Below are 53239 nucleotides of genomic sequence, written 5' to 3' on the forward strand. Positions count from 1 at the left end.
ATGGTGCCCGAACCCGGAATCGAACCAGGGACACGAGGATTTTCAATCCTCTGCTCTACCGACTGAGCTATTCGGGCAACTAACTAAGCGTTAGTTAATCACTGCAGACTAGGTATTAACTTGGTAATCAATGCCTGTCTCGTCTGGAGTGCGCACATAGTATAGTGATGGTTTTTATCGTGCAAGTGGTTTTTCAAATGTTTTTACTCGTTCGGCTAGTTAATGTGCAAACTGGTGGTTTTTTATCGATTTTTAACGCTAAAAGTAGTTTGTAAGTGTTAATCGGTAAGAATAAAGTCGTAGAAGTTTGCTGACGATTAAATAAAATAACGAAAGAGAAACCAGAAAATTGAATTCGTCATTTGTTTTTTGCTCAGCACTAGACCCGTTTGATTTTTAACTTATGGTTAGTGTCCTCGCTTTAATTGCAAGTTCAAGAACGGTAAGCTTGAGTTGTTAGGCCGATGAACAACTTATTTACATGTCAATGAGTGAACTTTTTGTAGCGTCGTTTCTCATAATTTATGTGAGCTGAAATGTTAGGGCATTTACTCAACGGGATAGAGGTGCTTCGGATATGGTTATTTAAGGCCTTAAGATCTTTCAAGATCAATTTTAACGTTAACTGTGGTGACTATTGATACCAGACAGAGCTATGGTATGTCGTTATTCGTTATTCAGTAAGCATTAAGCATTAAGCAGTAAACAGTAAGCGATAACGCAGTAGAAAGAAGCCACAAACGCTGCCCGAAGAGTTCAGTTTAATCTTTATAGAATATGTTTGTTACAGTGCATAAGCGTAGTGAGAGACTTAATGTCTAACACTGCGCTGTCTTTTAATATAAAAAACTAAGCCGTTTATCTTGAAAATATTTAGCCAAGAAAGATTAATACATCCTAGATGCTATTTGATAATTAATGACTACAATTGAGACATGTTTAATGAGTAGTTGCTTAATTATTTGGTTGTTCGCTATTTTAATACCTGTTACTTCTATTTTATAGAACGATTTCGGCTATTTTTACTGATTTTCTTTCCTAAAATTAACGTTAAAATGTTGTGACTTTTTTAGAGGAAAGTAAGACATGTTAAAGAACACTTCAGCTGGCTATGGCTTAGTAACCATTTTTTTCCACTGGTTGTCCGCCATCGCAGTTATTGGTCTATTTAGTGCAGGTTATTGGATGGTAGATCTTACCTACTACAGTAGTTGGTACCAAACTGCGCCGCATCTGCATAAAAGTGTCGGTTTGCTTTTACTTGGGTTAACGCTATTAAGGTTAGTTTGGCGAGGGATATCACACACTCCGAGCCCATTATCGAATCATCAGCCTTGGGAAAAACGCTTGGCAAAGTGGGCTCATACTGTTCTTTATACGCTAATGTTACTCATTATGAGTTCAGGAATTATGATTTCGACAGCCGATGGTCGAGATATTTGGATTTTTGACTGGTTTGCCGTGCCATTTCCTAATGCTTTTATTGATGATCAAGCTGATATAGCGGGGTTAATACATCAATACCTTGCCTATAGCTTAATTGGCTTGGTTGTGTTGCATGCAGCTGGTGCGATTAAGCATCATTTTATTGATAAAGATAACACCCTTAAAAGAATGCTGATGCCAAATCGTATTAGCAAATAATCGAATTGTTTAACCGTTGAATTGTTAACCGTTGAATATATTAACCGTTATGTTTGATGAATATATCAATACCTCTTTATATATCTACTTGTTATTAACTTAAAGGAATAAAAAACCATGAAAAAACACCTTATAGCAGCACTTATCAGTGCAACGTTTATGTTACCTGTTGCTGTTAATGCTGCCGACTATGTTATCGACACTCAAGGTGCGCATGCATCAATTCAATTTAGTGTAAGCCATTTGGGTTATAGCTTTGTGGTTGGGCGCTTTAATGAGTTTTCTGGCGACTTCAGTTTCGATGCTGACAAAGTCGCAGATGGCAAAGTGAATGTTAACATTAATACTAACAGTGTTGATTCTAATCATGCCGAGCGTGACAAGCATTTACGCAGCGAAGACTTTTTAAATACCAGTAAATTCCCTGAAGCCTCTTTTTCATCAACCTCGATTGTTGATAAAGGCAATAACCAGTTTGTGATTAATGGTGACTTTACCTTAAATGGTGTGACAAAGCCGTTAACCATTGATGCCGTTGCTATTGGTGAAGGTAAAGATCCATGGGGTGGATATCGTGCTGGTTTTAGCGGCACAACCACTTTTGCGATGAAAGATTTTGGTGTCAAAATGGATTTAGGTCCAGCTTCTGCTAACGTTGAATTAGCATTGGTAGTGGAAGGCGTTAAACAATAAGCTGTCGGATTTAGTCATTGATAACCAAAAACAAAGCCGCTAAGTTAAGCGGCTTTGTTGTTTAATATAGTTATCTATTATATTACTAGGTTATTCATCTTCAGCAGGTGGAACATAGCCTTCAATTTCAACGTCTTTACCTTCAAATAAAAAGTGAGTCATTTGCTCTTCAAGAAATTTGCGGTCATCAACATTCATCATATTGAGCTTTTTCTCATTAATGAGCATGGTTTGTTTCTTTTGCCATAAGCCCCAAGCTTCTTTACTGATATTGTCAAAAATACGCTTACCTAATTCGCCTGGGTAAAGCTGAAAATCTAAGCCGTCAGCTGATTTGTTTAGGTGTTGACAGTGAACTGTGCGAGCCATGTGATTCCTTACTAACTTTAATTACACTAAAAACTAATATGTCGCGAAAAGTACGGCTAAATTAGCCAAAATACGTTCTGTGGCGGCTGCCAACCCGACTTTCGCAGGTTGCTCTATGTTATACCAGAGAGCCGGGGTTTGTTCCATGATGCCTGTTGCTTGATCGACAGATAGTTCAACTAATACTGGTTGAATATCAAGATGGAAATGACTGAATGTATGCCTAAACCCAGCAAGCCCTTGTTCTGACGCTGTCAAATTATGCAACGTTAAATAATCTTCTAATTCTGCTTGCTGTTCAAATTGCGGAAAACACCATAACCCCCCCCAAATACCTGCAGGTGGGCGTTGGATAAGCTGAACTTTTACAGAATCTCCGCTGTTGTCGACTAATACCAGCATAAAAGCTGATTTTTCTGGTGTCACTTTTTTAGGTTTTTTACCGGGATATAGACTTTGATGACCCGTCTGTTGAGCCACACAATCAATTGCTACAGGGCAGGCTGCACAATTAGGTTTACTGCGAGTACAAACACTTGAACCAATATCCATCATTGCCTGGTTAAACTTTTCAACGTTTTTGGCAGGTGTGAACGTATCGGTTAATTGCCACAATTGTTGTTCAACGTTTTTTTGCCCTGGCCAACCTTCAATAGCACCATGTCGGGCCAATACTCGTTTTACATTACCGTCTAAAATAGGGTGGTGTTGACCGAGCGACAAGGATAATACTGCGCCAGCAGTTGATTTACCGATTCCAGATAACGCGAGCACATCATCAAACTGAGTAGGAAACTCGCCATTAAAAGCATCACGAATATGTTGGGCTGCTTTATGTAAATTGCGTGCTCTGGCGTAATAACCTAGGCCAGTCCACAAATGCAGCACCTCATCTTGATGAGCATTAGCAAGATCTACCACGCTGGGGAAACGCGCCATAAATTTTTCATAATAGGGAATAACCGTCGCGACTTGGGTTTGCTGGAGCATGATCTCCGACACCCAAACACGGTAAGGCGTTTTATTGATCTGCCAAGGCAGTGATTTACGACCATGTAGGTCATACCAAGCGATGATACGCTCAGAAAATGGAGTCAGATTTTTCATGGGCGCAGTGTAGCCATAGCCATTTTATTACACAAGTGGCACTGCTATTTTAAATCACACGTTTGCACTAAATTAGCGTAAACATGTGCAATGAGTTTAGGTATAATGCCCAACTGATTTTAAAATTGATCTATCACAGATAGCAAATGCGTAATGTGTTGATAAAGAGTGGCAGCCTAACGGTTAGACATTTAGTAACACAGCACAACAAAGTACGTAGACAATGAGGCAAAGATGAGCGACGTTACCACAGCTGAATTTAACGAAGACGGTAAGTATATTCGTAAAATCAGAAGTTTTGTTTTACGCGAAGGCCGTTTAACCAAAGGCCAATCTCAAGCAATTGAAGCACATTGGCCATCAATGGGACTTGATTATACTCCACAAGCATTGGAGTTAACTCAAGTGTTTGGTCGCGATGCTGATACCGTGTTAGAAATCGGTTTTGGTATGGGGGCATCATTAGTCCAAATGGCAAAAGCTGCCCCAGAGCAAAACTTTATTGGCATAGAAGTTCATAAACCTGGTATTGGTACGTGTCTTTCTGATGCCGGTGCAGCTGAAGTGACTAACTTACGTGTATATCATCATGATGCAATGGAAGTGCTAGAGCACAGCATTGTTGATGGTTCACTCGAGCGCGTACAATTGTTTTTCCCTGACCCATGGCATAAAAAACGTCATCATAAGCGCCGGATTGTACAAGCTGAATTTGTACAACTTATCCGCCGTAAGCTTAAAATCGGTGGTGTATTTCATATGGCAACCGATTGGGAAAATTACAGCGAGCATATGTTAGAAATAATGAATGCAGCAGAAGGTTATAAAAATCAATCAACAACTGGTACAGTTGTCGAACGTCCAGAGCATCGTCCGCTTACCAAGTTTGAAGCAAGAGGCCACAGACTCGGTCACGGCGTATGGGATATCATGTTTGAGCGTACTGCTTAATCACAACTATACTTTCAGCAATCGGAGAATACACCATGGCGCAAAATCGTAGTCGTCGTTTACGTAAAAAATTACGAGTTGATGAGTTTCAAGAATTAGGCTTTGAAATCAACTGGACTTTTGATGAGTCGGTATCTGAAGAAGATATTGATAACTTAGTTGATCAGTTTCTTGTTGAGGTCATTGAACCTCGTCAATTAGGTTTCCACGGTGGTGGACACAAGCAATGGGAAGGTATTATTGCTACCCAAGCTATCGGTAAATGTACTGATGAAGATACCGCAGCAGTGAATGCATTCTGGAAAGACAAGCCAGTTTCTAACCTCGAAGTGAGTGATTTGTACGATATCTGGTGGGGTTAAGCTAAATTGCCTGAGCAATTATTACTTCAACAAGCCGTCGATAAAGTAAGATCGCTATTGGGTAAAGGCAAGGTTGCAGGATATATTCCTGCGCTTGCCTGCGTTGACCCTAACAAAATAGGGATTGCCGTTACTACCCTTGATGGCCAAACAATTGGTGCCGGTGATTACCTTGAGCCTTTTTCAATTCAAAGTATTTCTAAAGTCTTTAGCCTTACTCAGGCACTTAATTTATATACTGAAGATGAAATTTGGAGTCGTGTGGGTAAAGAACCCTCAGGGCATTCATTTAACTCGCTGGTACAGGTCGAATTAGAACGCGGTAAACCTCGCAACCCTTTTATTAATGCCGGTGCGCTAGTTATTGCTGACTTGTTGCAAGCCCGTTTAGGGGCGCCTAAGCATCGTATGCTTGAGGTTGTGCGTCAATTGAGCCAGAACCCGACGTTAGCCTACGATAAAGTTGTGGCGGATTCTGAGTTCCAGTTCAGTGCACGTAATGCATCTATTGCCTATTTAATGAAGTCATTTGGTAATTTTGAAGGCGACGTCAATACCGTACTTAAAAGTTATTTTCATTATTGTGCATTAAGAATGAATTGCGCTGACTTGTCCCGTGCGATGTTCTATTTGGCTAATCGCGGTAAGACACTCGATGGTGACAGCTTAGTTTCGCCGGTGCAAACTCGGCAACTCAATGCATTACTGGCGACATCTGGATTATACGATGGCGCAGGAGAGTTTGCTTATCGAGTAGGTATGCCCGGTAAAAGTGGCGTGGGGGGCGGCATTATTGCGGTTATTCCTGGTGATATGTCTATTTGTGTGTGGTCACCTGAGCTAGACAATAATGGTAACTCGCTTGCGGGCACAGCCATGTTAGAACATTTAAGCCAACAGTTAGGCCGTTCAATTTTTTAGTTTATACAAGGGCTAATCTTTCGCGGTTAACGTTGTTCGACCTTAACGTACTCACTCTTTGTATATCAAATCTGAATCTATAATATTGACTCAAAACGTTTAAAAGTCATTTTACTGCCCACTTGGGCAGTTTTAGTGGCTTCTTTTCGCCTAGGTTATTGCTTACTTATCTAGAACAGCCACACGTCGTATACGCTTACTTGTCTAGCAAAATACAAACTGCAGTAAAATTCATCCTGAAGCTCAGCTGGCCCTAGATAGATTAATTATTATTGAGATTGGTAAAATAGACTATTTATTGGTTTATTTTACGAATACACTTCCGCTATTGTATATTCATTAGCTTATATATTGTCTTATTTTATCATTAATCTATTAAAAGTCATGTAGTTATAACTATTGGCATAGCTTGTGCTTTATAAAGCTCATATACGAGCTAATTATTGATATATGTATAGCAAAAGGATTTTTATCATGACCAAACAGAAGTTGATTTGTAGTGTAGCGTTAACCAGCATGTTATTCACAGTAGGGGCGCTAACTCCCGCCATGGCAAAAATGTCCATTAATGATGAAAAGTGCAATGTGACATTAAACTATGACGTTACTGTTGAACCAAAAAAATTGCAGATTAGTGATAATGGATCCGAGAAATATCGCGTTGAACTCGATCAACTATATGTAGACGGTAAAAAAGTCACCTTAACCGCTAAACAACAAACGTTACTCACTCAATATTCTGATGAGCTATCTCGTCAAGTACCTGAGGTAATTTATTTGGTTGGTGATGTTGTCGTAATAGCATCTCAAGCAGTCAATATGGCATTAACCCCAATATTTGGCGACGCCACTGGTAGCCAAATTGATAAGCTAATGACAGGGATTCAAACACGCATTGACACCATGGCGTATCAGCAAGGCGATAAGTTTTATTTAGGTTCAACAGACTCTTCAATTGAACATGCATTTAATGAAGAGTTTGAACAAGAGATAGAACAAATGGTCACCAACTCAATGGGATCATTAATGATGACATTAGGTAGCCAGATCATGTCTTCTGAAGGCGGTTCATTTGAAGAAAAAATGAATACCTTTTCACAAAAAATGGACAATGTCGGTAAAGACATCGAGCAACAACTTGAGTCGCAATCACAAGGCCTTGAACAACGAGCCGATAAAATTTGTGATAATTTCGAAGGATTATTAGTGTTAGAAAGCCAAGTGCGTAAATCCATACCAGAACTTGCACCTTATACATTGGCCAAGCTAGGCGAGCTAAAAGAGTAAATTTATTTTGTTCAACCTGTCTTCCCGGACACCTGACCTTCCCCTGTGCTCTTTTTGAAGACACAGGGGCTTTTTTTTGGGGCCAATTCTAGCTGGTTTACCGCTATAGCTCGTGTTGCTTTGTTCTGATAAAAAAATTGTCAATTATAAATATAGAGCCATAGAGGCTTTTTTTGTTATACTCGTGAGAATTATTACAAAATTACACTCTACTTTAGATGTGGTTATATTTCAGAATCTTCATTTGTTAGTGTTGATTAAAGATATTAGTTTGTTTTGATGCTCATTTGGCAGCAACAATCATAATATCTGAGTGTCGATATTGATGCTAAGCAAGGTTTAGTTACCAGCAATGGCTAACAGATATCTGAAATTTTTATTAATGTCGTAACCAGCTTAAGGCGACTTTCATGTTAGAACTGTTAGAACCTATCGCAATTTTTACTCATGTTGCACGTGCAGGAAGTTTTAGTGCTGCAGCCAGACGTCTTGGCATTTCTAAATCTAAAGTAAGTACTCAAGTTGCAGATCTTGAACATAAACTTGGTGTGCAACTTATTCAGCGTACAACCCGCAGTTTAAGCCTTACTGAAGCCGGTAATTTATTGTATCTACAAGGTGAAGAACTCCTTCGTGATGCAGAGCAGGCCGTTTCAAGTGTTCACAACTTAAATGATGCAACTCGTGGTGTATTAAAAGTTGGGATATCACAATCATTTGGCACCATGCACATTATTCCAGCTTTACCAGCATTTATGGCAAGGCATCCAGAGCTTGAACTGCAAGTGAGCTTACTTGATCATAAAGTCGATGTTGTTAGTGAAGGCTTAGACCTATTGTTAACCATGTCTGAGCAATTGCCGCTGGGTATGGTGGCAAGACCGTTAATGAAATGTCAGTTCTTGTTAGTCGCATCACCGGGTTATATTGCCCAACATGGTAACATTAGCCGCCCAGAGCAATTGGTTGAACACAATTGTTTGGTGTATCAAGGTGAGTGGCATGAGCACAGCATGTGGCAATTTAAAAAGGGTGAAGATTATTGCGAAATAGGCGTATCAGGCAATTTCCGTGTCGATAATGCGCCAGCATTGAAATCGGCCGCAGTAAGTGGTTTAGGCATTGTCTATTTAGCCAGTTACTTAATGGAAGATGAAATCGCTCAAGGAACATTGATTCCTTTGTTACCTGATTGGCAGTTGACTCACAATCTTCCATTACAAGCTGTGTATCCTCGTCGTAAACATCTAGCTCCAAAAGTCAGTGCGTTCATTGATTTTATTAAAACGCACATCAGCAGCCCACCTTATTGGGATGCTAAGTTCGATCATTTGTATAAACTTCGTAAGTAAAAGTGGAAACATTATTTCAAATTTAGAACAAAGCCGCAGCTTGCCTTGTGGCTTTGTATTAAGTGGCTGATTTTAAAGTGCTTAAGGTGTTGATTGATTAGTTTATTAGTAAGTTGCTAATCAAGGGTTTAGCAATTTACATTTGTTAACTAGTTGAACTCTGTTCTGATATCAATACAATAGTGCTCAGTTGATTCGAAATGATTTGAACCCTACGTTTTTCTGAGAAATGACCCCTTTTCAGTGAGATGTACAAATCGGCAAGGTAGCAAATTTTGAGTCAGTGTTGGCAATGGTTTTCGAACTAAAATAATGCCAACCTTAAAACCATCATCCTAATTTATTTGGTTTACCCCAGACTTTGTTCTGGGGTTATTTTTTTGTGGAAATTGATAAAGCAAAACGGCAACCTGAGGTTGCCGTTTTATGTTTCGAGTGGATTAATGATTAAAAATTACAGCGATTGAACCTGCTTAATCCACTTATTTACTTGCTCTTCAAGTATGTCTAATGGCAATGGTCCATTTTTAAGGATTACAGTATGAAATTCGCGAATATCAAACTTGGCTCCTAGCGCCTTTTTAGCCTGCTCACGTAGTTGTAATATTTTAATCATACCTACTTTATACGCAGTAGCTTGTGATGGCATAACAATATGGCGTTCGACCATTTTTATCGCATCAGACTCAGCGTTTGGAGTATTCTCAACGTAATAGGCAATAGCCTGCTCACGAGTCCACTTTTTAGCGTGTATCCCAGTATCAACCACTAAACGGCATGCGCGCCATAGCTCCATCGATAAACGACCAAAGTCAGAGTATGGGTCGGCATATAAGCCCATTTCCTTCGGGAAATATTCTGAGTAAAGTCCCCAACCTTCAATATAAGCAGTGTAACCGCCAAATTTACGGAATTTTGGAATGCCTTGCAGTTCTTGTGCAATAGCAATTTGCATGTGATGTCCTGGGATCCCTTCATGGTAAGCAAGCGCTTCCATCTGATACTTTGGCATCGCTTCCATTTTGTATAAATTAGCGTAATAGCTTCCAGGGCGAGAACCATCTGGTGCAGGTTGATCGTAAAATGCTTTACCTGCTGATTTTTCTCTAAACGCTTCTACCTTTCGTACCACTAATTCGGCTTTAGGCTTAATCGTGAACACTTCGTCTAAACGAGACTCCATAGTATCGATCAGCGATTTTGCTTGGGCGAGATATGCCGTTTTGCCTTCATCAGTTTCTGGGTAATAAAATTGCTTATCATCGCGCATGAACACAAAAAACTCTTGTAAGCTGCCGGCAAAGTGTACCTTTTTCATAATGACCCGCATTTCATCATGAATTCGCTTAACTTCAGATAAGCCAAGATCATGGATAGTGTCTGCGGTCATATCGGTTGTAGTGGTGCGGGCGAGGGCGTTATTGTAAAACGCTTCTCCGTCAGGCAGTTTCCAGGCTCCATCTTGAGTATCGGCTCGAGCTTCAAGTGACTTGGTATAGGTGATTAACTGCTCATAGGCAGGTTTTACCTTAGTAAGCAGAGCCTGTTTTACTTCGACTAATAAGGCTTGTTTGTTGCCATCAGTTATATCGAGTTTATTTATCTTACGGTTTGCGTCAGCCCATAACGCGCTGTCTTTTCCAGTCTCTGTAAATGGGGCGCCAGTGATAATGTTTTTACTATCGGAAATTACATATGGGAAAACAAATTTTGGCGCGATAATATGCTTTTTAGCGCGAATTTCTAATGAGGTTTCTAATTGTGCAAGTAGTGTTGGTATGCCGTTCAAACGACTAATATAAGCTTTAGCATCACTTTCATCGGTTATTTGATGTTGGTTAATCAATAATGAAGCCACCACAGAATGGACGCCATACATTTGGTTAATCGGATAGGTGTGATAACGCCATTTATCGTCGCTAATACTGTGCTCTAAGCTGGCCTTCAACAGTTCATAACTGAGCGCAGCTTGTTCATTTAATTTATTGGCATCAAGGCGAGTTAATCTTATTAGTTGCTGTTTACTGCGGGCTAAATCAGCATCTGCAGCAGCATCAGACAAGTCATTCCACTTGCCGTAATCTTGTTTGATGCCCAGGTAAGTTTGGTTAACCGGATTCGCCATTACATTTTCCATAAAAATGGCTTCAAACAATACGTTGGCTTTTTCTGATTCAGTTTGTTGGCTTGATGTCGCTGTACTTTCTTGTTGGCTCAATTGCGGCATGTTGTGCAAGTTCGCAATGGCTGATGCGCTTAATAAGCTTGATAATGCGACAGCAACGAGAGTTGTTTTAGTTTTAATAGACATTGATATCTTCCCAAAGTACCTAAGTTATAAGCGCATATCCTAATCAAGCTTTGCCTAAATGTGTGAATAGAAATGTTAGAAAGTGTGTATTTAAGGTAAGTAAATTGTGGCGCTAGAAGCAGATTTTTGATTATTGACTCGCAGTTAACGGTTGAAAAAGAAAACCGCGAGTCATATTATTTTATTCAATCGACTGGTAAATTAAATAAACTGAGACAGCAAATCATTTACAAACATGTGGCCTTTGGACGTCAATTGCCAATGCGTTGTGGTTTCTGTCAATAATCCCCGTTCAATTGATTTTTGCATTCCTTGTTTTACTACCTCTGCAGATTGGCCTGTACGCTGCTCAAATTCAGTTTTAGGGATTGGAGTCATCAACCTTAGACGGTTCATTAAGTATTCTAATGGGCGGTCTTCTTCAACGACATCTGTGGTTTCAAAGGTATATTTATCTGCAGCGAGGTAGCCTTTAGGGTGCTTTATTTTTACGGTACGTACAATCCGATTTGAGCCGGGCAGGGTTATTTTACCGTGGGCGCCGCAACCGATGCCAAGGTAATCGCCAAATTGCCAATAATTAAGATTATGGCGACATTGGAATCCAGGTTTTGCATAGGCTGATATTTCGTATTGCTCATAACCTAATGCCGCTAAGCGCTGCTGACCTTGTTCGTATATTTGCCACAGGTTTTCATCGTCTGGTAATTGTGGCGGTTTTGAATGAAACAAGGTGTTGGGTTCAATGGTGAGTTGATACCAAGAAAGATGCGGTGGAGCTAAAGCCGTTGCCGTGTCGATATCGTGCATGGCCTCGTCAAAGCTTTGGTTCGGTAAACCGTGCATTAAGTCGAGATTAAAACTTAAATAATCTGCTTGCTTGGCTTTTTCTGCCGCCACTTTGGCTTCATCCTCATTATGGATGCGTCCCAACAGATTAAGTTTTTCTTTTGAGAAACTTTGCACTCCAATAGATAAGCGCGTGACACCCGCTGCGCGGTAAGCACTAAAGTCGTCGTGCTCTAATGTGCCAGGATTGGCTTCCATGGTGATTTCAATATTATCTTCAAAAGGGATTAACGCTTGCGCGCCTTCAAGTATGCGTTGAATTTGACTAGCATCAAATAACGATGGCGTGCCACCGCCGATAAAAATGGTATGCACCTTTCGACCTTGAACATACGCCAAGTCTTGTTTTAAATCTTCTAATAATGCATCGACATATTGTTGCTGTGGTAACTCGCCGTTTTGGCCGTGGGAGTTAAAATCGCAATAAGGGCATTTTTGCACGCACCAAGGAATATGGATATACAAGCTAAGTGGGGGTAATTGCAATATCATTTATTGGTGGCCGCCAGAAGTATTGTTCGATGTACTGTTCGATAAAATGATACCTTGAGCTTTCATGGCACTCACTAATAACTCAAGTGCTTTGCCTCGATGGCTATGGGCATTTTTCTGTTCACGAGTTAGCTCTGCTGCCGAGCACTCAAAACCTTGCGGAATAAATACGGGATCATAACCATGGCCTTGCTCGCCTTGTGGAGCATGGTTGATTGTCCCTTCCCATGAAGCCTGGCAAATAATAGGCGTAGGATCTTTTGCATGACGCATATAAACCAGTACGCATTGGAAACGGGCACTTCGAAGAGTTTCACCTTGCAATGCATCAAGTAGCTTGAGGTAGTTGCTGGTTTCGGTTGCATTGGCTCCTGAATAACGGGCAGAGTAAATCCCTGGTTGGCCTTGTAGTGCATCAACTTCAATACCTGAGTCATCTGCAATTGCCGCTTTACCGGTTATTTCAGCGGCATGGCGAGCTTTAATGATGGCGTTCTCTACAAATGTAGTGCCTGTCTCTGCAACCTCTGTCACGTTAAATTGATTCTGTGGTAATACTTCAATATTAAATGCTGTCAGCATTTGATCAAATTCGGCAAGTTTGCCTTTGTTGCCACTGGCAAGAACAATTTGTTGTTTAACTAAGGTATGCATAAGTTTTTAGATGAGGGTAAATTTGCCGTCATTATACTCTAACTACCCCGCGATAGGCTATTGCAAGCGATGACAAGCGGTAACGGCGATGAAAGCGATATCGATCGGTAACAGCGATGAAAAGCGATAACAAGCGGTAACAGCGGTAGCAAGAAGTAATGGCGTTAACAAACGATAGCAAGTATGACGAGCGAGCGCTGCACTTTTTGCTTGTATAGGATCTAGCCGCGAAGCGTCCTAGCAGCGCAGCGCTCTAGGCTCTTTCGCTCTAGGCTCTTTCGCTTGTCATCGCTCGTTATCGAGATTTTAGGCCTTAATCTACATAGAATTTTTGTTTGAATTTCAATGAGGTGTTTAGCTGGTTGCCGTGCTTAATGGCAATGGTAAAATTGACATCTTGATCATCACGATAAGGCACTTCTGCGATGTAATAGATGGATTTCCCTTCGCGAATTTCTTTAAAATCCAGAGTTACGCGGGCATCAATTAAGTTATTGGCGATTCCTGAAATTTCAACTGGGACAGCAGGGTGTCCTTCTAGATTCGTATTGAGCACGGTAATGTTCACCAATCCATTGTAACTACTACGTTCTATTCCGTAGGTTTTTGCTATTTCTGGGGTAATAAAGGTACTACTGAGCGCCATGTAATGAATATCAAAATTACCAACTTGTTGTTTTTGTTCTGCTTGAGCGAAGCCGATACTGGTCATCGTTATTAGTGACAACAATAATATTTGTAATAATGGGCGACATAAACGCAATGATTGGAACATAATTTAGTCCTTAGCGGGCATGAGCTATAACGTTATTATAGGAGAAACAGTCACAAAAGGGCGGCTATTTCAGGCGGAATAATCTGCGGTTGGCATATTTTAATTTGCTTATGACGACCTTGTTCACCCTTAAGGATATGAACCTGACTTTTGGCCACTTTACAGGCTTTTGCAAGGTATTTAGACAGATAAGCATTTGCTTTACCGTCAATCGGTGGCGCTGTGATAGCTATTTTTAATTCGTTACCATGCAAACCGACAATTTGATCGCGGCTGGCTTTGGGTTGTACATACACAAAAAGCAGCAAGTCACCTTGCTGCTCATCGTTAATATAGCTGACTGGATTCATTAGTTAGATTTGTTCGACATCTAAATAATTGACCAAAACGGGATATATTGCGCACACAACATATTAATGAAATTCATCGCAATAAATACCACTAATACAGATAGATCTAAGCCACCAATAGCGGGTAGCACTTTGCGTACTGGCGCTAAAATAGGTTCTGTTAATTGGGTCATCACCATCACAATTGGGTTATAACCTTGGTTGAACCAACTCAATACTGCGCGGATAAGTAACATCCAAAAAAGTAACACGCCAGCTTGTTTTACGACAGAGATCACTGAGAATAATAACAAGGTAACAATATCTACAGTTGCCCCTGCAATGAAAGTAAGCACTAACATTTTGACCAACACGACAATCAGTGCCAGTACCATTGATGAAGTATCAAAACGTCCTACAGACGGTAATAGTCGACGCATTGGTGCGATAATCGGTTGTGTCGCTTTAACCACAAATTGGCTAAATGGATTATAAAAATCCGCTCTTGCAAGCTGTAGCCAAAAACGAAGAATGACGATCATTAGGTATAAGTCAAACAGAGTGTTGACTAAAAAACTCATTGCATTCATGTATGTTGCCTTACGTTGATGTGATTTAGTGCTTAATCTTGTACTTACATTAGAGCGCAGATTAGAGTGTGAATTAGCACTGAAATTAACTGCGTCAATATTTAACTGTACGACTAACTGAGTTAACAATATAACGGATTATCACTCAGATTTGGTGTTTATAAGCTTAGTTTTACGCAACTATTTTACACCAAAGAGGTTAACCGTAAGTTAAATAATCGTTCATCTCATAACGTTAGAATGTTTTAGCCATTTCTTGGGCTCTAGCAACGCAGTTTGTCATGGCTTTATCGACCAATTCGACTAAACCGCCTTGTTGAAACGTTTCAACGGCTTTAGCTGTAGTTCCGCCCTTTGACATAACATTTTGACGCAGTTCGGTTACCGATAACTGTTGGTTTTGTATCACCATCTGCGCGGCCCCCAAAGCGGCTTGCTCGGCAAGGAGTCTTGCTTTGTCTTCAGCCATCCCCATGTTGACGCCAGAGGCGATCATTGACTCGATAAACAAGAAGAAATAAGCCGGAGAGCTGCCTGCAAGGGCTATCACTTGATCTAATTCCGCTTCTTTATCAACCCAAACCACTTTACCGCCGCTTTGCATTAAAGTTTCACAAATCCCTTTGTGCTCGGCAGAAATACTGTCATCGGCATAAATACCTGTCATACCATAGCCAATTTGAGTCGGAGTATTAGGCATAGTGCGAATAAGTTTGATAGGTTGTTTAAAGTAGACTTGATAACGAGACGCTGGAATACCTGCAGCGATAGTGATGATTAACTTATTGGTTAAATCCAGTGAACTTAAGTCTTCACAAACCGTTGCCATTAATTGAGGTTTTACGCTTAACACGATGACATCGGCAGTTTGTGCCGCTGCATGATTATCGTGGGAAACTTGAATCGCAAAATCGTGCTGCAACGCATCCAATTTACCCTTGCTTGGATTGGTTGCATGAATAAGGTCACTAGGATAGCCATGCTTAACTAAGCCACTAATAATGCTACGAGTCATATTGCCCGCACCGATAAAACATACTTTTGCTTGAGTCATTAAGTCTGTATCCAATTAAAGAGTGAATTTATGTCCAACTGCAGTGTATGTTACCTAATTCAGCCCTAGGACGCTACGCTTCTAGGTTCTAGGGCGGACTTCGTCCTGCTAGGCCGCAGCGCGAATAGAGCGCTTCGCTTCTAGGAACAGCTTCGCTGCTAAGATTGAGTCGCTTCGCGACTAGGCTGTTGATTTTATAGCATCTAGCCGCGAAGCGACCTAGCAGCGAAGCGTTCTAGGCTGTTGATTTTATCTTTCACCAAAGATCGCACTGCCAATGCGTACCATGGTTGATCCGTTGGCGATGGCGATGTCCATGTCGCCGCTCATACCCATTGATAAGGTGTCGACGCTAGGATATTGCTGCTTAAGTTGGTCAAAAAGTTGCTTTAATTGGCTAAATTCTTGTTGTTGAAGTTGTACGTCATCAGTCGCGGTTGGGATAGCCATTAATCCGCGCAGCTTAAGATTGCTCAAAGAGGCGATAGTAAGTGCTAACGTGGCGACATCCTCAGGATTAACGCCCGACTTAGATTGTTCCTGGCTTATATTGACTTGAATACACACATTTAATGGCGGCTTGTCATTTGGACGTTGTTCATGCAAACGTTGGGCAATTTTGGCACGACTTAAGGTATGCATCCAATCAAAATGTTCGGCAATAATTTTGCTTTTATTCGATTGCAGCGGGCCGATAAAATGCCATTCGATATCTGGGTAATCAGCCTGCAAGGCAGTAATTTTAGTTTCGCCTTCCTGGACATAGTTTTCACCAAATAGACGTTGCCCCGCTTGATAAGCGGCAATGATGTCACTGATCGGTTTGGTTTTACTCACTGCTAATAGGCTTATTTCGGCCGATGAACGTGAACACTTTTGCGCCGCTTGACTAATTCTACTCTGGGCGATTGATATTCTGTCTGCTATTGTTGTCATAATGTTGGTTAAATGGATGTCTCTACAATGGAAATCACTGAATTACTCGCCTTTAGTGTAAAACACAAAGCATCAGATCTACATCTTTCAGCAGGCGTTTCTCCTATGATCCGCGTTGACGGTGAGGTAAGAAAAATTAATTTACCTGCGTTAGATCATCAAGGCGTTCATAGTCTTGTCTATGACATCATGAATGATAAACAACGTAAAGACTATGAAGAACATCTAGAAATCGATTTTTCATTCGAAGTGCCTAATCTAGCGCGTTTTCGTGTGAACGCATTTAATCAGTCGCGTGGCGCTGGCGCGGTATTCCGTACCATTCCGTCTGACATTTTGTCTCTTGAGCAATTGGGCGCACCAGAAATATTTAAAAAAATCGCCAGTTTCCCACGTGGCTTAGTATTAGTCACCGGGCCTACTGGTTCGGGTAAATCAACCACATTGGCTGCGATGGTCGATTATGTAAATGAAAACCGACATGACCATATTTTAACCATTGAAGACCCGATAGAATTCGTACACCAAAACAAGCAATGCCTAATCAACCAGCGTGAAGTTCACAAACACACACATAGCTTTAATGCAGCCCTAAGAAGTGCATTACGTGAAGATCCGGATGTTATTCTTGTGGGTGAAATGCGCGACCTCGAAACCATTCGCTTAGCCATGACAGCTGCTGAAACGGGTCACTTAGTATTCGGTACTTTGCATACCACTTCAGCTGCCAAAACTATTGACCGTATAGTCGATGTATTCCCTGAAGGTGAAAAGAGCATGGTTCGTACCATGTTGTCAGAGTCACTTCAGGCGGTTATTTCACAAACATTGATCAAGAAAATTGGTGGTGGCCGAGTGGCTGCTCATGAAATCATGATGGGCACCCCAGCGATTCGAAATCTTATTCGTGAAGACAAAGTCGCGCAAATGTATTCAGCTATTCAAACGGGTATGTCTCACGGTATGCAAACCCTTGATCAATGTCTGCAAAACTTAGTTAATCGTGGGTTAATTACCCGTGAAGATGCGATGCAGAAGAGTTCGAATAAACAAGCTAATTTCTAAGGAACTGGGATCATGGATGTTCGTCCGTTTTTAAATATGATGGTGGAAAAAAAGGCGTCTGATTTATTTATCACTGCTGGTTTTCCACCCAGTGCCAAAATCGACGGAGAGCTACGTCAACTATCCGATAATCGATTAACACCAGAGCAATCATTAGTGTTTGTTGAGTCGTTGATGAGTGACGTTCAAAAGAAAGAATTTCACGACACTAGTGAGTGTAACTTTGCATTTGCAGCCAAAGATTTAGGTCGTTTTCGTGTCAGTGCCTTTTGGCAACGCGAATCAGCCGGTTGTGTTATGCGCCGTATCGAAACCCAAATACCTGAAGTTGATGACCTAAAACTCCCCCCTATTTTGAAAGACTTGGTCATGAGTAAGCGTGGTCTTATCATTATGGTGGGTGGTACCGGTACTGGTAAGTCGACTTCGTTGGCTGCGCTAGTGGGGTATCGAAATGCTCATGCTCGCGGACATATTCTGACCATTGAAGACCCAGTTGAGTTTGTGCATAACCATCGTAAAAGTATTATTACTCAGCGTGAAGTGGGTATTGATACCGACTCATTTGATGCCGCGCTTAAAAGCTCTTTGCGTCAAGCGCCAGATGTCATTCTGATTGGTGAAATCCGTACTCAAGAAACCATGGAGTTTGCGTTGTCATTTGCCGAAACGGGTCATTTATGCATGGCAACCTTGCATGCAAACAACGCTAACCAAGCACTCGATCGCATTATGCATTTAGTACCGGAAAGTAAGCACAATCAACTGTTGTTTGATTTGTCGTTAAATTTACGTGGCATCGTAGCGCAACAGCTTATTCCGAAATCAGACGGCACCGGGCGCCGCGCCGCCATTGAGGTGTTAATTAATACCCCTCGAGTGGCCAGTTTGATTGCTAAAAATGAGTTGCATTTACTGAAAGAAACCATGGGTAAGTCACGCGAACAAGGCATGCAGACTTTTGACCAGGCATTGCTAGATTTATATGTAGAGGGTGAGATTAGTTACGCCGATGCATTACATCATGCCGACTCGCCAAACGATTTACGTTTAATGATTAAATTGCGAAATAATGAAGCGGCTTCTTCAGGATCAATGGAAGGCATTACTCTCGACATGGATTAGTGATGTTTTGAGCCAATAAATGAGTGAATTAGTGATGTTTTGAGCCAATAAATGAGTGGATTATCAATCGAACCATTGGTTATGAGAGGTCGTAAGTAACATCTTACGGCCTTTTTTTGTTATCATGGCCGTTATCATTGTTATAATTACTCCTGTTGTCGTGGACATTTCGATGACAAAAGTACATTAAAACCTTTATTTAGTAACCTTATCCGTATAAACACATTATACGTTACTCATTTTTATCACGCTTTATAACATTGTTCTTTCAAGGATGTTTCATGCAGTTATGGCAAAAAATCACCGTCTTTTCTTCGTTAATCTTACTCCCGCTTTCGGCATCGGCTGTACCTGTCACCGATGAAGTTGATATTGGCGGTGCAGTTCGGGTGAACTACGGTTGGAAAGATTACGACGACAACGCCAAGCTTGAGTTTGAATTGTTCCGTGCTGACGTTAATTACAAGAGCAAAGATGGCTTATTCGCCTCAGCTCAGTATCGTTGGTATGAAAACATGGACGTAGTGCATCATGCCTACATGGGTTATCAATTTGATGACGCCCAATCAGTGCAAGTGGGTGTAACCCAAGTCCCATTTGGTTTATTGCCTTATGCTGCTCATTCATTTTGGTTCGGCGCAACCTATTATCTTGGTTTTGAAGATGATTACGATGCTGGTATCCATTACAAAAATGAACAAGATGGTTGGCGCTATGATTTAGCTTATTTTGTTAATGACGAAATTGGCGACGGTTCTAATTATGACCGTTACTCATTTGATGCGGCCACAACAGCCGATTCACCATATGAAGAGGCAGGACAAATCAACGCTCGAGTTGAACGTGAATTTACTTCTGGTGAAGTCACTCATAAGTTAGGTGGTTCATTACAATACAGCCAATTAGATTTTATGGCTGATGCAGCTACCGTAGTGGGTGAAGACACCAATGGCCTTGCCGCTGCAGCGCATTGGCAACTTGACTGGAAAAAATGGCAATTACAATTACAATATATTCATTATGACTATGATATAGACAACAGTGAACGTATTGCGTTGAGTGCATTTCAATATCCATTTGAGATTGCTGCTGAAGCCGATGTTGCTACCGTTAACATTGCTAAATCGTTTGACGTTGATTGGGGACCAATCACTAATTTAAATTTTTACAACGATTACAGCCAGGTAATGGCATCGGGTCAAGGACTTGATGATTCTATCCAGAATGTGACTGGTGTTGCCATCACTGCAGGTAAATTTTATTCTTATGTAGATTGGATTGCCGGTAAAAATATGTGGTTTGTTGATGGTGCAGGTGTTGGTATCGATAACGGTGATACATCATGGCATTCACGTTTAAATATTAATATTGGTTTTTATTTCTAATCATTTATGATCTGAAAAAAGCAGTACTTCGTACAGTCCTGTGATATCTAATAGGCATCGATAAATTCGTTTATCGGTGCCTATTTCTATCTATTCTTATAAACTTTGAGTAAAGGACAAACTAACAATGATTAAATACCTAACGGCAATTGGCTTATTGGGATTAAGTTTTGGTTCCGTGGCTGCAAATTGTCCTGATTATCTCAATGTTGACGCTCGTAAATTACACTCAACAGAAAACGTCAATTTATGTGAACTCACCCAAGGCAAAGCCGTATTAATCGTTAATACTGCATCCCATTGTGGATTTACCCCTCAGTTTGAAGCACTTGAAGCATTACACAAACAATATGCCGACAAAGGTTTAGTAGTGATTGGCTTTCCATCAGATGATTTTTTCCAAGAAGAAAAAGACGAAGCTAAAACTGCCGATGTTTGTTTCATTAATTATGGTGTTACGTTTACCATGGTGGCAACATCACCTGTTAGAGGCGGTGAGGCTAACTCAGTATTTAAATACTTAGGCGACAAAACTGGCGAACCTAAATGGAATTTCTACAAATACGTAGTTTCCGCTGATGGCCAAACCGTACAACAATTCAGTTCTCGTGTGAAACCTGATAGCGAAGAATTGAAAAAAGCGATTGAATCAGTTTTGTAATCGTTAGCTAAACAGGGCCGTTTAGCTTAGCGACTAGATAGAGCGACTTAATAGAGCGACTTAATAGAATGACCTAAGCGAGTTAGCTAGGGTAAATAAATATTTGCCGAGTGCGGGTTAATTTGATGATAAAATCGATACCTAGCGCTCTTTTTGTTTTAAATGAATGCGATACAATTTTGATTTAAGCTCATGAGATATCCAAAGTGAGCTGTATTTATAAAACCATATCAATAACGGAGAAGATACTTTGGCTAGATTTTCAGGGTTAGATAAAGACACCGGCCACAAAGCTCGTGGCAAAACTGGTGTATTATTATTGAATCTAGGTACACCAGATGCACCTACTGCATCAGCTGTTCGCATCTATTTAGCTGAGTTTTTGGCGGATCCTCGAGTAGTCGAAATTCCAAAGCTGATATGGATGATTATTCTTCATGGGATTATTTTACGTATTCGTCCTGCTAAATCAGCAGCCTTATACAAACAAGTCTGGACCGACGAGGGCTCTCCTTTACTGGCTATCAGCCAACGTCAACAAGCCAAACTAGCCAAACATCTACACGCGCAAGGGTACGATGCAAGTGTACATTTAGCGATGCGTTATGGTTCGCCATCAACGTCGAGCACCTTACAAGCTATGCATAAACAAGGCGTAGATAACCTAGTTGTTCTGCCTTTATATCCGCAGTATGCTGCGCCAACAACGGGTTCAGCATTTGATGCTTTAGCTAAAGAATTAATGAAATGGCGATATATCCCTGCACTGCATTTTATAAACACCTACCATGACAACCCAGATCTTATCGATGCGCTTGCAGCATCTATCCAAAAAGATTTTGATCAGCACGGTAAACCGCAAAAACTAGTGATGTCTTACCATGGTATGCCTGAGCGTAATTTGCATTTAGGCGATCCCTATTACTGTTTCTGCTTGAAAACGACTCGTTTAGTGGTCGAAAAATTAGGCTTAAGTGAAGACGATTACGTTGCAACATTCCAGTCTCGCTTTGGCAAGGCTAAATGGTTACAACCTTATACTGACGCAACAATCGCCAGCCTACCAGCCAAAGGTATCACCGACATCGCCGTCATCTGCCCAGCATTTAGCGCCGATTGCCTAGAAACCCTAGAAGAAATCAAAGGCGAAAATCGTCACGTATTTGAAGATGCCGGCGGCAAAAACTTCAGATACATCGAATGCCTAAATGACAACGACGACCACATCAACATGATGGCCAATCTGGTAAAACCTTTCTTATAATTTCATCGAAAAGAAACTACGATGAAATGAGGGTGACAAGCGGTAACAAGCGGTAAAGGTGATAACAAGCGAACATGATATCTTCGCAGCTTAGATTCTATAGCGTAGCGTCCTAGGCTCTATGCCTTTTCGCTCGTTATCGTTTTCCACCGCTCTTCACCGCTCGTTATCATTCTTTTAATCGCCTTTCACTGCTCGCCTCTGCTTTTATGATTTGTTAAACTCAAATAATGTTGTACTGCTAAAGAAATAATATGAGAATAGATCCCAATATCGCATTAGTTTATAGCACTGATAAAGGTCGTATTGATCAGCCAAAGCCACAAGCTGAAGTACCCACTGGCGACGGTATAGTGCGGATCCATAAAGACAGTAAAGGGCGTAAAGGTAAGGGCGTAAGTGTGATCAAAGGGCTCGAATTAGATGAAAAAGCCTTAAAAGACCTTGCGCAAAAATTGAAGAAACAATGTGGCTGCGGTGGTACAGTGAAAGACTTCTGCATTGAAGTACAAACTGACAATCGCGAACAAATAAAATCCATATTAGAAAAGTTAAATTTCACTGTGAAATTAGCGGGTGGATAATACAAAACGCTAAAACACTATTGGGGATAGCATATGGATAATTTCAAAGACCACTTTTTAATTGCAATGCCATCATTAGATGACACATTTTTCGAGCGCTCGGTGATATACATTTGTGAGCATGATAAAAAAGGTGCCATGGGCTTAATGGTTAACCGTCCAATCGGTGTTGAGGTTGAAGATCTGCTTGAACAAATGGAACTCTATCTATCGCCAGAGTTTTTATTCTCCTTAGACAGTCAAGTGCTCATTGGCGGCCCTGTCGCCCCCGAACGTGGTTTTGTATTACACACGCCTCAAAAGCACTGGGTTAACAGCACTGAAATTAGCGAAGAGACTATGTTAACCTCCTCGCGAGATATATTAGCCTCGATTGGTTCTGATAAATCACCCGAAAATTTTATTGTTGCGCTAGGTTATGCTGGTTGGAGTAAAGACCAGCTTGAACAAGAAATTGCCGACAACACCTGGTTAACGATTAAAGCGACACCAGAGTTATTATTTAACGTTGAGCCTGAACAAATGTGGCTAATGGCTACCCAACAGCTCGGATTTGATATTTGGCAAATGTCGAGCCAAGTCGGACATGCTTAAAAATAGGTCGCTGCGCTGCTAGGGCGGACTGCTTTGATGCTAAGATTTTATAGAATCTAGCCGCGAAGCGTCCTAGCAGCGTAGCGCTCTAGGCTGTTGCTTTTAAAGCGTCCTCTAAAGATTAAACCAAGAGATAAACATGCAACCACAAACCGTTTTAGGGTTCGACTACGGCACCAAAAGTATTGGTGTCGCTATAGGTCAAGCCATTACAGCTAGCGCCACACCTTTATTATCAATTAAAGCGGTTGATGGGATCCCTAATTGGGATGATATCGATAAATTATTAAAAGAATGGCAACCAGATCTTGTCGTCGTCGGTTTACCGTTAAATATGGACGGTACCGAGCAAGAGATGACTCAACGTGCTCGGAAATTTGCTAATAGAATTAACGGTCGTTTTGGCGTTAAAATTGCCACTCAAGACGAACGCTTAACCACTGCAGATGCTAAAGCTCGTTTATTCGAGCTTGGTGGATTTAAAGCGTTAACTAAAGGCCAAATTGATGCGGTATCAGCGGTATTAATTATAGAAAGCTATTTCGAAAACCAGTATTAATCTAGACGCTAAGTGCTAGGCCGCTACGCGGATAGAGCGCTGCGCTTCTAGGAACAGCTTCGCTGCTAAGATTTAATCACCAGATTCCAGTACCGTTCGAGTTACTAGGTCTTTTAGCTTTTATAGCATCTAGCAGCGTAGCGCTCTAGTCATCTAGATTTTAAATTCTAGACCGCTACGCGGATAGAGCGCTGCGCTTCGAGGAACAGCTTCGCTGTTAAGATTTGGTCACCAGATTCCAGTACTTTTCGAGTTACTAGGTCTTTTGGCTTTTATAGTATCTAGCAGCGTAGCGCTCTAGTCATCTAGATTTTAAATTCTAGACCGCTACGCGGATAGAGCGCTGCGCTTCGAGGAACAGCTTCGCTGTTAAGATTTGGTCACCAGATTCCAGTACTTTTCGAGTTACTAGGTCTTTTGGCTTTTATAGTATCTAGCAGCGTAGCGCTCTAGTCATCTAGATTCTAAATAATAGGCCGCTACGCGGATAGTGCGCTTCGCTTCTAGGAACAGCTTCGCTGCTAAGATTTAATCACCAGATTCCAGTACCGTTCGAGTTACTAGGTCTTTTAGCTTTTATCGCTTTTCATCACTCGCCATCTCTTTCAATCGCTTGTTACCGCTCACCTTCCTTTTTTTTTGCCCCAAAATGGTGCAATTTTTATTCATTGTTGCACATATCTTCTTATCCTGGTCAATACACCTTTTCACATCATCGTTTTTATTCTGAAAATAATATCAAACATATCAATGGGTAAAGTCTATTTGTGCCATTAAGGTGCAAAGTTATTACGTTTGGCACATATCCTGAATCTACCTAATCAGTTAATTGAGTTACAGCGACAACAGAAATAGCTATGACAGACGATAACGAGCGAACTGCGCTTACGAATTTAGTGATGACAGACGATAACGAGCGAACGCTGCGCTTACTGATAGAACTATGACGAGCGATAACAAGCGAACGCTGCGCTTACTGATAGAGTGATGACAGGCGATAACAAGCAAACGCTGCGCTTACTGATAGAGCTATGACAGACGATAACAAGCGATAACAAGCAAACGCTGCGCTTACTGATAGCGTTATGACAGACGATAACGAGCGGGCGTTGCGCTTACTGATAGAGCGATGACAGGCGATAACGAGCGGACGTTGCGCTTACTGATAGATCTATGACGAGCGATAACAAGCGAACGCTGCGCCTACGAATAGAGCCATGAGAGGCGATAACAAGTGAGGGCGATAACAAACGGATGGTGTGGAAACGGGTGAACGTTGGCATTTAGCTTTTATAGAATCTAGCCGCGCAGCGAATTAGCTTCTAGGCTTTAAGCTCGTCACCGCTTGATATCGCTCGTCACCGCTCGTCACCGTTTATACCGCTAGATAATCGTTCTTGATAGTCAGCATTCAATGATTGAAAAGGGATACGATATGACAACACGACCACTTATCTTTACCGACATCGATGGCACTTTGCTGGACCATTTTGACTATAGTTTTAGTCATGCAATTGAAGTGATTGAAGCATTGAATGAACGCCATATTCCTATTATCGCTAATACCAGTAAAACCTTTGCTGAAATGGTGAAGCTACAACAAACCATCGGGTTTAACTCACCGTTTATATCTGAAAATGGTGCAGTCGTTTATATTCCAATAGGGTATTTTGACCAACAGCCTGAAGGGACATTTACCCAAGGATATTATTGGATAAAAGAGTTTTGTCAGCCGCGACAATACTGGCTTGAATTATTAAACCAACATGCACAGGCATTTAACGATGACTTTATTGGTTTTTCATCTTTATCAGTTGAAGAGTTATGTGAGATAACCGATTTGTCACCCGATAATGCCAAATTGGCTTTGATTAGGCATTATGCAGAGCCAGTACTTTGGCAAGGCAATGAAGCTAATAAACAAGCCTTTATTGAGTTGATGACAAGCGTTGGTGCACATACCCTGCAGGGGGGACGCTTTCTACATGTGGGCGGAGATAGCGATAAAGGCAAGGCAATGAAATGGTTAGCCGATATCTATTCCAAGCAATATAGCGCTCCAGTGACTACCATTGCACTCGGCGACAGTGGTAATGACAATGCCATGCTCGAAGCCGCTGATCTTGCAATACAAATTAAGTCACCTGTTCATCCATTTCCCATATTAACGACCCAAAAACAAAGTATTCAAAGCAGTGAGTGCGGCCCTAAAGGTTGGGCCGAATGCATTAAGCAAACTCTATTGTCTTCATCGGCTGAATCGCAGCTAAACCAACTACCATTTGGAGGGGCGTAACATGGCCGACTTTTATCAAAATGGCATTGTCACCACAATGCATAATTTAACCCGACGTACCCATGAAGAGCTTGAGCAAGACTTAATCAAGTTTTCAAAAACGCGTCCGTTAGGATTAATTTTGCCATCTCTGTATTCAGAGCTAAAAGGCGCCGCACTTAAAGATATTGTCAGTAAATTAAAACAGGTGCCGTATTTATCCGAAATTGTAATTGGATTAGATAGGGCCGATCTGAAGCAGTACAAACACGCGCTCAGCTTTTTTGGTGAGTTACCGCAGCACCACCGAATACTATGGAATGACGGCCCGCGCTTACAAGCGCTGGATGCAAAGCTACAAGCGTTAGGCTTAGCCCCTAAAGAGCTGGGTAAAGGTCGAAATGTCTGGTACTGCATGGGCTATATTTTGGCTTCAGGCAAAACAGAATCGGTTGCATTGCATGATTGTGACATCGTGACCTATGAAAAATCATTACTCGCTAGACTACTTTATCCGGTCGCTAATCCACAGTTTAACTATGAATTTAGCAAAGGGTATTATGCACGTGTGTCTAATGGGCAAATTAATGGTCGAGTGTCACGTCTATTAGTTACACCGTTAATTAAAGCGCTTAAAAAAGTGGTTGGTTATAACGAATATTTAGAATACATGGACAGTTTTCGTTATCCATTAGCGGGTGAGTTTTCATTTAGACGAGACGTGCTCAACGACCTACGTATTCCAAGTGACTGGGGCTTAGAAATTGGGGTGTTATCAGAAATGCAGCGTAATTATGCCCATAATCGCATTTGTCAGGTCGATATTGCCGACAATTACGATCATAAACATCAAGACTTATCATTGGATAATGAAGAAGCGGGCTTGTCTAAAATGTCGATTGATATCACCAAAGCATTTTTCCGAAAATTAGCCACTCAAGGTAATACTTTTAGCACCGAATCGTTTCGAACCCTTAAGGCAACGTATTACCGTATTGCCCTCGATTATGTCGAAACCTATCATAATGATGCATTAATGAATGGCTTAACCACCGATATACATCTAGAAGAAAAAGCGGTTGAAATGTTTGCCCAAAATATTGTCACGGCAGGGCAACGCTTTTTAGATAATCCAATGGAAACCCCGTTTATGCCAACATGGAGCCGAGTCGTGAGTGCCATGCCCGACGTGCTTGAACAGCTTAAAGCTGCAGTTGAAGCCGATAATGCCGAGTTTAGCTAATATCAAAATCGACCAAGAGGACACCCTATGTCAGTAATGGATGGATTACAGCAAAAGCTGCAGCAACAACTTAGCTGTATTTACAACGATGTCGACATTGGCATAAGTGTGCCAGCATTGGCTGATCAGCTCATCGATATCATGCGTATCACTGAGTATTGTCAAGTGCCCGAACCCTTTGTAAATCATTGGTCTGAAAAAGACATTATTATGATCACTTATGGTGACAGTGTGATCCAACAAGGTGAGCGGCCACTCACCACGCTGGCACAATTTATCGACAGCTATTTAAGTTGCATCAATGCTGTGCATATTTTACCGTTTTTCCCTTACAGTTCAGACGATGGTTTCTCGGTTATCGACTATTCAAGTGTTAACGAAGGGCTTGGGTCGTGGGCAGACATCAGTGCAATCGCCAGTAAACGACGATTGATGTCAGATTTAGTGATCAATCATTGTTCTAGTCGAAGCTTATGGTTTGATAATTTCTGTAAAGGTGAGGGTGTAGGACATGACTATTTCTTTACTGCCAATCCAAATGATGACTTAAGTGCGGTGGTTCGGCCAAGAACGTCAGCACTATTAAGACCAACAGAGACACCTAACGGAACTCAGCATGTGTGGTGTACTTTTAGTCATGATCAAGTTGATTTTGATTTTCGTAATCCACAAGTATTAATCGAGTTTGTCCGCATCATTCGTCAATATTTAGATGCGGGTGTGAGTATTTTTCGCCTCGATGCGGTGGCTTTTTTATGGAAAATAGTCGGCAATAAATCAATTAACTTACCGCAAACCCATGAAGTTGTACGTTTATTGCGGACATTAATTGAACACGCCCAACAAGATGCCATTATCATTACCGAAACTAACATTCCCAACACCCAAAACTTAACGTATTTTGGTAATGCAAACGAGGCACATTGCATATATAACTTCTCGTTGCCGCCTTTGTTGATCAACAGCCTGATTACCGGCAGTTGCTTATACTTAAAGCGCTGGCTTATGAGTATGCCGCCCGCACAAGACGGCACCACTTACTTTAATTTTATTGCTTCTCACGATGGCATTGGTTTACGCCCGGCAGAGGGCTTACTCGATGAAGCTGAGATTGAAACTCTGGTCGACACCATGAAGCAGTTCGGTGGCCAAATTTCATCAAGAACCACAGAAGATGGCCTGCAAAAACCTTACGAAATGAACATAGCCTTGTTTGATGCGTTACAAGGAACCACTAAAGGTAAAGATCTATGGGGAATGCAACGTTTTGTGTGTGCTCATACCATCATGTTAGCGCTTGAAGGAATTCCAGGTATTTATATTCACAGTTTACTGGGAACCCGCAACGACTATGAAAAACTGGCCAATACCTCCCATAATCGGGCCATTAACCGTCATCGTTGGGATCTCAATCAATTAACGGAACAACTAAATGATGCCAACAGCGATCATAACCAAGTGCTAACCGAGCTGACTAATTTAATCAATATCCGTACTCAGCAAATTGCATTTCATCCCAATGCCACTCAATTCACCTTACATCTAGGGTTACAGCTATTTGGTTTTTGGCGTCAAAGTCGTAATCGTAAACAAAGTATCTTCTGTATCAGTAACGTCTCGGATCAAATCACCGATCTGCCCATTAACGAACTGAACCTTATTATTGCGGAAAACTGGGTTGATCTATTAAGCGGACAGCCAATAGAAGACATCACCCAAACCATGTCACTGCAACCCTACCAAACAGTGTGGATTAGTAATGTACGTATCTAGGGCGGACTATGTCCGCTAGGTGCTAGGAGCTCGCAGGCTCGCTAGAGGACGGACTACGTCCTGCTAGAACAGCTTCGCAGCTAAGATTGACTCGCTGCGCGACTAGGCTGTTGATTTTATAGCATCTAGCCGCATAGCGTCCTAGCAGCTCGCAGGTTCGCCAGAGGACGGACTACGTCCTGCTAAAACAGCTTCGCAGCTCAGATTGACTAGCTGCGATACTAGGCTGTTGATTTTATAGCATCTAGCCGCTCGCAGGTTCGCCAGAGGACGGACTACGTCCTGCTAGAACAGCTTCGCAGCTCAGATTGACTCGCTGCGCGACTAGGCTGTTGATTTTATAGCATCTAGCCGCGTAGCGTCCTAGCAGCGTAGCGATCTAGGCTCTTGGATTGTCATCGCTCTTTAACACTATTTCCGTTTGTTATCATTTGTTATGAAACCTTGTTAACTTGACAACGCCTTTGCTCTCTATAAGCTAATAAGAATTAACATCTTGTTTTTGGAGCCTGTATGAAAACCTTATTTATCGCTGCGGCAGTATTAGCATTGAGCGCATGTAGCACCTTGAAATCTACTTCAGACTTCGATCCATCGGTATCATTTGAACAATATAAAACCTATTCATGGGTAGAGAAAAAAAATGAAGATGCGGGCTATCATTTAGACGGACTCATGGACCAACGTGTTCGTGCTGCTATCGAAACTCAATTAAGCCAAAAAGGCATCAGCAAAGCCAACAAACAAAATGCCGATTTATTAGTTAACTACATCACTAAGGTTGATAAAAAAATCAATATCGACACCTTTAACAGTAACTTCGGCTATAACCCATATTACGGCCCTCGTTGGGGATTTGGCGGCAGTATTCATAGTGAAACGACTGTGCGTGAATACGATGTTGGCACATTAATGGTCGACTTAGTTGACAACAAAACGGGTAAGTTAATTTGGCGTGGTACTGTGGCCGATACCGTGCGTGAACAAAGCACTCCAGAAGAGAGAATTAACACTATCAATCAAGCAATTGGTACTGTAATGATGAATTATCCACCCAAGCCGAATAAGTAATCTTTACGTCAACATAAAATATCTAATGAAAGCCTCGTTTATCGAGGCTTTCATTTTTGTAGGCTAGAAATATCTATAGCGCCTCAAACTGACATTAATGACTAACATCAAACAGAATTTATCGATTTAATAATCGGCAAGTCAGATTTGGATTGTCATAACTGGAAGTGAAATAGTATGATAAAAGGCCGTCAATTCATTGTTAAATCTGTTTAGGTGTACAGACTATTGACGGATCTTGAGACAGTGCCTTTGCTTTTGGTTACAGCTAACGTAAGCAGATTGATATTACTAAGCTCTTTTAATTATACATAAAGCAAAATTAACCGGGCGCCGTGCGCTAAAGGTGTTAAGTCAATGTAGAATGATAAATCAATTAGTTACTTCTAAATGTAGATAATAAATGATGGTGTTATTGCTTAATATAAAACCAGACGGTGACTTAAACGCTGTATTTATAGGCATTAAGGCCTAGAAACCCATTCAAATAGGTAAGTAATTTTGTTAATATCCCAAGCCGTGAATGGGATGTCACTTGCTCAAACTGATGAGCAAATTTAAACAAGCGAGTAATAATGAAATCTTGGTATTTACTGTATTGCAAACCACGTCATGAAGTACGTGCACAGCAAAATTTGGCTTTACAAGAAGTCGAGAGTTATTTACCTGTGATAACCCAGCAAAAAATGGTCCGCAATAAACCGCAAATGGTTACGGCACCACTTTTCCCTAGCTACCTGTTTATCTATTTTGATCCTCTTGTCACCAGCGTCAGCAAAATCCACAATACACGTGGTGCTAATCGTATTGTTGGCTGCCGAGAAGATATGACTCCCATTGACGACAGAATTATCTCAGCGCTTAAAAGGCGTGTTGAAGGTTATGTGCCAGAAGAGGTCAAACCGTTAGGCAAAGGCGATAAAGTCAAATTTGTCGACGGACCGTTTAAAGACCTTGAAGCAATATTCGACGAGAATAATCCAGATAAACGTTGCCATGTGTTATTTAACATCATGGGACAACAAAAAAGGATTTTAGTTGAGTTGACGAATTTACAAGTTGTTCCAAATAATGACCAAACAACATAAATAGCGAATATGACTAAATGACTGAGCTGTCAGATAATGGCGACAGTCTTTGTAGGATATTGTCCATTTATAAGCTGAATGATGCAGATTTATAGCGCTGTTTTTGGTCGTAAAGGTTGAATATTAACCGTTTAAACCGTGTTTAAGCTATTTTGCAACAATTTTGAAACGTTCTGGGGGTTTTACTCAAGCATCTATGCTGATTTTTGAGTATAATTCTGCGCTTGATTAGCGGTTGTTATGGTTCACAGCCAATAAAAAATTAAAGATTCGCGTGGCGAAGGGCAAATTGGAAGCCGTAATCCATGGGCGGTAGCGTGCCTGAAAATAATTGTCAGGAACAATTATTAACAGCTTTAGCTGGTCCGAATGGGAAAATACAGGACGTATTTTATAAAGGCTTTGAATGAACAATTTCATTCATTAAGTGAACGCCGAAGGACTCTGGACTCCACGCGGATTGGTAGCGTGTCTTAAAATCGATAAAATCTAGATGTGAGAGCGCTTCGCTGCTAGATACTATAAAACCTTAACAGCAAAGCTGTCCCTAGTAGGGCAGCTAAACGAGTAGGACGAAGTCCGTCCTCTGGCGAGCTTGCGAGTTCCTAGAACTATTTTAATTACAAAAATAATATTGGAGATATCTGGTGCTACATAAAACCAAAAACGTGTTACTAGCTGGCTTATCGGCCTTTATTATTTTAACCACACAAGCGCAAGCTGTTACTCCTTCTCCGCAAATGATCGAGCAATTTAAGCAATTGCCTAAATCTGAACAAGAACGCATAGCCAAACAGTATGGTATAGACCCATCAATGCTTTCCGGTTCAACAAGTGGCCAAGCCCAAGTTACCAACCCACAAATTGTAACCCCTCGTGATACAAATTCAAAAACCGAATCAAATCATGATGCAGTTGTTGATCAATCTGAAGATGAAAAAACTAATCAGGCCACTAAAACGATAGCAAAAACTGAAACGATCGATGATCAAAAACAAACGCAATTAAAACGCTTTGGTTATGACCTGTTTGCCGGTTCTCCAACTACCTTTGCACCAGTAAGTGACGTACCTGTTCCTTATGAATATATGATCGGTCCAGGGGACAATCTCAACGTACAATTATATGGCAAAGAAAATAAAAATTATCAATTAATCGTCGGTCGTGATGGTGCAGTACAATTTCCCGACTTAGGCCCTATATCTTTAGTCGGTTTGTCATTTTCAGAAGCAAAATCATTACTTCAAGACAAAATTGCTCAGAGTATCATTGGTATAAATTCAAGTATTACAATGGGTGAGTTACGTTCAATTCGTATTTTCGTTGCTGGTGATGCTTACCAACCAGGTTCTTATACGGTTTCTAGTCTATCGACCATCACTCAGGCTTTATTTGTATCCGGTGGCATTAATGAAATAGGCTCGTTACGTAATATCCAATTAAAACGTTCGGGTAAAACAGTCAGTAGCTTAGACCTCTACGACTTACTTATGCGCGGTGATTCATCAGGGGATATGCGCTTACAATCTGGTGATGTAGTATTTATTCCTACGGCTGGGGCGAGTGTGAGTGTGATGGGCGAAGTCCGACGCCCAGCTATATATGAATTAAAGCATAACGAAACCATGGCTGATTTACTTAGAATGGCCAGCGGCTTGAATCCCGGAGCTTATCCTAAGTCAAGTGTGGTTGAACGTTATAGCGATAAGGCTGTCAAGACAGTAGTTAACGTAGACTTAACCGAACAAAGTGGGTTATCAACACCGGTTAGGAATGGCGATTTACTCAATGTAAAATCAGCTTCAACAAGAGTAGAAAATGCGATTACAGTTGCAGGAGCTGTTATTCGTCCAGGTAAATACCAATGGACTAATCAAACAAAAGTGGCTGACTTGCTGCCCTCTGTTTGGGGCAACTTAACCATTACTGCAGATCTTGATTATTCATTACTAGTGCGCGAAATTAACCAACGTGGTGATATCGAAATTCGACGTATAGCACTAGGTAAAGCGATTGCAAATCCTGATTCCTCTTATAATTTGTTATTGAAACCACGCGATACCATTTTAGTATTCGATTATGAAGACCGCGAAGCCCTATTAGAACCAATTATCAGTAAGATTAAAAATCAAAGCCGTTTTGGCGATGCAGCTAGACTGGTTAGTATTAACGGTAATGTTCGTTTTCCTGGACAATATCCATTAACGCTTAATGCAAATGTAAAAGAATTACTGATCGCAGCGGGTGGATTAGAAGAAGGTTCATACACATTATCAGCAGAATTAACACGTCAAAATATTTCAGAAACCGACGGTGTCACCATCGAGCATAAGCAGCTCAGTCTTGCTGATGTTATGAATAACACTGAGTCGAATATTCTATTACAAAGCCGTGATATTTTAACAGTAAGAACTTTACCTTATTGGCAAGATGCACGTTGGATTACTGTTAAGGGCGAAGTAAAATTCCCTGGTACTTATTCAATACAACGAGGCGAAACACTTAAAGACGTCATTGCTCGAGCAGGCAGTTACACAACTGATGCGTCATTAAAAAGCGCAGTGTTTTTACGTGAATCTGTAAAAGAGAAAGAGCAATTAGAACTGGTTAAGTTGTCTGATGAATTGCGCCGTGAGATAGCCGCTAAAGCATTAACCAAAGACACCCCAACAGTAGGCTATGCCGATGCCCAGTTAATGCTTAAAGAACTTGAGAATGTTAAAGTGGCAGGGCGTTTAGTCGTTGATTTAAATGCTATTGCACTAAATATAGATGAAGCAAATCTTGATTTGGAAGATGGTGATGCATTATATATCCCACCTAAAAATCAAACAGTTTCAGTTATGGGACAAGTGCAACATCCTAGTACTCATCGCTTTAAAGACGGTGTGACTTTCGACCAATATTTATCATTGTCTGGCGGCCCGCGTAAACGTGCCGATGATGACCGCATTTACATCATTAAAGCGGACGGTTCTGTTGCCATGCCAAATGAGTCAAGCTGGTTTACTAACAACAATCAAATGGAACCAGGCGACACCATCATTGTACCGTTAGATACCGAATACAAAGATAGCCTAACCCTGTGGGGGCAAGTCACAACCATTATTTATAACAGCGCCATCGCAGTAGCAGCAGTCGCCACTTTGTAGGGTAAATGAGCATACTAGGATCTAGGTACTAGGTCCTAGGGTTTAAAAGCGATAACAAAACATGTAGAGCCAAGGATGGTTATATGAATGAATTTAGTTTTCAAAAGTTAGAAGTATGGAAACGATCAAGTCGATTGGCGTGCAATATCTATTCTGAATTAAAGAATTGTAGAGATTATGGTTTAAAAGACCAAATGACTCGAGCTGCAGTTTCGATTCCTTCAAATATTGCGGAGGGTGAAGAGCGAGAGTCACATGCTGAGTCAGCAAGGTTTTTATATTTTGCTAAGGGCTCATCCGGAGAGCTAGCAACACAAATTTTTATAGCTATTGAAATAGGTGTCTTAGAAAAACAAAATGGATTAAAGCTTATTAATGAAGCCAGAGAAATTTCAGCAATGCTTGGTGCGTTAATCAAAATAAGAAAAGGTTGCGTGAAAGAAGACGCTGCAAATTATCATGCTGACCTAGAACCTAGAACCTAGAACCTAGAACCTAGAACCTAGAACCTAGAACCTAGAACCTAGAACCTAGAACCTAGAACCCAAACAAAGAGATAAGTTTTAAATGTCCAATGAATTAAACAAATACCAACAAGACTCTGAATTTTCCAATCATTCAGACGAAATCGACTTACGCGAGCTTTTTGCAGTTATTTGGCAAGGAAAATGGTTAATTATTGCCATCACTGCAGTGTTTACTATCGGTGCTGTTATTTTTGCCATCAACCAGCCGAATATCTACAAATCAGAAGCGCTGTTAGCTCCTGCTGATTCAGAGCAAGGAGGCGGCGGTTTAGCGGCGCTTGCCGGACAGTTTGGTGGCCTGGCAAGCATGGCTGGCATCAACCTAGGCGGTGGTGGTGTCGATAAAACCCAAATGGCAATGGAGGTGATGAAATCACGTCAATTTACCAGTGATTTTATCCAAAAGCACAATGTGTTGCCTGACTTAATGGCGGCCAAAAAATGGAATATGGCCGACAATACCATTAGATACGATGACGAATTATATAACGAAGCTGACAAAAAGTGGCTTCGGATAGTCGATGCACCGTTTAAACCTAAACCGTCAATGCAAGAAGCGTATAAAGTCTTCAGTAAAATCATTGCCGTTAACGCTGCAAAAGACACTGGTATGGTCACCGTTTCAGTAGAACATCTTTCACCGGCAGTAGCTCATCAATGGGTTAATTGGCTAGTTGCTGACATCAATAACGAAATGAAGCAACGTGATGTGACTGAAGCTAAAAGAAGTACTGCCTTTTTACGAATTCAAATCCAACAAACTAATGTTGCAGACATACGTTCAATTTTATACAAACTCATCGAAGAGCAAGCCAAAACCATTATGTTCGCCGAAGTGCGCGATGAGTACGTATTTAAAACAATTGATCCAGCGTTAATACCAGAAGAGAAATCAAAGCCTAAACGAGCATTAATCTGTGTGTTAGGCACAATGCTGGGTGGCATGTTGGGTGTCATATTGGTATTAATTAGGTATTTTGTTAGAAAAGAAAGTTAACTTTGTCGTCATTCCTGCAAAGCTTTTAAGCCGGAATCTAACGGTTTATATATTATTTAGAGCCTATTAGGACTGTTCTCAAGAAAACAGCAATACCTAGGCTCTATGCAGGTTAGTGAAGGTTGGCCTGTCTCTAAATGGATTAAAAGTGTCTCAGTGTGGTTTGAAGTGCTTAGATCCAAAGTTGTAAATATTCAATTTACCTCGCCTGAAATAAATCTCTATTTAGGCTATTAAAGAACATTCGGAAACATAAAAATGAAAATTCTTGTCACAGGCGGCGCCGGTTTTATCGGCTCTGCAGTAGTGCGTTATATCATCAATAATACCCAAGACAGCGTAGTCAATGTTGATAAATTAACTTATGCAGGCAATCTTGAATCACTTGTAAGTGTAGAAAATGATGAGCGATATGTTTACGAACAAGTGGATATTTGTGATCGTGCTGAATTGGACCGCGTGTTTAAGCAACACAATCCAGATGCAGTGATGCACCTTGCGGCTGAATCACACGTTGACCGTTCAATCACCGGACCATCAGATTTCATTCAAACTAACATAGTCGGTACCTACACTCTTCTTGAAGCAACGAGAGAGTATTGGAATACGTTATCAGCCGATTCCAAGAAAGCATTTCGTTTTCATCACATCTCTACCGATGAAGTGTACGGTGATTTACCTCATCCTGATGAACAAGATGGCCAGAGCTCAAATGAAGCGCTACCATTATTTACAGAAACCACCTCGTATTCACCAAGCAGTCCTTATTCAGCATCTAAAGCTGCAAGTGACCACTTAGTGAGATCATGGTTACGCACATATGGTTTACCCACCATTGTGACTAACTGTTCTAACAACTACGGTCCGTATCATTTTCCTGAGAAGCTAATTCCATTAGTGATCCTCAATGCATTAGAAGGGAAGCCACTTCCTATCTACGGTAAAGGTGATCAAATTCGTGATTGGCTCTATGTTGAAGATCATGCTTGTGCACTTTATAAAGTAGTGACAACAGGTAAAGTCGGTGAAACTTACAATATCGGTGGTCACAACGAAAAACAAAATATCGAAGTGGTAACTACCATTTGCAATATTTTAGACACACTAGTGCCTAAAGACACACAATATGCTGAACAAATCACTTATGTCACAGACCGACCAGGTCATGACCGTCGTTATGCGATTGACTCGAGTAAGATGAGTCATGAGCTTAACTGGCAACCAGAAGAAACATTTGAAACGGGTTTACGTAAAACCATCGAATGGTATTTGACTAACCAAATATGGTGTCAACATGTACAAGATGGTAGCTATCAACGTGAGCGTTTAGGCATTAATGCTTGATAGTATTTTTTGATATTTGTCATGTATAACGTTTGAGGATTTATGAAAGGAATTATTTTAGCCGGCGGTTCAGGTACAAGACTACATCCAATAACAAAAGGCGTATCAAAGCAATTACTGCCTATTTATGACAAACCGATGATTTACTATCCATTATCGGTATTAATGCTCGCGGGTATTCGCGAAATTCTCATCATTACTACACCAGAAGAACAAGATGGATTCATTCGTTTATTAGGTGATGGTAGTCAGTTTGGAATTAACCTTACTTATGAAGTCCAACCATCACCCGATGGCCTTGCTCAAGCCTTTATCATAGGTGAATCATTCATTGGCTCTGACGATGTGTGTTTAGCATTGGGCGATAATATTTTCTTTGGTCAAGCGTTTGGTAAGCAACTAAAGAATGCAGTAGAGAACTTATCTGGAGCGACAGTATTCGGTTACCAAGTAATGGATCCAGAACGTTTTGGTGTTGTCGAATTTGATGATAAATTTAAAGCGTTATCAATAGAAGAAAAACCTATAACACCAAAATCAAACTGGGCAGTAACAGGACTCTATTTTTACAATAATTCTGTTGTCAATATTGCCAAAAATGTTAAACCATCTGTACGTAATGAACTTGAAATTACCTGTGTTAACCAAGCTTATTTAAATCAAGGAAACTTAAACGTTGAACAATTAGGACGTGGCTTTGCATGGCTTGACACTGGGACTCATGATTCATTGTTAGAAGCGTCACAATTTGTTCAAACGGTTGAAAAAAGACAAGGTTTCAAAATTGCTTGTTTAGAAGAAATAGCCTTATTACAGGGCTGGTTAACTAAACAGCAAGTGCGCGATATAGCACAAACATTGTCAAAAACTGGTTATGGTCAATATTTATTGAACATTACAAAATAATTAAAAAATGAAATTAATATGAATATTATCAAAACAAAAATTAAAGACTTGTTAATTATTGAACCAAAAGTATTTGGTGATGAAAGAGGTTTCTTCTATGAAACATTTCAAGCTGAACGCTACAAAACGGCTGGAATAGATTCAGACTTTGTCCAAGACAACCGTTCACGATCAACTAGAGGTGTTCTAAGAGGATTACATTTTCAAAAAACGAAACCTCAGGGTAAATTAGTCACGGTAACAGATGGCGAAGTTTTTGATGTTGCAGTTGATTTGCGAAAAGACTCAGAGACTTTTGGTCAATATGAGTCTGTTCTTTTAACAGGTAAAAATAAGCTACAGTTTTATGTGCCTCCAGGGTTTGCACATGGCTTTTGTGTGCTCAGTGAATCAGCGGATTTTCAATATAAGTGCACGGATTATTATGACCCATCAGATGAAAGTGGCATATTGTGGAATGATGCTGATTTACAAATTCCATGGCCTTTAAGTGCGCCTTTATTATCTGATAAGGATATGGCTTTACCTACACTCACCGAAATTAAAGATAAGATTATTAATGGGTGGGACAACAAATGACGCTTTATACAGTATTTGGCGGGAAGGGATTTATAGGTACCGAGGTAGTACGACAACTCCGTGTTAGTGGTGTTGAAGTATCTGTACCAGAAAAAGAAGACAAGGGAATATTTGAACGAAATTTAGGGACTGTAATCTACTGCGTCGGTCATGGAAATTGTAAAAAAAATCCGTTTAAAGTTTTAAATGCAAATGTTTTCTTGTTAAACAGTTTGTTGGAAAAAGCTAATTTTGAAAAGTTAATTTATATTTCATCTACTCGTGTATATATGAATCAGACATGTTCAGCAGAGAGCTCTGATTTAATCATATCCGCTAATGACGAACGTAGGCTATTTAATTTGACTAAATTGACCGCAGAAGAGATGTGCTTAAAGAGTGGCCTTAACACATGTATTGTTAGGCCTTCAAATGTTTATGGTGTCGCTTTAAATAGTCCTTTATTCTTACCGGCTATTACTCGTGATGCTATTAATCATGGAGTGGTTAATATGTATGTTACTCCATCGTATAAGAAGGATTATGTTTCTGTATTAGACGTTGCGGAAATGATCGTTAAAATCAGTAAGAAACAGAAGCTTAACGGTGAAATTTATAACATTGCAAGCGGAGTAAATGTTTCTGCAGAACAAATCGCAAATGTTTTGCAGGTTGAAACAGGTTGTAAAGTTAGTTGGCACTCTTGTGATAATAATGAGCATTTTCCAGTTGTGCCAATTAGCAAAATTCGAGATGAGTTTGGCTTTTCTTCACGGAATGTTTTAGACGACCTAAAAAGTATGGTAAATGATTTTAAAAAAGTACTTTAAATGAAAATATTGTTAATTACACCTGAGTTTTTTGGATATGAATGTGCTATCAAACAAGCGCTAATAAAGTCCGAGTGTGAGGTTGATTGGTATCCACATATAGACGCACCCAATAATTTGTATAAAGTATTTTATCGATTTTTCAGCTTTATTATGAAAGCACATTATTATAGATACTTATTGTCTCGGATAAGTTATGACTCTGATTATGACAAGATAGTAGTTATTAAAGGTGAGGGCGTAGGGCAAAAATTACTAATGAAATTGAAGTCATTATTCCCTAAAGCAGAGTTGATTTTCTATAATTGGGATTCTTTTAAAAACAATAGCCTGCTTCCAGCTGAGTTTCATCTTTATGACAAAGTGAAGTCGTTCGATGGTGACGATTGCAAAGAAAACAATAAAGTCGAACATTTGGCACTGTTTTATTCTAATGAGTTTAAGCTAGATAAGGCAGTTAATGTTGATTTTGTATTCTATTTTGCGGGAACCTTGCACAGCAACCGCTATAAAGATGTAAAAGATGTAGTGTCTTTGGTTGAGGGAACGGGTAAAAGTTACATTTATTTTTATTGCCAAAGTCGACCTATTTTTTATTTGAAAAAATTGTTTGGTAAACTTCCCAAAGAATTATCTATTACAGAAGTTGGATTTGATAAAAAGAGTAAGGAAGAACTTAGAGTATTATTGTTGAAATCTAATTGCGTTATCGATTTTTCTCATTATCTTCAAGTTGGTCTAACAATGCGTACTATTGAAGCATTAGGAATGAAGAAAAAAATAGTGACTAATAATTCATCTGTCATTAATTATGACTTTTATAACGAGAATAATATTTATGTTTTGGGAGAAAGTTCGTTTACTTTAGATGAATTTCTTTTAAAGCCTTATATTGATTTGCCTGATGCTATTTATAAAAAGTATGATATTGATAATTGGGTTGTTAGGCTAATAAACTAGTCTGTTAACAATATTTCCTGATTGATTTTTAGGCGGTTCTGAGTGGTTTTATGCTAAAGTTGTTAAAAGTTTTGTTTTCATCAGTTATCCCTAAAGTATTTATCTTTATGTTAAACTTAATTCTAGTAAGAAGTTTAAATATATATGATTATGGTACTTACGCATACGTAAAATCATTTTTTAATTTTTTTGAAACCATTGTCTCGTCGTCTCTAGTCCCACATAGTGTATCATCACTTGCAAACGAAACTTTAAGAGTGGAACAGGTTACCGCTATTTACTTTTTGTTTGCCATAGTTTCATCTGTTTTATCTGCTGTTGTCATCATTGTTGATGGAACGATTGATAATTTTTATATACCAATAATCCTATGCATAGGTGTTTTTGGATCTATTGCAAATTCATATTTGTATGTTTGCATTGTTACGAAAGATAAAACTAATGTTTTATTCATCTCTAGCTTTTTGACTATGGGTGTTCTTGGTTCTTTTCTATATTTTCTAACGATAGATTCTACAGTACTTGCCCTTTTATTTGCGATTTCATTCAATGCTTTGGATTTTTTATTTAAATGGATTTTTCTAAGGCGCTACAAGTTTAAAGTTAGCTTTGACTTTTCAAATTTACAACTCTCAAAACCGATGTTGTTAATTTGTGGGTTAACGATAAATGGTATTTTATTCCTAGTACAAAGAATGGCGTTGGCGAGAGTCGAAAATGGTATGGAACAAATGGCTTACTTAGAAATAGTGATGCAAGCATTTAGCTTGATTGCTGTTTTTTTGTCTTCTCAAAGTAACTATCTTATGGGGCGGAAAAGCATCAAGTTTTTGAAACGAGAGTTTACTGCCAGTAAGTTGATGTTGCTTTTAACACTATCATCCTCCACGTTATATGCATTAATTGTTTTATTTGGCAGGAATGCATTTTCTTGGGTATTTGATATCGAACTAACTCAGGCTCTTTGTACTGCTGCAGCACTGATGATTTTTTGTTATAGCATTGCATTTTACTCGGTGAGAATTGCAATTAGTAAAAACATGCAGAAAGTAACGTTAAATAGCACCATTCTCTCATCTGGGGCAGCATTTATTCCGTATCTTTTTTTAGATTTTAGTGCTTTAAGTATCGTGTATTCATACAGTATATTTTACTTTTCTTTGTGCGTATTTAATGGTTTATTTATGTTTAGAGGCGATTATGAAGTTAAAAAAGATGTTGCATAGGTTGTATTCAGATAGCGGTTTTTTTCTTTTTATGGTTAGATTACCTTCGAAAATTATTAAATTCATATTAGATAGGTTTACCACACAGTTTTACAGGCACTCACTTAGAGAAGTCGGTCGCAGTTTTTTCATAGAATGGGGTGCTGTAATTGAATCGCCAAAGAGGGTTTCGGTCGGCGATGCAGTACATATAGGAAAGGGTACAAGAATTTTGTCTGAAAGCAATTTTGGCTCTTTAAGATTAGGTAATAACGTTGAGATAGGTAGAGAGTGTCGTATAGATATCACTGGGAATGTTATTATTAAAGATAATGTGTTAATGAGTCGAGGTTGCCAGATATTATCTCATAGCCATGGATATTATCCTCGCTCTATTCCTGAACCAAAAGACCTACTGATTGAGGATTCTGTATGGCTTGGCTCTGATGTGTGTATTATGGATAGTTGTGATTTTATAGCAAGATCCTCTATTTTAGCTACTAGAGCTCTAGTCACTAAATCTATATTAGAGGAGAATAGTATTGCTGCAGGTGTACCTGCTTCAATAATTGGGAAAAGTAATGTTTAACATTGCTTTACTAATATACGTATTGATAATAGCCGTTCTCCTTTTTTGGGTTAAAAATCGTTATCCTCTGCTTTCCATTTTTCCTTTAACTTTATGTTATATGCTCTGTGAAGTACCATTTTTATTTATCTCTTATTATAACCCGGAAATATTGTATCAATCTGCGCTAGCCTGGGTTGATGACCTAGAAAATACCTATGTATTGCATATATTTGTAAGGGTAATATTTTTAATGTGCTTTACCATAGTTTGTTTGGTTTATAAACCTAAAGCAACTCACAATATCCCTCTCATTAAAGTAAGATTCTCATATTTGATTTTATTACTATTGATTGTATTTGTTAGCTACGTAGCTTTTTTGTCTCAAGTAGGTGGCCTTACATTACTTTTAGGTAGTATGGCAGGGAAAACAGAATTAATTAGAGGCTCTGGAATTACAAGGTTGTTTTTCGTATACAGCAGCCTTGTTTTGGCTTCTGTATCTGTTTGTTATTATGCTAATTCTAACAGGTCGATAGGGAAAAAAGCGTTTTTATTCTTTTTGTTGATTTTGATGTTTTTAATGTTAGCGTCATATGGTGAACGTAAAAATTCAGTTGTTTTTCTTATTATTTTTGCGCTCAGCTGGAACTTATGGGTAAAACAAATTTCTTTAATTAGTTTTAAGTTTATTTTAGGCATTTCTATATTAATATTTTTCTCAGCTTTAGCCCCTCCTTTAAGGGAGGCTGGAGCCGCTATAAAGTATGCCTTAGAACCTACACAATTATTTTATGATGCAATTCCACACCTGGGTGAGCTTTTTCGACGCTTTAGTGATATAGATCTGTCTATTTTTATCTTTAACTATTTTGATGATGGAGAACGATACTTTTACCTCTCTACATTGCCTAATCTCTTTTATGGGATAATACCATCTTTTTTATATCCCAATAAACCACCAGTAGATGAAGCTGTGTTTATTTATAATTTGGCGAAGGGAATAAACCCAGGTGTTGATGCTCCATTTTATCAATTTATTCCGGTCGGTTGGCCTGTTAGTCGATATACTTCTGGATGGGTACAGTTTGGCATTGGAGGTGTTTTTATTTACTCAATTTTAACTAGTATCTTCTTGGTTTTTTTAAATAACATAACAATGAAAAATAACTCTCCATTTGTTTATCCTTTGTATGTATTAGCTGCTGTGACTGGGTTTGGCATATCTAATGCCTATATATTCAACTTTATGATAGCTGTTGTTGTAATTTTTATTTTGTATTTTCTATATAGAGGCATGAATGCAATATCTCGTTAATTTTTCCAATCAAGTGGCGGCGGGACCAAGAATGATCGCCAAGAACTTTATTCTAGAGTCTCTTAATTCTGATGATGATTATATTTTCATAATTCCTGGTATAACCTTTTATGACGATTTGCCTCAACGTACAGGCGTTGATTATATACGAGTTGCTAGTTATGCTGGTTCGTGGAAAAGTTTGTTGCTCGTGTTTTATGTTAATATTTTTCTAGTCCGAAAACTCTGCAATAAGTATATGGTTGACAGGCTGTTGTCATTCGGTAATTTCAGTTTTGGTTTTAAAGGCCTACCAGCTATTGTTTTGCTACACCACCCCTATATTGTCGATGATGTTCTTTACGGTAATCTAAAAGGATTCCCTAAATTTGTTGAGTTTTTGAAGCGTCAAATTTTTACAAAAACGGTTCGAAGTTGTAAAACTATTATTGTACAGACAGAAAATATGCTAAGTTTATATTTGGATAAATATGGGGATCTTAATTCAAATGTAGTCGTTATACCTAACCCGATTGCTAATCATTTTAAGGGGGTTGATACTCCCGATAGGAAATTAGATAAAGATTGTATTACGCTTTTCTATCCAAGTCGGTTTTATCCTCATAAGAATCATGAGCAAGCTTTAAGTTTGGCTTTAAAAGCTACGCAAAGAAACTTACCTTTGAAGGTTTTGGTAACTATAAACCCTCTAATACCAGGAGCATCAGAGTTTTTAGTAAGAGGGGCAAATGTAAATAATTTCGTTAATTTAGGTGAGTTGTCCCAAGAAGATTTAATTCCTTTTTATAAGGGGGCTACGTATATGTTTTTCCCATCCTTGAGTGAAACCTATGGTAATCCTTTAGCAGAGGCTATGATTGCAGATCTGCCAGTTATAGCTCCTAACATGGGCTATTCTCGTAGTGTAGTTAAAAGTGCTGGTTGGTACTTTGAAGTGCTGAGTTCTACTGATGAAATTTCGGAAGTTATTTTGGATTATATAGTTTCTAGTTCAGAGCTGGATTATAAAAGGCTCGTTGATAATACGTCAGAATCTAAACAGTCCCTATTTTTTCCTTTTGAATGGCAAAATAAAATCAGAAAGCTGTATGATACAATATGAAATATAATAATAAAAAAAATAGCTTAAATGAGTTACGTTTTTATCTCGCGTTTGTAGTTGTTACTATTCATATGGCTTTTTTGACCAACACCGATCTGACAAAAAATATATTGGCGTTTACTTATCCTCTTGCATCTAGAGCTGTAGATTTATTTTTCGTTTTAAGCGGTTTTCTCATATACATGAGTTGGGATCGTAAGCCATCCCCTAAAGATTATACTTACAAAAGGTTTTTCAGACTTTACCCATTATATGGATTAGTTGTTGTATCTATTCCATTGATATTTTGGGCCGTTTTTGACGGTCAAGTTGATATTGAAGAGATAGTCTGTTATTTGTTGGCTAATTTGACGTTTATGAATTTTTTGTACCCAACAATTCCAGGGTTATTTGAAGGTAATAATCATCAGATTATCAATGGTGCACTTTGGTCATTGAAAGTCGAAGTGATGTTTTATATAGCGCTCCCATTTATATATTGGTTTATAGAGCGTGCTAAAAAACCTGTTTATATAGTTTTTGGATTATTACTATCGAGTATCCTCTTTAATTTTTTGCTTTATGGATTAGAAGGTTTTTTATCAATTAATCTTGGTCCTTTATATAATCAATTACCATCTAAGCTGTATTTATTTGTTTTAGGGATAGCTCTCTATAAATATTTTGATTTTTTTAGTTGTCACTTTAAACATAATACCGGACTGGTTTCTATATTACTTTTGTGTTGTGTTGTTTTGTTTTTCTTTGAACTATCATTTTTGTTCTCTATTGCTGTTAGTATATTAGTGTTATCTTTAAGTTTTTTAAATAGAAAGTTTGCTTTCTTTTCATCAAAAGCAGATTACTCATATTCTATATATATTACGCATTTCCCTATAATTCAAGTTATGCTCGGGTTAGGGGTAAGTTTTAGTACCTTAGTTGATTTGGTTATGTATTTGATTGTCCAATCGATAGTTTCTATTTTTTGCTGGAAGGCTATCGAATTTAATTTTTTACGTATCAGTCATAGTTTATCGAGGAGTTTTTGATGCAGGTTAGTTTTTTTAAAAAGGTTTTTTTAAGTCTTCCGCTTAAAGTAAGAGTTAGTATTTATTTTTTCTACCGTCATAGATATTTATTATCAATTTCTAAACCAACAACTTTCAGCGAAAAGGTTAACTGTCGTAAATTTAACTATCTGCCAGTTTACTCTATTTTGGCAGATAAATATGAAGTTAGAACATATGTCGCTGAAAAAATTGGTGAACAATATCTTATTCCTTTAGTTTATTCTTGTGACTCTAAAGACTTTAAGTCTTTCCCTATTTTAGACGGTAATTTGGTAGCAAAAACAAACCATGGAAGCGGCCCTAAACACATTGAGTTCTTACCGTCTGGAAAAACCAATGTTGAATTGTTTCAAAAGTTCGATGCTGCACTTAGTAGCGAATTCGATGGTGTTTTATTTGGAGAAGGGCATTATTCATCAATACCTAAAAAAATTATTGTAGAAAAACGCCTTGGCGAAGGTTCTGTTCCAGAAGATTTTAAGTTTCATATCTTTGAGAATAATGATGATCCTATCTGGTTTTTACAGGTTGATGCAGGTCGCTTTGTGGATCATATAAGAAATTTCTATGATTCTAATATGGAACTGATCAATCTTCAATTATTACACCCAAATGGAGAGTACAACTTACCTTCTTCTGACTCTATTAGAGATATGGCAAGTTTGGGAGTTAAATTGTGCGCGGGTTTAAAGTACGCGCGAGTGGATTTTTATTTAGTTGATTCCAAAATATATTTTGGTGAAATAACATTAACTCCTGGAAGTGGTTTTGAAAAGTTTAGCGATCTCTCTATGGATGAACAGTGGGGAAAATTTTGGTGTTAGATTTTTTAGAGGAATTCATGTAAATGGACTTAACTAAGTTGTTGATTACAGGAGCTTCAGGCTTTATAGGTAGTAATCTTAGCCTAGAACTTAATTGTGAGAGTACCGTTCTTTTTTCAAAAAGGAAATCTAGAAATAAATGTCATAAAGAGCACATACTTGAAGACATTTCTCAATTTTCTAGTCAATTATCCAATATTAATAGTTTTCATACTGTAATTCATTTAGCCGCTTCTGCACATAATAAGTCTGATTCAATAGATGAGCATCTAAGAGTTAACTATACTGAAGCACTTAATTTTGCAGAGAAAGCAGCGGAGCAAGGCTGTAATAAATTTGTCTATTTAAGTACTGTTAACGTTTATGGCTTTGGCGCTGTTGCTAGACCTTTCAAGGAGGATTGTATCGGCAGAGGTGTAGATGATATTTCTGATATTCGCTTAAAATTTGAATGTTCGCTCCTAGAATTAGGTCGAAAGGTCGATATGCAAGTCATCATTCTGAGGTGCCCTTTAGTTTATAGTTTGTCAGCGCCAGCCAATTTCGGGAAGTTTGTCAAGTTGACGTCTACCTCTCGTGTCTTACCATTTGGAAGTTTTAATGCAAAGAGAAGTTATCTAAGTTTAAATAATCTGTTAAGCGCCATTCAGGCTGTTCTGAGCTGTAAAAATAATAACAGCGGCGTTTATAACCTTTCTGATGATCATGACGTTAGCATCAAAGAGATGAGTAACTTGATTGCTAATTACCATAACATTAAACCTGTCCAGGTATACTTACCTCATTTTTGTATAAAATTATTTGATCTTGTATTAGGGGGCAGTAAGCTGTCTAGGTTATTCTTAACGCCTTTTCAGGTCGATTGCCAAAAGTTTAGGAAGGAGTTCGATTGGCAGCCTGTTCAAACTCCATTTGAACATTTTACTCCTTTTGAAAAGTCTAAGTAAGCCATACTATTAGTTGGTTTTATGTATTTAAACTGGTTCACAGATGAGCACCATTATGATTAGATTTGTTGATTTTCTTGTTTCTTTTTTTGGATTATTCTTTCTATTTCCAATATTTGCTCTAGTTTTTTTAATTGGGCTTTTTGATACAGGCTCACCTATATTTGTACAAGCTAGAGTCGGGCGGAACAAAAAAGCATTTAACCTTATAAAATTTCGAACGATGTCGGTAGAAACAAAATCCGTTGCAAGTCACCTTGCTAGCAATGCTTCTATTACTAAGCTTGGTAATTTTTTGCGAAAAACGAAAATTGATGAGCTTCCGCAACTTATTAATGTTCTTAAAGGGGAAATGAGTCTTGTAGGTCCACGTCCAAATTTGTTTAATCAAGTAGAGTTAATTAAAGAGCGTGACGCATTAGGTGTTTATGACGTCTTACCGGGGGTTACGGGCTTGGCTCAAGTCCAAAATATTGATATGTCAACTCCTACTTTACTTGCCAAAATAGACAAGCAGATGATCGATAGTTTAACTATCAAAGATTACTTTAAATATATCATTATGACAGCTACGGGTAGTGGGTCAGGTGATGCTTTAAAGCCTAAATAGTTTTTAGTTTGAAGAGAAGTAATAATGAAAATTGCAGTTGCTGGTACAGGTTACGTAGGTTTATCAAACTCGATGCTTCTAGCTCAAAAGCATGAGGTTGTTGCCGTTGATATAATAGCGGAAAAAGTAGAGATGCTTAATTGTAATATATCACCAATTGTTGATATAGAGATTGAGGACTTTTTGGCCAATAAGTCGCTTAATTTCAGGGCTACGCTAGATAAAAAATCAGCATATACGAATGCTCAATATGTAATTATCGCAACACCAACAGATTATAACGTTGAAACAAATAAATTTGATACTTCATCAGTAGAAGCGGTGATTAGAGATGTTATGATTATTAACCCTACTGCGATGATGGTTATTAAATCCACTGTACCAGTTGGTTATACTGCTCGTATTAAGGAAGAGCTAGGGTGTGATAACATAGTTTTTTCACCGGAGTTTTTACGCGAAGGTCGTGCCTTATACGATAATTTACACCCCTCACGTATTATCGTCGGTGAACGTTCTGAACGAGCACAAGTTTTCGCTAACCTTTTGGTTGAAGGTGCAATAAAAAATAATATAGAAGTATTGTTTACTGATTCAACCGAAGCTGAAGCTATTAAATTATTTTCAAATACCTACTTAGCACTTCGTGTTGCTTATTTTAACGAGTTAGATACCTATGCAGAATCTCATGGCTTGAATTCGCGTCAAATCATTGAGGGCGTCGGTCTAGATCCACGCATAGGCAATCATTATAACAACCCTTCCTTCGGCTATGGCGGTTATTGCTTACCAAAAGATACCAAGCAATTACGTGCTAATTTTACTGATGTGCCAAATAATATTATCGGTGCAATTGTTGATGCGAATACTACGCGTAAAGATTTTATAGCTGATTCGATTTTAAAGCGTAATCCAGAACGTGTAGGCATCTATCGGTTAATCATGAAGTCGGGTTCGGATAATTTTCGAGCATCCAGCATTCAAGGGATTATGAAGCGTATTAAAGCTAAAGGAATTGAAGTCGTGGTATATGAGCCCGCCTTAAAAGATGACGAATTCTTTCACTCTAAAGTGATTAAATCACTTGAAGAGTTTAAAGCTAGTTGTGATGTGATCGTGTCTAACCGTATGGTTGATGAAATTCGTGATGTTGCGGACAAAGTGTATACCCGTGATTTATTCGGTTCTGATTAAGGTTAGTCGTTATGCTGGTCGAATAGTGCTATCTATTGTGCACACTCGATAATCTCTTGATTTTACGTCTACGATGATAATTTTTTTCGTCTCAATGTATCTTGTTTACAAGGTAAATTGTCTCAGGTTTCTTGCTTTGTCATTATCAAGCCTATATCAGCCAATGTCTTATTGAATATTGTGCTGATATTGTCTTTTCTCTATCACATAACTTTTATCAATAAAGTACACTCGTGTTAAACTCGATGTTTTGACTGGTTAGACTACCTTTTTAATGTAGATAAGATTTTATTATTATGAATGTTATTAATTTGGAGCGCGAAATGGATTTTTTGCAACGTATTTTCTCTTTACCTCGTCCTCAGAAACGCATGGTAAGCCTATTTGTTGATTCATTCTTTTTAGTTTGTGCTTTTTGGGCTGCATTATTAGTCCGACTCGATGATATCAGCGTGTTGAGCAATGCTACCTTTTGGCTGGTCATTTCAATCGTTTTGCCCATAAGTTTAGTATTATTTGCTAAATTAGGCCTTTACCGCGCAGTGCTGCGTTACATGGGCTTACAAGCTCTAGTTGCCATTGTGATTGGGGTGATGGTTTCAACCATTACATTAGTGTTGGTCTCTTTTTATGCTGAAGCTAATATCCCTCGCACGGTTCCGTTAATCTACGCAGCATTTTCATTAGTTTTTATTGGTGGTTCACGAACGATAGTTCGCTCTATTGTCGGTTCTGGTATGAAACGTACTGGTGAGCCTGTGATCATTTATGGTGCTGGTGTGAGTGGCCGCCAATTATTAACGTCGTTGGTTCAAAGCCATGAGTATCATCCTTTTGCTTTCGTTGATGACGATGTGTGCTTACATGGTACGGTTATTCAAGGGGTTCATGTTCATTCTCCTTCCATTATTCGTAAGTTGATTAAGCAAAAATCAGTCACAAAAGTGCTACTTGCCATGCCAAGCGCCACTCGTGCTAAACGTCAGGCGATATTAACTCGTCTTGAACCTTTAGCCGTTCAGGTACTCACTATTCCTGCAATGTCTGATCTTGTAAACGGTACCAAACTTTATAGTGATATCAAGGAAGTTGAAATTGATGACTTACTTGGTCGTGATGCAGTTAATCCTCGCGAAGATCTTTTGTCTGCCAATATTAAAGACAAAGTGGTTATGGTCACTGGTGCCGGAGGCTCTATAGGTTCGGAGTTATGTCGACAGATTTTAAAGCAGTCACCTAAAAAGTTAGTGCTTTTTGAGTTATCTGAGTTTGCTCTGTATGCCATAGACCGTGAGTTAAATGCAACGGCTAAAGAGCTCGGTCTGAATGTCAGAATTCTGCCTATGATGGGTTCAGTACAGCGTGAAAACCGTGTGCAAGCGGTTATGGAGTCGTTTGGCGTGCAAACAGTTTATCATGCTGCAGCGTATAAGCATGTGCCTCTAGTAGAGCACAATGTCGTTGAAGGTGTTCGAAATAACGTATTTGGTACACTCTATACCGCTAGGGCAGCTATAGCGGCAAAGGTTGAGACATTTGTGTTGGTTTCAACAGACAAAGCAGTACGTCCAACGAATGTAATGGGCACCACTAAGCGTATGGCAGAGCTCGTTTTACAGGCATTGTCACGAGAGAATAATAAAACCCGTTTTTGTATGGTTAGATTTGGTAATGTGCTGGGTTCATCGGGCTCGGTTGTGCCTTTGTTTAGAACTCAAATTGCTAATGGTGGTCCTGTAACTGTTACTCACCCAGAAATTACCCGCTTTTTTATGACGATACCTGAAGCATCTCAGTTAGTGATCCAAGCAGGTGCTATGGGTAAGGGCGGTGATGTATTTGTACTGGATATGGGTAAGTCGGTAAAAATTATTGATTTAGCTAAAAAAATGATTCGCTTAAGTGGTTATGAAGTCCGAAGTGAGAAAAATCCTGAGGGCGATATTGCTATCGAGTTTAGTGGATTACGCCCAGGTGAGAAATTATACGAAGAACTGCTTATTGGCGATGATGTCACAGGTACTGAACATGAACGCATCATGACAGCAAATGAATTGTATTTATCCTGGTCTGAATACGCATTAATTTTAGATCGTTTAGATCAAGCTTGTCATGCGTTTAATCATGAAGCTATTCGTGATATTTTACTTAAAACGCCTACAGGTTTTGCGCCGACGGATGGCATTTGTGATTTAGTTTATCAGCAAAAAGCTAAAAACTCCGATGCTGCTAAGAAAGTCATTAACCTTGTATCTTAGTTTTTTATGAGAACTTCTTAGTCGATTAATTTATTTTACACTAATCATTGGTTGGCCAGAGTTTAACCTTAGATTAGGCTCATTTTTACAAGGATTTTAAATGAAAGTAGTTATTCCTGTTGCAGGTCTTGGTACTCGTATGTTGCCAGCAACCAAAGCCATTCCGAAAGAAATGTTACCGTTAGTGGACAAGCCTCTTATTCAATATATCGTCAATGAGTGTGTGGCTGCAGGGGTTAAAGAGATTGTCTTAGTCACTCATGCCAGTAAAAATGCGATTGAAAACCACTTTGATAAGTCTTATGAGCTTGAATCTACATTAGAGAAACGTGTAAAACGTCAACTACTTGAAGAAGTACAAGCGATTTGTCCTAAAGATGTGACCATCATGCATGTGCGTCAAGGCGAAGCTAAAGGGTTAGGTCATGCGGTACTATGTGCTTACCCTTGTATTGGTAATAACCCTTTTGCGGTCGTGCTACCTGATGTTGTGTTAGATGAATACACTGCCAATCAAAAAACTGAAAACTTGGCAGCAATGATAGCGCGTTATAAAGCGACATTTGCCAGCCAGATTATGGTTGCTCCAGTGCCAGAGTGTGATGTTAATAAATACGGCATTGCCGATTGTAATGGTGTTGATATAATACCTGGTGATTCAGCTAAAATAAAAAGGATGGTTGAAAAGCCTGATGTTGGTGAAGCACCGTCTAATTTAGCGGTTGTTGGCCGTTATGTGTTATCTGAAAAGATCTGGCGTTTACTGGCTAAAACACCAGCGGGTGCAGGTGACGAAATTCAGTTAACTGACGCTATTGATATGTTGATTGAGCAAGATACCGTTGAAGCATTTAACATGACCGGTAAGTCGCACGACTGTGGTGATAAATTGGGTTATATGAATGCTTTTGTTGAATATGGCTTACGTGATGCTAAGTTAGGCGCAGACTTCAAAAAAAGTGTAGAAAAAATTCTACTCGAACAATAACATTTAATTATCATGTGCTTTTAAACCAACTTATATCAAGTTGGTTTTTTGCTTTTTGGAATTGGCTAAAAGCCTAGAGCGCTGTGCTGCTAGGATGCTAGGATGCTAAGCGGATAGAACCTAAAGCTAACATTTAAGGCAACTCTTGAATCCCCAATAAAAGCATTTGGGGATGGCGAAAAGCCTCTGTCATTCCGGTGAGGCTTTTAAAGCCGGAATCCAGGTGTTTGTTTTCCGCTTTAAGGTATCAACAAAGCCAAAATCAAGGGCAACTCTTGGATCCCCAATTAAAAGCGTTTGGGGATGGCGAAAAGCCTCTGTCATTCCGGTGAGGCTTTGAAAGCCGGAATCCAGGTGTTTGCTTTACGCTTTAAGGTATCAACAAAGCCAAAATCTACGGCAACACCTGGATCCCCAATTAAAAGCGTTTGGGGATGGCGAAAAACCTCTGTCATTCCGGTGCAATGCCGATCGTTTAAGGGCACTTGACCGATCTTGCAGATGAAAGATAATCCCTACCAGTATTCTGGTGGGGATTT

The 53239-nt window shown here is 39.4% G+C and carries 49 protein-coding genes and 1 tRNA gene; 39 read left to right on the top strand and 11 right to left on the bottom strand.

Annotated features, from left to right (window positions below; translation table 11 throughout):
* Position 1: 1 nt before the first annotated feature.
* Positions 2–77, bottom strand: a tRNA-Phe gene (locus AAEY98_RS19610).
* Positions 78–1086: 1009 nt separating this feature from the next.
* Between AAEY98_RS19610 and AAEY98_RS19615 the strand changes: the two genes are divergently transcribed.
* Both AAEY98_RS19615 and AAEY98_RS19620 read left to right on the top strand, forming a co-directional pair.
* Complete coding sequence (locus AAEY98_RS19615) at positions 1087–1644, top strand: cytochrome b (RefSeq protein WP_182745080.1); 558 nt, start codon at positions 1087–1089, stop codon at positions 1642–1644.
* A gap of 117 nt (positions 1645–1761) precedes the next feature.
* On the top strand, positions 1762–2337 hold the full coding sequence (locus AAEY98_RS19620; RefSeq protein WP_351018985.1) for a YceI family protein: 576 nt from the start codon (positions 1762–1764) through the stop codon (positions 2335–2337).
* A gap of 90 nt (positions 2338–2427) precedes the next feature.
* On the opposite strand, the gene AAEY98_RS19625 is transcribed toward AAEY98_RS19620, so the two are convergent.
* Entirely contained in the window at positions 2428–2706 is a 279-nt protein-coding gene (locus tag AAEY98_RS19625) for an oxidative damage protection protein (RefSeq protein ID WP_101086395.1), read from the bottom strand.
* Positions 2707–2739: 33 nt separating this feature from the next.
* Entirely contained in the window at positions 2740–3813 is a 1074-nt protein-coding gene (mutY, locus tag AAEY98_RS19630; protein ID WP_351018988.1) for an A/G-specific adenine glycosylase, read from the bottom strand.
* A 234-nt stretch (positions 3814–4047) separates the two neighbouring features.
* On the opposite strand from mutY, the gene trmB reads away from it, so the two are divergent.
* From trmB to AAEY98_RS19655, 5 genes are all read left to right on the top strand, one after another.
* On the top strand, positions 4048–4764 hold the full coding sequence (trmB, locus tag AAEY98_RS19635; RefSeq protein WP_351018991.1) for a tRNA (guanosine(46)-N7)-methyltransferase TrmB: 717 nt from the start codon (positions 4048–4050) through the stop codon (positions 4762–4764).
* A gap of 35 nt (positions 4765–4799) precedes the next feature.
* Positions 4800–5126 carry a YggL family protein gene (locus AAEY98_RS19640; protein WP_101086398.1) on the top strand — a complete coding sequence of 109 codons (327 nt, stop codon included), beginning with the start codon at positions 4800–4802 and terminating at the stop codon, positions 5124–5126.
* A gap of 6 nt (positions 5127–5132) precedes the next feature.
* The gene (gene glsB / locus AAEY98_RS19645) at positions 5133–6047 is read left to right on the top strand and encodes a glutaminase B (protein ID WP_101086399.1); all 915 of its coding nucleotides are present in this window, start codon (positions 5133–5135) and stop codon (positions 6045–6047) included.
* Between the two features lie 474 nt (positions 6048–6521).
* Entirely contained in the window at positions 6522–7334 is an 813-nt protein-coding gene (locus AAEY98_RS19650) for a YggN family protein (protein WP_351018994.1), read from the top strand.
* 410 nt (positions 7335–7744) lie between these two features.
* On the top strand, positions 7745–8686 hold the full coding sequence (locus tag AAEY98_RS19655; protein ID WP_101086401.1) for a LysR family transcriptional regulator: 942 nt from the start codon (positions 7745–7747) through the stop codon (positions 8684–8686).
* Between the two features lie 454 nt (positions 8687–9140).
* On the opposite strand, the gene AAEY98_RS19660 is transcribed toward AAEY98_RS19655, so the two are convergent.
* The 8 genes from AAEY98_RS19660 to AAEY98_RS19695 form a co-directional block, all read right to left on the bottom strand.
* Entirely contained in the window at positions 9141–10997 is a 1857-nt protein-coding gene (locus tag AAEY98_RS19660) for a DUF885 domain-containing protein (RefSeq protein WP_351009542.1), read from the bottom strand.
* A 201-nt stretch (positions 10998–11198) separates the two neighbouring features.
* Positions 11199–12338, bottom strand: a complete 1140-nt coding sequence (gene hemW / locus AAEY98_RS19665) for a radical SAM family heme chaperone HemW (protein WP_101086403.1) — start codon at positions 12336–12338, stop codon at positions 11199–11201.
* Entirely contained in the window at positions 12339–12992 is a 654-nt protein-coding gene (rdgB, locus tag AAEY98_RS19670; protein WP_162024381.1) for an RdgB/HAM1 family non-canonical purine NTP pyrophosphatase, read from the bottom strand.
* A gap of 313 nt (positions 12993–13305) precedes the next feature.
* Positions 13306–13704: a DUF4426 domain-containing protein gene (locus AAEY98_RS19675; protein WP_351019071.1), complete on the bottom strand. Its 399-nt coding sequence runs from the start codon at positions 13702–13704 to the stop codon at positions 13306–13308.
* 113 nt (positions 13705–13817) lie between these two features.
* Entirely contained in the window at positions 13818–14117 is a 300-nt protein-coding gene (gene yggU, locus AAEY98_RS19680; RefSeq protein WP_101086406.1) for a DUF167 family protein YggU, read from the bottom strand.
* A 20-nt stretch (positions 14118–14137) separates the two neighbouring features.
* Complete coding sequence (locus AAEY98_RS19685) at positions 14138–14686, bottom strand: YggT family protein (RefSeq protein WP_101086407.1); 549 nt, start codon at positions 14684–14686, stop codon at positions 14138–14140.
* A 235-nt stretch (positions 14687–14921) separates the two neighbouring features.
* The gene (gene proC, locus AAEY98_RS19690; RefSeq protein WP_351018999.1) at positions 14922–15740 is read right to left on the bottom strand and encodes a pyrroline-5-carboxylate reductase; all 819 of its coding nucleotides are present in this window, start codon (positions 15738–15740) and stop codon (positions 14922–14924) included.
* A 249-nt stretch (positions 15741–15989) separates the two neighbouring features.
* The gene (locus AAEY98_RS19695) at positions 15990–16676 is read right to left on the bottom strand and encodes a YggS family pyridoxal phosphate-dependent enzyme (RefSeq protein ID WP_351019002.1); all 687 of its coding nucleotides are present in this window, start codon (positions 16674–16676) and stop codon (positions 15990–15992) included.
* Positions 16677–16703: 27 nt separating this feature from the next.
* Between AAEY98_RS19695 and AAEY98_RS19700 the strand changes: the two genes are divergently transcribed.
* The 32 genes from AAEY98_RS19700 to galU all read left to right on the top strand — a co-directional run bounded on the left by AAEY98_RS19700 (position 16704) and on the right by galU (position 52700).
* Entirely contained in the window at positions 16704–17741 is a 1038-nt protein-coding gene (locus tag AAEY98_RS19700) for a type IV pilus twitching motility protein PilT (RefSeq protein WP_059744125.1), read from the top strand.
* Between the two features lie 12 nt (positions 17742–17753).
* Positions 17754–18866: a PilT/PilU family type 4a pilus ATPase gene (locus AAEY98_RS19705; protein ID WP_192115838.1), complete on the top strand. Its 1113-nt coding sequence runs from the start codon at positions 17754–17756 to the stop codon at positions 18864–18866.
* 281 nt (positions 18867–19147) lie between these two features.
* Complete coding sequence (locus AAEY98_RS19710) at positions 19148–20251, top strand: putative porin (protein ID WP_162023653.1); 1104 nt, start codon at positions 19148–19150, stop codon at positions 20249–20251.
* 127 nt (positions 20252–20378) lie between these two features.
* A complete protein-coding gene (locus tag AAEY98_RS19715; protein WP_101086412.1) occupies positions 20379–20912 on the top strand; it encodes a glutathione peroxidase in 534 nt (177 codons plus the stop codon).
* Between the two features lie 250 nt (positions 20913–21162).
* Complete coding sequence (hemH, locus tag AAEY98_RS19720; protein WP_192115840.1) at positions 21163–22176, top strand: ferrochelatase; 1014 nt, start codon at positions 21163–21165, stop codon at positions 22174–22176.
* A gap of 254 nt (positions 22177–22430) precedes the next feature.
* Positions 22431–22760 carry a stress response translation initiation inhibitor YciH gene (yciH, locus tag AAEY98_RS19725; RefSeq protein WP_059744130.1) on the top strand — a complete coding sequence of 110 codons (330 nt, stop codon included), beginning with the start codon at positions 22431–22433 and terminating at the stop codon, positions 22758–22760.
* Positions 22761–22793: 33 nt separating this feature from the next.
* Entirely contained in the window at positions 22794–23354 is a 561-nt protein-coding gene (locus AAEY98_RS19730) for a YqgE/AlgH family protein (protein WP_101086414.1), read from the top strand.
* 139 nt (positions 23355–23493) lie between these two features.
* Entirely contained in the window at positions 23494–23913 is a 420-nt protein-coding gene (gene ruvX / locus AAEY98_RS19735) for a Holliday junction resolvase RuvX (RefSeq protein ID WP_182772352.1), read from the top strand.
* A 1435-nt stretch (positions 23914–25348) separates the two neighbouring features.
* Positions 25349–26209, top strand: a complete 861-nt coding sequence (locus tag AAEY98_RS19740) for an HAD-IIB family hydrolase (RefSeq protein ID WP_157822787.1) — start codon at positions 25349–25351, stop codon at positions 26207–26209.
* A 1-nt stretch (position 26210) separates the two neighbouring features.
* Positions 26211–27431: a glycosyltransferase family protein gene (locus AAEY98_RS19745; RefSeq protein WP_351019005.1), complete on the top strand. Its 1221-nt coding sequence runs from the start codon at positions 26211–26213 to the stop codon at positions 27429–27431.
* Positions 27432–27458: 27 nt separating this feature from the next.
* A complete protein-coding gene (locus AAEY98_RS19750) occupies positions 27459–29204 on the top strand; it encodes a sugar phosphorylase (protein WP_351019008.1) in 1746 nt (581 codons plus the stop codon).
* 513 nt (positions 29205–29717) lie between these two features.
* Positions 29718–30275 carry a DUF4136 domain-containing protein gene (locus AAEY98_RS19755; RefSeq protein WP_351019011.1) on the top strand — a complete coding sequence of 186 codons (558 nt, stop codon included), beginning with the start codon at positions 29718–29720 and terminating at the stop codon, positions 30273–30275.
* Positions 30276–30850: 575 nt separating this feature from the next.
* On the top strand, positions 30851–31363 hold the full coding sequence (rfaH, locus tag AAEY98_RS19760) for a transcription/translation regulatory transformer protein RfaH (protein WP_351019014.1): 513 nt from the start codon (positions 30851–30853) through the stop codon (positions 31361–31363).
* Positions 31364–32010: 647 nt separating this feature from the next.
* On the top strand, positions 32011–34515 hold the full coding sequence (locus AAEY98_RS19765) for an SLBB domain-containing protein (protein WP_351019017.1): 2505 nt from the start codon (positions 32011–32013) through the stop codon (positions 34513–34515).
* 83 nt (positions 34516–34598) lie between these two features.
* Positions 34599–35000, top strand: coding sequence for a four helix bundle protein (locus AAEY98_RS19770; protein ID WP_351019020.1), 402 nt, complete (start codon positions 34599–34601; stop codon positions 34998–35000).
* 82 nt (positions 35001–35082) lie between these two features.
* Positions 35083–36039: a Wzz/FepE/Etk N-terminal domain-containing protein gene (locus AAEY98_RS19775; protein ID WP_351019023.1), complete on the top strand. Its 957-nt coding sequence runs from the start codon at positions 35083–35085 to the stop codon at positions 36037–36039.
* Positions 36040–36297: 258 nt separating this feature from the next.
* Positions 36298–37383, top strand: coding sequence for a dTDP-glucose 4,6-dehydratase (gene rfbB / locus AAEY98_RS19780; protein ID WP_351019026.1), 1086 nt, complete (start codon positions 36298–36300; stop codon positions 37381–37383).
* Between the two features lie 42 nt (positions 37384–37425).
* Positions 37426–38289 (top strand): glucose-1-phosphate thymidylyltransferase RfbA, encoded by an 864-nt coding sequence (rfbA, locus tag AAEY98_RS19785; RefSeq protein ID WP_351019029.1) that lies wholly within the window; start codon positions 37426–37428, stop codon positions 38287–38289.
* Between the two features lie 18 nt (positions 38290–38307).
* Entirely contained in the window at positions 38308–38868 is a 561-nt protein-coding gene (rfbC, locus tag AAEY98_RS19790) for a dTDP-4-dehydrorhamnose 3,5-epimerase (protein ID WP_351019032.1), read from the top strand.
* Positions 38865–39677 (top strand): NAD-dependent epimerase/dehydratase family protein, encoded by an 813-nt coding sequence (locus AAEY98_RS19795; RefSeq protein ID WP_351019035.1) that lies wholly within the window; start codon positions 38865–38867, stop codon positions 39675–39677. Before rfbC ends, AAEY98_RS19795 begins: the two co-directional genes overlap by 4 nt.
* On the top strand, positions 39678–40637 hold the full coding sequence (locus AAEY98_RS19800) for a WaaS/CpsH family glycosyltransferase (protein ID WP_351019038.1): 960 nt from the start codon (positions 39678–39680) through the stop codon (positions 40635–40637).
* 257 nt (positions 40638–40894) lie between these two features.
* The gene (locus AAEY98_RS19805) at positions 40895–41863 is read left to right on the top strand and encodes a hypothetical protein (RefSeq protein WP_351019041.1); all 969 of its coding nucleotides are present in this window, start codon (positions 40895–40897) and stop codon (positions 41861–41863) included.
* Positions 41838–42431, top strand: coding sequence for an acyltransferase (locus AAEY98_RS19810; RefSeq protein ID WP_351019044.1), 594 nt, complete (start codon positions 41838–41840; stop codon positions 42429–42431). Before AAEY98_RS19805 ends, AAEY98_RS19810 begins: the two co-directional genes overlap by 26 nt.
* Complete coding sequence (locus AAEY98_RS19815) at positions 42424–43728, top strand: hypothetical protein (protein ID WP_351019047.1); 1305 nt, start codon at positions 42424–42426, stop codon at positions 43726–43728. Before AAEY98_RS19810 ends, AAEY98_RS19815 begins: the two co-directional genes overlap by 8 nt.
* On the top strand, positions 43712–44830 hold the full coding sequence (locus AAEY98_RS19820; RefSeq protein ID WP_351019050.1) for a glycosyltransferase: 1119 nt from the start codon (positions 43712–43714) through the stop codon (positions 44828–44830). The genes AAEY98_RS19815 and AAEY98_RS19820 overlap by 17 nt, the downstream gene beginning before the upstream one ends.
* On the top strand, positions 44827–45861 hold the full coding sequence (locus tag AAEY98_RS19825) for an acyltransferase family protein (RefSeq protein ID WP_351019053.1): 1035 nt from the start codon (positions 44827–44829) through the stop codon (positions 45859–45861). Before AAEY98_RS19820 ends, AAEY98_RS19825 begins: the two co-directional genes overlap by 4 nt.
* The gene (locus AAEY98_RS19830) at positions 45861–46706 is read left to right on the top strand and encodes an ATP-grasp fold amidoligase family protein (protein ID WP_351019056.1); all 846 of its coding nucleotides are present in this window, start codon (positions 45861–45863) and stop codon (positions 46704–46706) included. Before AAEY98_RS19825 ends, AAEY98_RS19830 begins: the two co-directional genes overlap by 1 nt.
* Positions 46707–46729: 23 nt before the next feature.
* Positions 46730–47653: an NAD-dependent epimerase/dehydratase family protein gene (locus tag AAEY98_RS19835; RefSeq protein ID WP_351019059.1), complete on the top strand. Its 924-nt coding sequence runs from the start codon at positions 46730–46732 to the stop codon at positions 47651–47653.
* Between the two features lie 55 nt (positions 47654–47708).
* The gene (locus tag AAEY98_RS19840; protein ID WP_351019074.1) at positions 47709–48263 is read left to right on the top strand and encodes a sugar transferase; all 555 of its coding nucleotides are present in this window, start codon (positions 47709–47711) and stop codon (positions 48261–48263) included.
* A 24-nt stretch (positions 48264–48287) separates the two neighbouring features.
* A complete protein-coding gene (locus AAEY98_RS19845) occupies positions 48288–49454 on the top strand; it encodes a nucleotide sugar dehydrogenase (protein WP_351019062.1) in 1167 nt (388 codons plus the stop codon).
* Between the two features lie 323 nt (positions 49455–49777).
* Positions 49778–51712 carry a polysaccharide biosynthesis protein gene (locus tag AAEY98_RS19850; RefSeq protein WP_351019065.1) on the top strand — a complete coding sequence of 645 codons (1935 nt, stop codon included), beginning with the start codon at positions 49778–49780 and terminating at the stop codon, positions 51710–51712.
* A 100-nt stretch (positions 51713–51812) separates the two neighbouring features.
* Entirely contained in the window at positions 51813–52700 is an 888-nt protein-coding gene (gene galU / locus AAEY98_RS19855; RefSeq protein ID WP_351019068.1) for a UTP--glucose-1-phosphate uridylyltransferase GalU, read from the top strand.
* Positions 52701–53239 lie beyond the last annotated feature (539 nt).

The sequence above is a fragment of the Shewanella sp. AC91-MNA-CIBAN-0169 genome, assembly GCF_040310165.1.
In the GTDB taxonomy this organism is placed as follows: Bacteria; Pseudomonadota; Gammaproteobacteria; order Enterobacterales; family Shewanellaceae; genus Shewanella.

Excerpts from the sequence above, each read along its gene's own strand:
- AAEY98_RS19660 (WP_351009542.1), bottom strand. The coding sequence starts at position 10,997 with ATGTCTATTAAAACTAAAACAACTCTCGTTGCTGTCGCATTATCAAGC.
- AAEY98_RS19745 (WP_351019005.1), top strand. The coding sequence starts at position 26,211 with ATGGCCGACTTTTATCAAAATGGCATTGTCACCACAATGCATAATTTA.
- rfbA (WP_351019029.1), top strand. The coding sequence starts at position 37,426 with ATGAAAGGAATTATTTTAGCCGGCGGTTCAGGTACAAGACTACATCCA.
- AAEY98_RS19840 (WP_351019074.1), top strand. The coding sequence starts at position 47,709 with ATGATTAGATTTGTTGATTTTCTTGTTTCTTTTTTTGGATTATTCTTT.
- AAEY98_RS19775 (WP_351019023.1), top strand. The coding sequence starts at position 35,083 with ATGTCCAATGAATTAAACAAATACCAACAAGACTCTGAATTTTCCAAT.
- AAEY98_RS19755 (WP_351019011.1), top strand. The coding sequence starts at position 29,718 with ATGAAAACCTTATTTATCGCTGCGGCAGTATTAGCATTGAGCGCATGT.
- AAEY98_RS19655 (WP_101086401.1), top strand. The coding sequence starts at position 7,745 with ATGTTAGAACTGTTAGAACCTATCGCAATTTTTACTCATGTTGCACGT.
- AAEY98_RS19795 (WP_351019035.1), top strand. The coding sequence starts at position 38,865 with ATGACGCTTTATACAGTATTTGGCGGGAAGGGATTTATAGGTACCGAG.
- AAEY98_RS19740 (WP_157822787.1), top strand. The coding sequence starts at position 25,349 with ATGACAACACGACCACTTATCTTTACCGACATCGATGGCACTTTGCTG.
- AAEY98_RS19730 (WP_101086414.1), top strand. The coding sequence starts at position 22,794 with ATGGATAATTTCAAAGACCACTTTTTAATTGCAATGCCATCATTAGAT.
- rfaH (WP_351019014.1), top strand. The coding sequence starts at position 30,851 with ATGAAATCTTGGTATTTACTGTATTGCAAACCACGTCATGAAGTACGT.
- AAEY98_RS19750 (WP_351019008.1), top strand. The coding sequence starts at position 27,459 with ATGTCAGTAATGGATGGATTACAGCAAAAGCTGCAGCAACAACTTAGC.
- AAEY98_RS19650 (WP_351018994.1), top strand. The coding sequence starts at position 6,522 with ATGACCAAACAGAAGTTGATTTGTAGTGTAGCGTTAACCAGCATGTTA.
- AAEY98_RS19685 (WP_101086407.1), bottom strand. The coding sequence starts at position 14,686 with ATGAATGCAATGAGTTTTTTAGTCAACACTCTGTTTGACTTATACCTA.
- hemW (WP_101086403.1), bottom strand. The coding sequence starts at position 12,338 with ATGATATTGCAATTACCCCCACTTAGCTTGTATATCCATATTCCTTGG.
- ruvX (WP_182772352.1), top strand. The coding sequence starts at position 23,494 with ATGCAACCACAAACCGTTTTAGGGTTCGACTACGGCACCAAAAGTATT.
- AAEY98_RS19705 (WP_192115838.1), top strand. The coding sequence starts at position 17,754 with ATGGATGTTCGTCCGTTTTTAAATATGATGGTGGAAAAAAAGGCGTCT.
- yggU (WP_101086406.1), bottom strand. The coding sequence starts at position 14,117 with ATGAATCCAGTCAGCTATATTAACGATGAGCAGCAAGGTGACTTGCTG.
- AAEY98_RS19825 (WP_351019053.1), top strand. The coding sequence starts at position 44,827 with ATGAAATATAATAATAAAAAAAATAGCTTAAATGAGTTACGTTTTTAT.
- AAEY98_RS19675 (WP_351019071.1), bottom strand. The coding sequence starts at position 13,704 with ATGACCAGTATCGGCTTCGCTCAAGCAGAACAAAAACAACAAGTTGGT.
- AAEY98_RS19815 (WP_351019047.1), top strand. The coding sequence starts at position 42,424 with ATGTTTAACATTGCTTTACTAATATACGTATTGATAATAGCCGTTCTC.
- AAEY98_RS19625 (WP_101086395.1), bottom strand. The coding sequence starts at position 2,706 with ATGGCTCGCACAGTTCACTGTCAACACCTAAACAAATCAGCTGACGGC.
- AAEY98_RS19715 (WP_101086412.1), top strand. The coding sequence starts at position 20,379 with ATGATTAAATACCTAACGGCAATTGGCTTATTGGGATTAAGTTTTGGT.
- rfbB (WP_351019026.1), top strand. The coding sequence starts at position 36,298 with ATGAAAATTCTTGTCACAGGCGGCGCCGGTTTTATCGGCTCTGCAGTA.
- AAEY98_RS19640 (WP_101086398.1), top strand. The coding sequence starts at position 4,800 with ATGGCGCAAAATCGTAGTCGTCGTTTACGTAAAAAATTACGAGTTGAT.
- trmB (WP_351018991.1), top strand. The coding sequence starts at position 4,048 with ATGAGCGACGTTACCACAGCTGAATTTAACGAAGACGGTAAGTATATT.
- AAEY98_RS19810 (WP_351019044.1), top strand. The coding sequence starts at position 41,838 with ATGAAGTTAAAAAAGATGTTGCATAGGTTGTATTCAGATAGCGGTTTT.
- yciH (WP_059744130.1), top strand. The coding sequence starts at position 22,431 with ATGAGAATAGATCCCAATATCGCATTAGTTTATAGCACTGATAAAGGT.
- AAEY98_RS19700 (WP_059744125.1), top strand. The coding sequence starts at position 16,704 with ATGGAAATCACTGAATTACTCGCCTTTAGTGTAAAACACAAAGCATCA.
- AAEY98_RS19615 (WP_182745080.1), top strand. The coding sequence starts at position 1,087 with ATGTTAAAGAACACTTCAGCTGGCTATGGCTTAGTAACCATTTTTTTC.
- AAEY98_RS19620 (WP_351018985.1), top strand. The coding sequence starts at position 1,762 with ATGAAAAAACACCTTATAGCAGCACTTATCAGTGCAACGTTTATGTTA.
- AAEY98_RS19695 (WP_351019002.1), bottom strand. The coding sequence starts at position 16,676 with ATGACAACAATAGCAGACAGAATATCAATCGCCCAGAGTAGAATTAGT.
- AAEY98_RS19850 (WP_351019065.1), top strand. The coding sequence starts at position 49,778 with ATGGATTTTTTGCAACGTATTTTCTCTTTACCTCGTCCTCAGAAACGC.
- AAEY98_RS19820 (WP_351019050.1), top strand. The coding sequence starts at position 43,712 with ATGCAATATCTCGTTAATTTTTCCAATCAAGTGGCGGCGGGACCAAGA.
- mutY (WP_351018988.1), bottom strand. The coding sequence starts at position 3,813 with ATGAAAAATCTGACTCCATTTTCTGAGCGTATCATCGCTTGGTATGAC.
- rdgB (WP_162024381.1), bottom strand. The coding sequence starts at position 12,992 with ATGCATACCTTAGTTAAACAACAAATTGTTCTTGCCAGTGGCAACAAA.
- AAEY98_RS19830 (WP_351019056.1), top strand. The coding sequence starts at position 45,861 with ATGCAGGTTAGTTTTTTTAAAAAGGTTTTTTTAAGTCTTCCGCTTAAA.
- rfbC (WP_351019032.1), top strand. The coding sequence starts at position 38,308 with ATGAATATTATCAAAACAAAAATTAAAGACTTGTTAATTATTGAACCA.
- AAEY98_RS19710 (WP_162023653.1), top strand. The coding sequence starts at position 19,148 with ATGCAGTTATGGCAAAAAATCACCGTCTTTTCTTCGTTAATCTTACTC.
- AAEY98_RS19845 (WP_351019062.1), top strand. The coding sequence starts at position 48,288 with ATGAAAATTGCAGTTGCTGGTACAGGTTACGTAGGTTTATCAAACTCG.
- AAEY98_RS19800 (WP_351019038.1), top strand. The coding sequence starts at position 39,678 with ATGAAAATATTGTTAATTACACCTGAGTTTTTTGGATATGAATGTGCT.
- AAEY98_RS19770 (WP_351019020.1), top strand. The coding sequence starts at position 34,599 with ATGAATGAATTTAGTTTTCAAAAGTTAGAAGTATGGAAACGATCAAGT.
- AAEY98_RS19835 (WP_351019059.1), top strand. The coding sequence starts at position 46,730 with ATGGACTTAACTAAGTTGTTGATTACAGGAGCTTCAGGCTTTATAGGT.
- galU (WP_351019068.1), top strand. The coding sequence starts at position 51,813 with ATGAAAGTAGTTATTCCTGTTGCAGGTCTTGGTACTCGTATGTTGCCA.
- proC (WP_351018999.1), bottom strand. The coding sequence starts at position 15,740 with ATGACTCAAGCAAAAGTATGTTTTATCGGTGCGGGCAATATGACTCGT.